The sequence below is a fragment of the Enterobacter cloacae complex sp. IR53030 genome, from assembly GCF_049238365.1.
GTDB classification, from domain to species: Bacteria; Pseudomonadota; Gammaproteobacteria; order Enterobacterales; family Enterobacteriaceae; genus Enterobacter; species Enterobacter kobei.
This window is the reverse complement of sequence record NZ_JBMKHA010000015.1, coordinates 1-54252: the sequence shown is the minus strand read 5'-3', so window position 1 is coordinate 54252 and position 54252 is coordinate 1. Positions and strand designations below refer to the sequence as shown.

The window sequence follows — 54252 nt, the reverse complement described above, 5'->3', positions numbered from 1 at the left end:
GCCGATGTTTTGCAAACCGCCCACCAGCGCGCCCGCCGTGCCCGCGAGGAACGGGAACGGCTCCATCGCGCCGCTGGTGGCGAGCGGGAACAGCATCCCCGCGCCGAAGAAGAACAGCGCCGCCGGGATCAGCAGCGTCCAGACGGTCATCAAGCCAAACAGCCCCGGGATCCACATCATCAGTCCCGCCAGCAGACAGCTAATCACTGCCTGCCACATCAGGGTGGAGAAACGCTTGTTCTGACGTCCGGCAAACCAGGCGCCGAAGAACGCCGCCGGGATAGGCAGAATAAACAGAATACTCACCACCATGCTGCTCAGGCCAAGCCCAGCGCCCAGCAGCACGCCGGAGCAGGCTTCGAACACCGCTATGCCTGCCAGGCCGCCGATCAGCATCAGCAGGTAACAGGTAAACGCACCGTTGCCGAACAGCGTTTTGTAGCTGGCGATAAGCTTCGTGCGCGGCGCGTCCTGCGGGCGCGTTTCCGGCATCCACCGTGCCATGCTGAAGGTCACTATCACGCAGAGCACCAGCAGGAAGGCGTAACAGGCGCGCCAGGACCACATTGTGTCTAGCAGGCCGCCAATCAGCGGTGCCAGCAGCGGGCTGACCAGAATCCCCATATTCAACAGGCTGTTGGCATGGCGGAGCTGGGTGCCCTGGTACATATCGCGCGGTAAGGTTCGCGCCATCACCCCGCCGACGCCGGTTCCGACGCCTTGCAGGGCGCTGGCGGCAATCAATACGGTCAGGCTATGGGTGGTGATGGCAATCACCGTCGCCACCATGAATATGCTCATGCCGACCAGGATCACCGGGCGACGCCCGACGCGGTCGGACAGCGGGCCATAGACGAGTTGTGAAACGCCGTAGGTTAGCAGGTAGGCGGCCATTACGCTTTGTACCGCGCCCTCGCGGACGTTTAATTCCTTTGCCATATCGGCGATCGCCGGAATGTAGATGGTTTGCGCCATCTGACCGACGGCCACCAGTAACACCAGCATCAACAATAAGTTAACGTTCCTTTGTTTTTTCATGTCGCTGAATACTTTTGCCAAAAGAGAAAAATTAAGAATAAGTAACTGCGCATTCCCATAAATGCGCGAGGAATCTACCACAGTGAGATGACAATTTAATCATTGTGATGGTGAATGGAAGAACGTCAAAAGGCAGGATTTGTAAACAAAAACGGCAACTAATGTTGCCAGTGATTTATGCGAGGCGCAGGAGAATAGCGCCGCCAGCAATACCCAGCGCCGCAGCGATGCGCAGGCCCGCAACCTTCTCTTTTAAAAGCACAAAGGCAATCAGCGCCCCGAAAAGAATCGAGGTTTCACGCAGCGCCGCGACTACGGCCAGCGGTGCCTGCGTCATCGCCCACAGTGCCAGGCCATACGAGCCCATGGTGCCGACGCCGCCGAGCAGCCCCTTTTTCCAGTGCAGACGCAGGTAGCCAAAGGCTTCACGCCGACGCGCCACCATCGCCCAGCTCAGCAGGCAAAAACCGTTCATAAAGAAGGTCCACAGCGTGTAGCCCAGCGCAGTGCCCGAGAGCCGCACCCCGGTGCCGTCCACCAGCGTATATCCGGCGATAAAACAGGCGTTCAGTAGCGCCAGCCAGATCCCTTTTCGGGACTGCATGCGTCCGTTCATCGCCATCGCCAGAATCGACAGGCAGATCACTCCGATGCCGGACCAGGCCAGCCAGGAGAGACGATCGCCAAGTGCCAGGACGCTGATCAGCGCCACCAGCAGTGGGGCGGTGCCGCGCATCAGCGGGTAGGTTTGACTCATATCGGAGACCTGATAGGTCTTCGCCACCAGCACGGTGTACACCACCTGTAAGGCGCAGGAGACGATTAAAAACGGCCAGCTTGCAGCAGAAGGCTGTGGAGAGAAGGGGAGCAACACCAGCGCAATCAGCGTAGCGGAGCCGCTGACGCTTATCGCAGAATAGAGCTTGTCCGTTCCGGCCTTAACGATAGCGTTCCAGCTGGCATGCAGCAGCGCGGCAAACAGCAAAATGCAGAATACGGTGATGGTCATGGCGTATCGGGTGGTGAATTGTCACTCAACTGTAACATTCACGTCCTGATGCTGCCAGTCGGTTACACCGCACAAAACAGGCGGTGCGTCACCCGCGGCTCATCCGAGACCAGCGTGAAACCCGCCCGGCGGTAGAACCCATACGCGGTATCCGGCGCGTGGGTATTCAGGAAATCAAACCAGATGCTGGCATCGGCCATCACTACGGTTAAAAGCTGTTTGCCGATGCCCAACCCGCGACACTTCTCGCTAACATAGAGATGGCGAATGCGCCCGGCGCGCGGTTGCTGGCTGAAGGGATCGCGGTTGAGACCGCATACGCCTACCAGCTTGCCGTTAAGAAACGCCCCCAGCAGCTTTTCGCCCGGCGCGTTAAAGCGGTTTTCGCCCCGCTGCCAGTTCTCTTCCAGCCTGCGTAGCATGTTGAAATTCAATGCGATACTTTCCGCCTTCAGGGCGATATAGCCCGGTTCATCAGGCGTAACAGGCTCAATTAACAGACGCGACATAGCATTCCCTCGTTATTAAAGAGGGGCGGTTGCCCGCCCCTCTCAGGTGCGACTTGAACCTGACTTACCGAACGTATTTCAGGACAGCATCAAGCAGTTGCAATACTGCAACAATGAGTTTGAGGATAAGTATCACCATATCCACGATGCCCATACGCGTCTCCTTTTGGTAAAAAGGAGCACGATGCTGGCGTACCTTTCCGCCGCCTGTTGCCAGCACCTGGATTGACGTAACACAGTGTGCTCACTTCAGGGGTTAAGGCACTGACGGCACCACCCGTTTCAGCCAGGACTTCATTGCGCCGGTAGAACTGCGGCCCCCTCGCTCACTGCGAACACCCTCAGTATAGATAAATACTGTATGCATGAACAGTATTTTTTGGACAAAAATCGAAAGGCGACCCATACTCAAAAACGTCAAAATCCGTGCCGGAATTGCGCGTTCGTCCTCGATCGCGTATACTTTTTGCGTTGACGTAACACAGTGTGTTCTGCGGCGACCAACCGCAAAACCCTGATAAAAACCTCGCTCCGGCGGGGTTTTTTGTTTTCTGGGTCCGTCCTAAGCAGGCCTTCCGTTGACTAATTGGCAATCCGTGATATTGTTGCCATAATGGCAACGGACGCGGCAGGTATGCAGTATGCATTTAATCTCAATGAAGGCAATTTTGGATGCGGTGATCCAGTTTCCGCAACACAGAGAGGAGCTTCTTTTTCTGGGGCGAACCATCGAAAAGAGCCATTGCACGACGCCTGTTGCGCTAAGAAAAATCTTTCCAACGCTAGATAATTTGAAGTATCTCGATAAGCATTATGTTATTGATATTGCTAACAACAACCTGAGAGTAGTGGCTCTCATATTCTTTGAAAGCCAAAAGTTTTATGTGCGCCATGTTTTTACTCATAAGGAATATGACCGTTTTACGGAGAAACATCGCACTAAGGGGAAGAAATGATGATCGTAGCTGATGCAATGAAAGCAACGCATGCCCTTGTCGCGGCGGTTCCTTTATTGGGTGAACATCCAAACGAGAAAGATTACCAGGACGCACTTGAGCTGGTTGAGTATTTACTGATGAACGAACCTGGCAGCCCTTTGCTGGATATCGTATGTGCAAGAATTCGTCGTTACGAAGCCAATCGGCCCGAAATTGTCGCCTTACGCCAGGAGATGGAATCTGTCCCAGTGGGCATTGCCGTTTTAAGAACCCTTATGGATCAATACAAACTGACTATTTCGGATTTTCAGGATGAAATTGGCAGTAAATCAATGGCTTCAAGGGTGTTGAACGGTCAACGTCAGCTGACGTTGAACCATATAAAAAAACTGGCTGCTCGCTTTGGGGTATCGCCTGCGCTGTTCATTGAATGAAATACTCACGTCCGACTACTGTTTTCATCACCCAACAAACGAAACGTGATCCCTGACGCATTTTTGTCCAGATGAAAATATTTCCATTGTCACGCCCGAAAACCTGTGTTTGTATAAATTCAATCAATGATTCCAAACACAGGTTCCTAATGACTCCATCTCTGTTCACCTCGACCCTACTAAAAACTGCGCAACCAGCCGCAGTGGTCGTCGTGCGTGTGGTGGTGGTCGTCGGCAATGCGCCGTAGGGACTGGATCAACACACGAATCCAAAACCCCGCCGGCGCAAACCGGGCGGGGTTTTTCGTTTAGGACCCTCCCCGGAAGGCTGGCTCAGAAGAAAAGGACTGGAGCATGGCAAGTTCGGGCACAACATCTACTAAGACGCGTTTTACGGGCGCGCAGCTGATCGTTCATTTGCTGGAACGACAGGGCATCACCACGGTTGCGGGCATCCCGGGCGGCACGGTACTGCCGCTGTACGATGCGTTAAGCCAAAGCACAAAAATCCGCCACGTGCTGGCTCGCCACGAGCAGGGCGCGGGCTTTATCGCGCAGGGCATGGCGCGTACCCAGGGGAAACCGGCGGTTTGTATGGCGTGTAGCGGGCCGGGGGCAACCAACCTGGTAACGGCCATCGCCGACGCGCGCCTCGACTCCATTCCGCTGATCTGCATTACCGGCCAGGTGCCGTCTTCGATGATCGGTACCGATGCGTTCCAGGAAGTGGATACCTACGGCATCTCTATCCCCATCACCAAACATAACTATTTAGTTCGCGATATCAGCGAGCTTCCTCAGGTTATCAGCGATGCGTTTCGCATTGCGCAGTCTGGCCGCCCGGGCCCGGTGTGGATAGACATTCCTAAGGATGTCCAGACCGCAGAGATCGAGATTGACGTGCTGCCAGAGCCGGGCGACCGTGCCCCCGCGCCGGAATTCAGTGCTGAGAGCGTGCGTGACGCCGCGGCGATGATTAATGCCGCCAAACGCCCGGTGCTCTATCTGGGCGGTGGGGCGATTAACGCCGCGAATGAAATCCGCCAGTTCGCTGAAAAAGCTAACCTGCCCACCACCATGACCCTGATGGCGCTCGGCATGCTGCCAAAAGCGCACCCGCTCTCGCTCGGCATGCTGGGCATGCACGGCGCGCGCAGCACCAACTACATCCTGCAAGAGGCGGATTTGCTGATTGTGATGGGGGCTCGTTTTGATGACCGGGCGATTGGCAAAACCGAGCAGTTCTGCCCGAACGCCAAAATCATCCATGTGGACATCGACCGCGCCGAGCTGGGTAAAATTAAGCAGCCGCACGTGGCCATTCAGGGCGACGTGGCTGAAGTGCTGGCGCAGCTGATCCCGCAGACGGACGCAGCCGACCGTGCCGACTGGCGTCAGTTGGTCGCCGATTTGCAAAAAGAGTTCCCGGGCGCCATCCCGACCGAGGGCGATCCGCTGAGCCACTATGGTCTTATCAACGCTGTGGCCGCCTGCGTGGACGACAGCGCGATTATTACCACCGACGTGGGCCAGCATCAGATGTGGACCGCCCAGGCCTACCCGCTGAACCGTCCGCGCCAGTGGCTGACCTCCGGAGGCCTCGGCACCATGGGCTTTGGCCTGCCTGCTGCCGTGGGCGCGGCGCTGGCGAATCCGGACCGCAAAGTCATCTGCTTCTCCGGTGACGGCAGCCTGATGATGAACATTCAGGAAATGGCGACCGCGGCCGAAAACCAGTTAGACGTCAAAATCATTCTGATGAACAACGAGGCGCTGGGGCTGGTACACCAGCAGCAGAGCCTGTTCTACAAGCAGGGCGTATTTGCCGCGACCTATCCGGGAATGATTAACTTTATGCAGATTGCTGCCGGTTTTGGCCTTCACACCTGCGATCTGAACGCCGAAGAGGATGCCCACGCGGCGCTGCAGGCGGCGATTTCGCGTCCCGGCCCGGCGCTGATCCACGTGCGTATCGACCCTGAACAAAAAGTGTATCCGATGGTGCCGCCGGGTGCGGCAAATACTGAGATGGTGGGGGAATAAACCATGCAGAAACAACATGATAACGTCATTCTGGAACTCACCGTCCGCAACCATCCTGGCGTCATGACCCACGTCTGCGGGCTGTTTGCCCGCCGGGCGTTTAACGTGGAAGGCATTCTCTGTCTGCCGATTCAGGGCAGCGAGCACAGCCGCATCTGGCTACTGGTCAACGATGACCAGCGTCTGGAGCAGATGATGGCGCAGATCGACAAGCTGGAAGATGTCACCAAAGTGGCGCGCAACCAGTCCGATCCCACCATGTTTAACAAAATTGCGGTGTTTTTCGAGTAGATCGCTTAAGGTAAGCGTCTTTCGCTCTTGTAGGCCGGATAAGCGCAGCGCCATCCGGCGTTTTCAGACCGCAGGATCAAACATGACCACCATCGCGCTTATCGACGACCACCTTATCGTCCGCTCCGGCTTTGCCCAGCTTCTCAACCTCGAACCCGATTTTCAGGTCGTGGCCGAGTTTGGCTCCGGTCGTGAGGCGCTGGCGGGCCTGCCGGGGCGCGGAGTGCAGGTCTGTATCTGCGATATCTCAATGCCGGATCTCTCCGGTCTGGAGCTGTTAAGCCAGCTGCCGAAAGGGATGGCGACGATCATGCTCTCGGTCCACGACAGCCCGGCGCTGGTCGAGCAGGCGCTCAACGCGGGCGCACGCGGGTTCCTCTCAAAACGCTGTAGCCCGGACGAGCTGATCGCCGCCGTGCGTACCGTCTCCACCGGCGGCTGCTATTTAACACCGGATATCGCCATTAAGCTGGCGGCCGGACGTCAGGATCCGCTCACTAAACGCGAACGTCAGGTTGCAGAGAAACTCGCACAGGGAATGTCGGTGAAAGAGATTGCGGCCGAGCTGGACCTGTCGCCAAAAACCGTCCACGTTCACCGCGCCAATCTGATGGAAAAACTCAACGTCAGCAACGATGTCGAGCTGGCGCGCCGCATGTTTGATAGCTGGCAATGAACCCGCTGTTTTCGCGGCTGATCGCCGTCGTCGCCAGCTTTTTTATCTTTTCTGCCGCATGGTTCTGCCTGTGGAGCATCAGCCTGCATCTGGTGGAGCGGCCCGAGCTGGCGGTATTGCTGTTCCCCTTCGGCCTGCGTCTGGGGTTGATGCTGCAATGTCCCCGCGGCTACTGGCCCGTTTTGCTGGGCGCAGAGTGGCTGATGCTGGTCTGGCTGGCGCAGGAAGTTGCGCTCACGCAGCTGCCATTATTGATGACCGGAAGCCTGCTCACGCTTATCCCGGTTGCGCTCATTTCCCGTTATCGTCACCAGCGTGACTGGCGCACGCTGCTGCGTCAGGGGGCGGCGCTGATTGCCGCCGCGCTGCTGCAATCGCTGCCGTGGGCTGGCGACAAGGAGATGCTCAACGCCCTGCTGCTGACCCTCACCGGCGGGCTGACCCTTGCGCCGACCTGTCTGGTTTTCTGGCACTACCTCACCAGCACCGTCTGGCAGCCGCTGGGGCCTGCGCTGGTATCCCAGCCCGTCAACTGGCGCGCCCGGCATCTCATCTGGTATCTGCTGCTGTTTGTGGTGAGCCTGTGGCTACAGCTCGGCCTGCCCGCAGAGCTTTCACGCTTCACACCGTTTTGTCTGGCGCTGCCGATCATCGCCCTCGCCTGGCACTACGGCTGGCAGGGCGCCTTAATTGCCACGCTGATGAACGCCATCGCGCTCATTGCCAGCCAGACCTGGCACGACCATCCGGTGGACCTGCTGCTTTCCCTGCTGGCTCAAAGCCTGACCGGGCTGCTGCTGGGGGCGGGGATCCAGCGTCTGCGCGAGCTGAACCAGTCTCTGCAAAACGAGCTGGCGCGTAATCGCCGTCTGGCGGAGCGTCTGCTGGAGACGGAAGAGAGCGTGCGGCAGGAGGTCGCCCGTGAGCTGCATGATGACATCGGCCAGACCATCACCGCCATCCGCACCCAGGCGGGTATTGTCCAGCGTCTGGCGGCGGAAAATGCCGGTGTGAAGCAGGGCGGGGCGCATATCGAACAGCTTTCGCTGGGGGTTTATGACGCCGTTCGCCGCTTGCTGGGACGGCTGCGTCCGCGCCAGCTTGACGACCTGTCACTTGAGCAGGCGATACGCTCCCTGATGCGCGAGATGGAGCTGGAAAGCCGCGGCATTGTCAGCCATCTCGACTGGCGAATTAATGAATCTGCGCTGAGTGAAGGCCAGCGCGTGACGCTGTTCCGCGTCTGTCAGGAAGGGCTGAATAATATCGTCAAACACGCCAATGCCAGCGCGGTCACCATTCAGGGCGGCCAGCATAACGATCGCCTGACGCTGGTGATTGAAGACGACGGCTGCGGCCTGCCGCCGGGCTCCGGCCAGCAGGGTTTTGGCCTGGCGGGCATGCGCGAGCGCGTGAAGGCGCTGGGTGGCACGCTGGCTATCTCCTGTACCCACGGGACGCGCGTTAGCGTCAGCCTGCCGCTAAGGAACCACCATGTTTAAAATGCCTGCCAACGCCTCACCGCTAGGCGACAAAGCGGAAATTGACGCGCGCTACCGCTACTGGCGTCGCCATATCCTGATGACCATCTGGCTTGGCTATGCGCTGTTTTACTTTACCCGCAAAAGCTTTAACGCCGCCGCGCCGGAAATCCTCGCCAGCGGCGTGATGACGCGTACCGATATCGGCCTGCTGGCGACGCTGTTTTACATCACCTACGGCCTGTCGAAGTTCTTCTCCGGCATCGTCAGCGACCGCTCCAACGCGCGCTACTTTATGGGCGTCGGGCTGATTGCCACCGGCGTGGTAAATATCCTGTTCGGCTTCTCCACCTCGCTGTGGGCCTTTGCCCTGCTGTGGGCGCTGAACGCTTTTTTCCAGGGCTGGGGAGCGCCGGTTTGTGCCCGCCTGCTCACCGCCTGGTACTCGCGCAACGAGCGCGGCGGCTGGTGGGCAATCTGGAACACCGCGCATAACGTCGGCGGGGCGCTGATCCCGATGGTGGTCGGTGCGGCGGCGCTGCACTACGGCTGGCGCGCAGGGATGATGATTGCCGGGGGGCTGGCGATTGTTGCCGGGCTGTTCCTCTGCTGGCGCCTGCGCGACAGGCCGCAAACCGTTGGACTGCCTGCGGTGGGCGACTGGCGGCACGACGAGATGGAGATTGCCCAACAGCAGGAAGGGGCGGGGCTGACCAGCAAAGAGATCCTGACCAAATACGTGCTGAAAAATCCCTACATCTGGCTACTCTCGCTCTGCTACGTGCTGGTCTACGTGGTCCGGGCGGCGATCAACGACTGGGGTAATCTGTACATGTCGGAGACGCTCGGGGTGGATCTGGTCACCGCCAACTCGGCGGTCACGATGTTCGAGCTGGGCGGATTTATCGGCGCGCTGGTGGCAGGCTGGGGCTCGGACAAGCTGTTTAACGGCAACCGAGGCCCGATGAACCTGATCTTCGCCGCCGGGATATTGCTCTCCGTCGGCTCGCTGTGGCTGATGCCGTTCGCCAGTTACGTGATGCAGGCGGCATGCTTCTTCACCATCGGCTTCTTCGTGTTTGGCCCGCAGATGCTGATCGGCATGGCCGCGGCGGAGTGCTCGCACAAAGAGGCGGCGGGTGCGGCGACGGGGTTTGTCGGGCTGTTTGCTTATCTTGGCGCATCGCTCTCTGGCTGGCCCCTGGCGCGGGTGATCGACACCTGGCACTGGAGCGGTTTCTTCGCGGTCATCGCCATCGCGGCGGGGATCTCTGCCCTGCTGCTGCTGCCCTTCCTGCACGCGCAGGCCCCGCGCGAAGCGTGACACACTTCACCTTTTACTGCCGAGTGGCGCAAAACTAAGAAATTTTCCCGGTTTTACCTGGACGCTATCTCAGGCATCTCTCCCGGCTGATTTTTACAATGCCTGCCATTCGCAGGTAAAAATCAGCTCAGGAGCAAACCATGCTGGCCTTCCTCAATCAGGTGCGCAAGCCGACCCTGGATCTGCCGCTCGACGTGCGGCGCAAAATGTGGTTCAAACCGTTCATGCAGTCGTATCTGGTGGTCTTCATCGGCTATCTGACCATGTACCTGATCCGCAAAAACTTTAACATCGCGCAGAACGACATGATCTCGACCTACGGGCTGAGCATGACGCAGCTGGGGATGATTGGCCTGGGATTCTCCATCACCTACGGGGTGGGGAAAACGGTGGTTTCCTACTATGCGGACGGTAAAAATACCAAGCAGTTCCTGCCGTTTATGCTGATTCTCTCCGCCATCTGTATGCTCGGCTTCAGCGCCAGCATGGGCGCAGGCTCCGTGAGCCTGTTCCTGATGATCGCTTTCTATGCCCTGAGTGGTTTCTTCCAGAGTACCGGCGGATCGTGCAGCTACTCCACCATCACCAAATGGACCCCGCGCCGCAAGCGTGGTTCGTACCTCGGCATGTGGAACATCTCGCATAACCTCGGCGGTGCGGGCGCGGCAGGCGTGGCGCTGTTCGGCGCGAACTATCTGTTCGATGGCCACGTGATCGGCATGTTTATCTTCCCGTCGATTATCGCCCTGATTGTCGGCTTTATCGGCCTGCGCTTCGGCAGCGATTCCCCGGAATCTTACGGCCTCGGCAAAGCCGAAGAGCTGTTCGGCGAGGAGATCAGCGAAGAGGACAAAGAGACCGAAGAAAACGAGATGACCAAATGGCAGATCTTTGTTGAGTATGTGCTGAAAAACAAAGTGATCTGGCTGCTGTGCTTCTCAAACATCTTCCTGTACGTGGTGCGTATCGGTATCGACCAGTGGTCGACGGTGTATGCCTTCCAGGAGCTGAAGCTTTCTAAAGAAGTCGCGATTCAGGGCTTCACCCTGTTTGAAGTGGGCGCGCTGGTCGGCACGCTGCTGTGGGGCTGGCTCTCGGATCTCGCCAATGGCCGCCGCGCGCTGGTGGCCTGCGTCGCGCTGGCGCTGATTATCGCCACGCTCGGCATCTACCAGCACGCCAGCAACCAGTATGTTTACCTGGCTTCCCTGTTTGCGCTCGGCTTCCTGGTATTTGGTCCACAGCTGCTGATTGGCGTGGCGGCGGTCGGGTTTGTACCGAAAAAAGCGATCGGCGCAGCCGATGGGATTAAAGGCACCTTCGCTTACCTGATCGGCGACAGCTTCGCCAAGCTGGGGCTGGGGATGATTGCCGACGGTACGCCAATTTTTGGCCTCACCGGCTGGGCAGGCACCTTTGCGGCGCTGGATGCGGCAGCCATTGGCTGTATCGTTCTGATGGCGATGGTTGCGGTGCTGGAAGAACGTAAAATTCGTCGCGAAAGGCGAGTGCAGAAATTGAAAACAGCCTGAGTGTGCAGGTGACTTCTTTGCCCGGCTGACCGCCGGGCTTTTTTCCCTTCCCGCTACTCCTCAGAAAAAGATTACGGCTCATTTTTTCACTCCACCAGCAGTCGGTCGCCAGAGGACCGGTTGTAATACGGTGTTTTCTGGAGCGTTCATAATCTAACTTCTTAATATGGTTAAAAAATGCCTGGTCAATATCTCAAAAAGAGATCGACCAGGCGTAAACATGACCTGGCTTGAACTTTTATAGCCGCACCGGGCATACGCTGGGGGGAGATAGGCGCACTAAAAAGAAGAACATGAATTAAGTTTTCAAGCCAACCGCTAGCCAGAACACAACCCGGTGTTTGACTATAACAACGTTCTCAAGGAAAAAATTAACATGGCTATACCAGCTTACTTATGGCTTAAGGATGACGGTGGAGCATTAATCAAAGGCGGAGTTGATGTTCAGCACAGAGAATGCAGCATTGAGGTAAAGGGGTTCCATCATAACCTCATGATCCCAACTGATAACGCCACCGGCAAAATAACCGGTATGCGCATACATTCACCTATGTTAATCATTAAAGAATTCGATTGCTCAAGCCCATATCTCTATAAAGCGGTAGCGACAGGGCAAAGCCTGGTCTCTGCTGAGATAAAATGGTACAGGATTAACTACTCCGGCCAGGAAGAAGAATACTTTACTATGCTGCTCGAAGGCGTCAGGGTCGTTTCTATCTCGCCCGCGATGGCACCAGGCGATAACCCTAACGAAAACCATATGGAAACGGTTGAACTACGTTACGAGAAAATTACCTGGAAGCATAACGACGGGAACATCATCTTTAGCGATGCCTGGAACGAGCGTCAGTCAGCGTAAAGAACGTAAGGGGCAAGCCGCCCCTTAATCATATAACCAGTGCCCGGATTTGGCAGACTCAATAATCATTTCGAGCGTTAGCGGCTTATACTGTCGATCCCGAAACTTCTTTCGAAGTCCAAACTGGAACCAAAACAGCTCCGGCTCAAAATAGTTGTCCAGAACAAAGTTGCTGTACTCAATCCCATAGCGATTGAAAAGGTCAAGCAGCATATCCTCAAGATCTTCAGGAACGAGGTTGAAATGCTCCTGGAAGGTCCATTCCTTCTGGGCGGGACGTTTCAGTTCACTGTAGTTTTCAGTGATGTAATCCAAAAATTCTTGATCATCAGGCAATAACATTAGAAGTATGTCCATTCGATCCGATCTTTCGGTCGGGCTATCAGGTTGTACTTGTTTCTGGTTTCTTTGGCCACAAGGGTAAATACAATGACTGCCTGGGCATAGCCGACGAACGGAACAACCCTTCCAACTACTGCCCCAACCTTATTTGTTTGTCTTGTTTTACCCATACCGATCATGGTCTCCACCCTCATACCTCCAGGAAAGCGGACTCCCTTCAATATGCGACGTGCTAGGGAGGGTGCGAATAAGTACCCTCCGCAACGAAAATGAAACTTTTAGTCAATTAAATTCAATCACTTACATAGGCGTTTTTTTGCGTTTGGTGACTTATTCGCACCTTCCCTAGTTTGGAGGCAACACTTGTACGCGAGCCTGACGCGCCCAACACCTTACGCTTGGGTATTAAAGGCTGACCTGCAAGGATTGTTGCAGCAGTCTCTATCGTTACGCCCAAATGGTTCGCCAGACCCTCAGCGAATATCAGCAAAAATAGCTCCTGTGGGGTTACATTCGAATTCCCGCGATAGAAATATGTCCCACCAGATTCCTCTATTGTATCCATAGCATCATCCTGAATTCAGTTTAAACAAGGTTATAGCCTTGCTTAACTTAAGGATAATGAGTGAGTAATAGTTTTATGAAATTAAGAAAAGCGCCCGCAAACAGGCTATTTGTCGATTATGAGGTCGTGATGTCGGCAAGCTGTAATGAGGCCGGCATCTTCTGAAATTGCATATAACATATGAGCTTGACTTAAGGATATTTTACATCCCACCTTTACTCCGCTTTACAGACCCGCTCCCCTGCATGCTCTACAGTTTATTTTTGCTGCCGCGCTGCGCGGCATTTGACCGTTTTGTTATGGAGAGCCCGCATGTTAACCCGACGATTATCCTGCCTTGCGCTGCTGATGGCGCTGGCGTCACCCGCAATGGCCGCGGATACCCCTTCCTACGGCGAAAAGCTGGAAGGTTTCGATTACGGCTGGCCGGTAAAACACTTTACCTTTACCTCACAAAACCAGTCTCTGGATATGGCTTATCTGGACGTTAAGCCGGAAAAACCCAACGGTCGCACCGTGGTATTGATGCACGGCAAAAACTTCTGCGCTGGAACTTGGGACGGCACGATCCGCGCGCTCTCGGCCAGGGGTTATCGCGTGGTGGCACCCGACCAGATCGGTTTCTGTAAATCCACCAAGCCGGAGCGGTATCAGTACACCTTCCAGCAGCTGGCGGACAATACCCATGCGCTGCTCGCATCCCTGGGTGTCGATCGCGTGACGGTTATCGGGCATTCGACCGGCGGCATGCTGGCGACGCGCTACGCGCTAATGTGGCCGCAGCAGGTGGAACAGTTGGTGATGATCAATCCGATTGGGCTGGAAGACTGGAAAGCGCGCGGTGTGCCGCATATTACCGTCGACCAGTGGTACCAGCGCGAACTGAAGGTCAGCGCCGACGGTATTCGTCAGTACGAGAAAAACACCTACTACGCTGGGGAGTGGAAGCCGGAATACGAGCGTTGGGTGACCATGCTCGCCGGGCTGAACAACGGGCCGGGTAAAGCGCGCGTGGCCTGGAACTCGGCGCTGCTCTACGACATGATTTACACCCAGCCGGTGATCTACGAATTTAGCGACCTGAAGATGCCGGTATTATTGATGATCGGCACGAAGGACAACACCGCCATCGGGAAAGATCTCGCCCCGCCGGAGATCCGCAAGACGCTCGGCAACTATGCGGTGCTGGGGAAAGAGACGGCAAAACGCATTCCGCACGCGACGCTGGTGGAATTTAACGATATGGGTCATGCGCCGCAGATGCAGGATCCTGCGCGCTTCCACGAGGCACTGCTGAAGGGGCTTCAGCGCGGCGATCCGCTTTTAGAATGATTTTCCACCTCTTTTCACTACACTAATAGCATTTTGCCCGCTGTCGAGGCCTTGCGTTTCCCGCTATGATAAGCGGCTAGTCTGAGGAGAACGCATGGTCTGGATAATGCTGGCAACGCTTGCCGTGGTGTTTGTGGTGGGATTTCGCGTCCTGACCTCAGATTCCCGCCGCGCCATCAAACGTTTAAGCGAACGGCTGGGGATTACCCCAATGCCGGTTGAGTCGATGATCGATCAGTTCGGTAAAACAGCCGGGAATGAGTTTATCCGTTATCTTGAACGCCCGGACGAGGCGCATCTGCAAAACGCGGCGCAGGTATTGCTGATCTGGCAGGTCTGCATTGTCGACGGCAGTGAAGAGAACCTGCATACGTGGCACCGTCTGCTGCGTAAAGCCCGCCTGGGGGCGCCGATCACCGATGCGCAAATTCGTCTGGCGCTCGGCTTTATGCGCGAGATGGAGCCCGACCCGCAGGAGCTTAATGCCTTTCAGCTACGCTATAACCAGCTTTTCCTGCCGGAAGAGGGCGTGTTTTACCTACATTAATTCCCTCTAAAAACCACAAAAGTTGTCTAAACGTTAAATCCGTCACACTTTTGATGATAAACTGCGCGACTTTTCCGCACGTTTTTATCTTCAGGTGACGCCATGACAGAACATATCCAGCCCTCGACCAGACCGCAGACCAAAGAGGTTTCACGCCCCAACTGGTCGGCGGTTTTCTCCGTGGCATTCTGCGTTGCCTGCCTGATCACCGTCGAGTTTCTGCCGGTCAGCCTGCTGACGCCGATGGCGCAGGATCTCGGCATTTCCGAAGGCGTGGCGGGGCAGTCTGTTACCGTGACCGCCTTTGTGGCGATGTTCGCCAGTCTGTTTATTACGCAGGTGATTGGCGCCATTGACCGCCGCAAAGTGGTTATTCTTTTCAGCGTGCTGCTGACGCTCTCCTGCCTGCTGGTCTCCTTCGCGGAAAACTTCACCCTGTTGCTGCTGGGGCGCGCCTGTCTGGGACTGGGTCTTGGCGGTTTCTGGGCGATGTCCGCCTCGCTCACCATGCGCCTGGTACCCGCGCGTACGGTGCCGAAAGCGCTGTCCGTCATCTTCGGTGCGGTCTCCATCGCGCTGGTGATTGCCGCGCCGCTGGGCAGCTTCCTCGGCGGGATCATCGGCTGGCGTAACGTCTTCAACGCGGCGGCGGTGATGGGCGTGCTCTGTATTATCTGGGTATGGAAGGCATTGCCGTCCCTGCCGGGCGAAGCGGCGCATCACAAACAGAATATGTTCAGCCTCCTCAAGCGCCCGGGTGTGCTGGCGGGGATGACCGCCATCTTTATGGCCTTTGCCGGGCAGTTTGCCTTCTTCACCTATATCCGTCCGGTGTATATGACCATGGCGGGCTTTGACGTGGATGGTCTGACCCTGGTGTTGCTGAGCTTTGGTATCGCCAGCTTTGTCGGTACGTCGCTGTCGTCCCAGTTCCTGAAACGTTCCCTGAAAGTGGCGCTGGCTGGCGCGCCGCTGGTACTGGCAGTGAGTGCCACGGTGCTGGTGCTGTGGGGTAGCGATAAGTGGGTCGCCTCGGCGATTGCGGTTATCTGGGGCTTTGCCTTTGCGCTGGTGCCGGTGGGCTGGTCGACGTGGATTACTCGCTCGTTGGCCGATCAGGCGGAGAAAGCCGGGTCGATTCAGGTGGCCGTGATCCAACTGGCAAACACTTGCGGCGCGGCGGTGGGCGGCGTTGCGCTCGACCATCTGGGACTGACGTCACCGCTGGTGATTTCCGGTACGCTGATGTTGCTGACAGCGCTGCTGGTGGCCGGGAAGGTTAAGGCGAAGTAAACCAACTGTCCCCTCTCCCCTATGGGGAGAGGGGACATCAGGCTACGCCGATGCCTTAACCCTTCTACGCGAATCCATCGAAATCAACACTACTGACGACACAATCAACAGCGTCCCCAGCCAGTCCGGCAGGGTGAACGCCACACCCAGTAAAACCACCGACAGTAATGCGCTGCTCAGCGGCTCGGCGCAGCTCAGAATGCTTGCCTTCGGCCCGCCAATCATCTGTGCGCCTTTCAGATACAGGCTAAATGTTAGCGCCGTACCGATTACCACCAGGTAGAAGAAGGCCAGCAGCAGGCCGCCGTCAATCACAAAGGTGGTCCCGCGTCCGGCGTAGAACGGCGTCAGCATGAGCCCGGCAATCAACATACTCCAACCGACAATCGGCAGCGTGCCGTAGCGGGCAATAAGTGTTGAGGGATACGTGGTGTAAAACGCGGCAGCAAAGGCCGAGGCGATACCGAAGAACAGCGCGGCAGGGGAGATGGAGAGCGAGGTCGGGTCGCCGTGAGTCACCAGCAGGAAAGTACCGATCAACGACGTAAAAATCGCTGACAGGACAAACACGCCGGGACGCTTTTTCCGCGCCAGCGCAAACCAGGCCACGATAATGGTCGGTGACAGAAACTGCAGCACGGTGGCGGTAGCCGCGTTGGATTTTTCAATCGTCAGCAGGAAGGTGAGCTGCACGGTGAGCGCGCCAACCAGAGAGAAGAACAGCAGGCTGAGGGCATCTTTGCGATGCTTGATGACCGAGAAAATCTTGTCGCCGTGAACGAAAGAAAGCGTCAGCAGGATCACGCCGGTAAACAGCAGGCGAACCATGGTCAGGTAAGGCGAAGAAATGTGGCTTTTCTCCATGATGTACTGCGCGCAAACCCCTGAACTTCCCCATAAAACGGCGGCGATCAGGACGTTTAACATCCCTTTGCGTGTGGAACCCATGTTCTCCCCTGCTATGTTGATTTTTTTGTAGCATAACATGGGATCTTGCCGGGTTGTGTGCGGCCTGATGCCCTCACCCCAGCCCTCTCCCACGGGGAGAGGGAGAAAACACTAAAAACGGCAACGTTGCGTTGCCGTTTTGCGTTTACCTTGCTAGAACCACGCCTCCCACATCGCGCCGACGTTGAAGTCGTCCAGCGTTTCGTCTTTGGTATTGTTCACGCGGGCGGTGCGTTCGTTATCTACTTTGCCGCCGGTCACGTAGAAGCGCAGCATTGGACGGAACTCCGGACCCATGGCGATAGACATGTTCTGCGACAGGGTCAGCTTCCAGCCCTTGTTATCGCCGCCGTTGTCATAATCAACGTGCTGCCAGCCCGCTTCGAGCCAGGTGGAGTGAACGTCGTTCCACCAGTGCATTGGGCGCACGATGGCGTTGTAGTTCTTACGGTTGTCGGTCTTATCACGACTGTTGTCGTAGTCGTGGAAGGCGAGGATGTACTCTACCTGCGTGGCCTGGGTGAATTTGTATAACCCTTCGAAGCTGGCGTAAACCGTGGTCAGATCCTCGGTTTTGTTGAACACGCTGTTGTCCGCATTATCGGAGTAACGCGCGATCACCTTGTTCACGCCGCTGTCGTTGGTGTGGCTCAGCACCACGCCGCCCTGCCAGGCGTTCAGGCGCTCGTCGCTTTCAACCGCTTTGGAGTCAAAGCCGTAGTTAGCGTACAGCTCCATGTCGATCGGGCCGAGCTTCATGCCGTGAATTTTTGACGTCGCGGCGTAGTTGCCTTTGTCGCCCGTGCCGGAACCGCCGGTACAGGTGATGCGCGACGGGTTGGCTTCATCCTCCATCACTTCCGGGCTACAGGATTCCACCGCCGCCACGGCGGCGACATCAAACTGCACGCCGCCGATGTCGAAGTTTTTCACCCCGGCACCCTGGCCGTCGTGGTTCATCCAGAAGTAATCGTTAATGCCCTGCTGTGGACGCTGATGGAAGTCACGACCCGCCCAGAAATAGGCGTTCGGGTTGGAGGCCATAATGTTGGTCACGCCCGCGTAGGCTTTTTTAAGGTTAACTTCGTCGCCCCAGTGGTCGATCATCACGTTGATGTCCCAAATGGCGCCGTTATCACCCTTGAAGGCTTTAGAGAGCTGGAATTCCCCACCGTTGCCCTCGTTACCCAGACGACCAATCGCGGAGGCGCCGTTGTAGGAACCGTCCACCGCCACGTATTTCTGATCGGCGGCCTGGAAGTGCGCGCCGTAGCGGGCGTAACCGGTAAATTTCACCCCGAACGGGATCGCCATATCCGGGGATTGCGCCGCGCTTTGCGGCTCAGTCACCACGTCTGCCTTTTTCGCGACCGCCGCATCCATTTTGGCCTGCCGCTCGGCCAGCGCTTTGTCCACCGCTTTAGCCACAATGGCGTCGATTTGCTCCTGCGTAAATTCTTGTGCGAGTACAGAAATTGGGCAAAGCGCGGCGATAACCGCCATGGTTAATGGAAGTTTTTTAATCGTATTCATGGTTATCTCAATATAGTTTAATTTTATTCAGACAATAACCATCCCGCTCCGATCTGACAGAGTATGTCGCTATCATCAGAACAAGTGGATCTCTATTTAGGGTACAGAGGTATTACATTAATTATTTCGCCATAGACTATCTCTGATATAAATGAATAATTTCTTCGGATAATTCACGCGCTAATAAGGAGTTCATTAAATGATCCTGGGCATGAACCATAATTAAGGTCATCGGCTGGCGGCCTTCGCCAGCATCCTGCTCAATCAGTTTGGTTTGCATCTTGTGCGCCTGGCGCGCGTAGCCATCGGCTTCGCGCAGCAGACTTTTGGCCTCGTCAATGTTGCCCTGACGTGCAGCGTGCAGGGCTTCAAAGCACAGGCTGCGGGACTGTCCGGCATTGACGATAATTTCCATTACGGCTTCTTCTAGTGCGATCATCATCATTACTCTTGTTCAAAACTATTATTTAAGGCGGTGGCGGCAAACCACTCTCCGCTTTTCTTAATGGTGCGCTGCTGCGTCTCTACATCGAGCTGAATAAACCCGTAGCGATTTTTATACGCATTACACCATGACCAGTTATCAATAAACGTCCACATATGGTAGCCAAGACAATTGCAGCCCTCGCTAATCCCTTTATGCAGCCACGTTAAATGCTCAGAAATAAACTCGATACGGTATTTATCGTTAATCTGGCCATTTTCAATAAAGCGCTGTTCATTTTCGACACCCATGCCGTTTTCCGAAATAAAGCAGCGCGGGTTGCCGTAATTATCACGCAGGTTAACCAGAATATCGTAAATACCCGGCGCGTAGATTTCCCAGCCGCGGTACGGGTTCATCTTGCGGCCCGGCATTTCGTAGTTATCAAAGAACCACTCCGGCATAAACGGCGCCTGCGGGTTCACCGCGCTGTCACGACACTTAACGCGGCGCGGCTGATAGTAGTTCACGCCGAGCAGGTCGATTTTCCCTTCCGCGATCAGGACGCTATCTTCCGGCTTACAGGCAGGCAGCTGATCGTATGCCTTCAGCAGCGCAACCAGGTCCGCCGGGTATTCGCCGCGCAGGACCGGGTCGAGGAAGCTGCGGTTAAACATCAGATCCGCAATGTGTGCCGCCTTCACGTCCGCCGGGTTTTGCGAGCGCGGATAGGACGGCGTCAGGTTTAATACGATGCCGATTTCCCCCGCGTAGTGACCGGCGCGGTAGGCCTGAACCGCCTTTGCGTGGGCCAGCACGGTGTGATACGCCACGGTGGCTGCCCGACGAAAATCCACCACGTTCGGGTAGTGGAAGTCGTACAGATAGCCGCCTTCCACCGGCACAATCGGCTCGTTGAAGGTAAACCAGTGCAGCACGCGATCGCCAAACAGCTCGAAGCAAATCTGCGCATAGCGGGCGTAAGCGTCCACGACTTCTCGGTTTTCCCAGCCACCGATCGCCTGCATCGCCATCGGCATGTCGAAATGGAACAGGGTAATAAACGGCGTGATGCCCTGTTCATTCAGCTCTTCAATGACCTGATGATAAAAATCGACCGCTTCCGGGTTCACTTCACCGATACCGTCAGGGATCAGGCGCGCCCAGCTAATCGAGGTACGAAAGCTGTTGTGGTTCAGCTGCTTTAACAGCTGAATGTCCGTTTTCCAGTGCTGATAAAACGTGGAGGCCTGCTGCGGCCCCACGCCGTTGTGAAAACGGTTTGGCTCGCGGGCAAACCAGTAATCCCACGTGGTTTCGCCCTCTCTTGCCCCTTCCGTCTGGAGAGCGGAGCTTGCGCTGCCCCACCAGAAGTTATCGGGAAATGCGTATTTCATGACCTTTCCTCTTTGACTTAATTGCTTGCGGTTTCGGCAGCACCGACGGTCGCCTGCGCTTTCTGCTCTTCGTTTTTCATCAGCGTACGCTCATAGGCACGCAGGAAAGGCAGATACATCAGCGCGGACATCACCATACACACAAGGCACATCACCACCGGGCTCAGCGCCCAGTTCGCCGCCCACGAGGCGCCAATCGGTGCCGGGGTGGTCCACGGGGTTAACGAGACGACCTGCGCCAGCCAGCCGAGTTTGGTTGCCGCATACGCCAGACAGGCGTTGATCAGCGGAACGCACACGAACGGAATGAACAGCATCGGGTTCATGATGATCGGCGCGCCAAACAGAATCGGTTCGTTGATGTTAAAGAAGCTGGGCACCACGCCCATTTTGCCGATGGTACGCAGATGGGTAACGCGGCTGCGCAGCAGCAGGAACGCCAGGGGTAACGTGGAGCCTACGCCGCCAATCAGCAGGTAGTGATCCCAGAAGCCCTGCAGGTATACGTGCGGCAGCGCCGCGCCGGCCGCCAGTGCCGCCTGGTTTGCCGAGAGGTTCGCCATCCAGAACGGGTTCATGATGCCGGTGACAATCAGCGAGCCGTGGATACCGGCGAACCAGAAGATCTGGCACAGCAGCACGGAGAGCAGAATAGCGGGCAGGGAGTCGGAGGCAGAGACCAGCGGCTCCAGCAGGTGCATGATCGCCTGCGGGATAATCATGCCGGTTTGCGCTTCGATGAACAGGTTCAACGGGTGCAGGGTACCGATCACCACCATCACCGGGATCAGGATCTCAAACGAACGCGCCACGCCGGTCGGTACTTCTTTCGGCAGGCGGATGGTGACGTTGTTCTGCTTCAGCCACGCATAAACGCGGGTGGCGTAGATGGCGGTGATCAGCGCGGTAAAAATGCCCTGGCCGGAGAGATACTGGGTCGAGATTTTACCGTCGGCATACGGCGCGGCGACCAGCAGGAAGGCCATAAATGCCAGCAGGCCGGACATCACCGGGTCGAGGTTAAACTGGCGCCCCAGGCTCGCCCCAATCCCCACCGAGATGAAGAAGGTCATCACGCCCATGCTGAGGTTAAACGGCAGCATCAGCTGTTCGCGGTAAGTCTGGGAGAAATCCAGCCAGCCGCGCGCAAAGCTATTGGTAGTATCCGCCGAAAACGGCGGGAAGATGAACACCAGCATAAACGAGCCGATGATCATGAACGGCAGCGCGGCGGTAAAGCCGTCGCGGATAGCAATCACATACTTTTGCTGACCAAGTTTGGCGGCCAGCGGGGTAATTGACTGCTCAATCACCGCGACCATGGATTGATATAACGAACTCATGTGAACACCTTTTAGTGTGCCGCTTCGATGAGCGACAGAGCATAGTCCAGTACTTTATCGCCACGCTGCATGCCGTAGTCCATCATGTCGATGGGCTGGACCGGAATGCCTTTCGTAGCCGCCTTGTCTGAGAGTGTCTGTAACATGTATTTCACTTGTGGTCCGAGAAGCACCACCTGGTATTGCGGAAACTGCGTATCAAATTCGGAAACACCGTACGCATCTATTTTCACCGGCAAACCACGTTCTTTCGCGACATCGACCATTTTGCTGACCAACAGGCTGGTGGACATCCCGGCAGAGCAGCACAGCATAATCTTGAACATCGACAACCATCCTCTAAATGTAAAAAGTTATTGCGGGAATGATTGGACATTATACGGAAACCGGTTTCCATTCATAAAAGACAGAAGTGTGACAACCATCAAGATCCCTTACTTATGAGGCTAATTAACCGGATGTATGTCACATAATTTGGCTGTTTTGACATCATTTTGAGTGGAAACGGAAAATCGGTTTCCATGGAAAACGGAAACGGATATACTCCGTTCTGGCTATAATATGAGCCGAAGCGGTCATGGAATTTGCAGGCGCGAGGTAAGCCTGTCAGGGGAAAGAGATGTCGACAATCAATGATGTATCACGTCTTGCCGGGGTATCTAAAGCCACGGTATCGCGAGTGTTGAGTGGGTCGCGTGGCGTAAAGGAAGCCAGCCGTCAGGCCGTTCTGAAGGCAGTGGATGAGCTTAACTACCGGCCTAATGTGATTGCCCAGTCGCTGCTGAGCCAGTCGACGGGATGTATCGGCGTCATTTGCGCACAGGAAAATATTAACCAGACCACCGGTTATTTGTACGCGCTGGAAAAACATCTCAGCCAGCATCAAAAACACCTGCTGCTGCGCTTCGCGCATAGCAAAGCCGAAGTAATGAATGCGCTCGAAGAGCTCTCCTGCGGTTTGTGTGATGACATCCTCGTCATCGGCGCGCGTTTCCCGCTGGACGTGGATATGGACAACGTCATCCTCGTGGACTGTATGGAGTCCGATAATTCCAACAGCATCCAGTTCGATCACGCCTTTGCCGCTGAAACCGCCTGTAACTACCTGACCAGCCAGGGTCGTCGCCAGATTGCCCTGATCCACCCGCACGGCAGCGGTTTTGCCGATCAGGTGCTGCTCGGCTACAAACATGCGCTGGAGAAAAATTTCCTGCCCTTTAATCGCAACCTCGTCTTTATGGACGCGACCTCCTCGTCCGTTGCGCTACAGGAGCTGCTTAACAACGCCAGCACGCTGAATTTCAACGCATTACTGGTGGCGGACGAGCAAGAAGCCCAGCGAGTGATCCCACAGCTGCAGGCGTTTAATAAATCCGTGCCGGAAGACATTATGGTCTTCAGCCTTGCTGGATCCCTGCACCTGCCGGGTATTCCGGTGATCCCGGCCATTGAATATTCCATGGATGCCATGGCGGCGCGTATCGTGAGCTGGCTGACGGAGAAAACGCAGATGCTGGGGTCCTACGTTCTGCGTGGGGATTTAATTATTCCGGATGTGCGTAAGCGTTAAAAATGTTGTGTAGGCCGGGTAAGGCGCAGCCGCCACCCGGCGAGAAGCACGTTTCCAGCCCTCAATAATCTTCCATACAATCCACCTGACCAATCGCCGCCCAGTAGGCGTCCAGGTTGTCGCGCTTCACGGCGGTAACGGCATTTTTGATCAGCAACTGATTGGCCTCGGACGACAAAATCATCTCCTGCCAGGCTTTATCGCTCTGCTTTCTCTGTGGCGTACAGGTTTTCTTAATATCTTTAAGGACCTGCTGCTTTATTTGCGCCTCTTTCGCGGGGTCATCCTTTTCCTGAGCATGGACAAACGCGGCGAAGAGCAGACAAACCAGCAGGCAGACCAGGTGCGCAGCTTTCATCAAAACCCCCTTTAGAAGTCACATGCTTCCCATGAAATATATCGTTACATTCAGTGTAGCGACGCCAGTCGAAAGTATGAATTTTCTCCACGCCACCGGTGTGCGATAGTGAGACGGCACAGAAAACAAGGAGAGAAAATATGCACTTGAGCATTACTGACGCCGTCACGCCGCAGGAAAAAGAAGAGCTACTTGTGGGTCTGAGAGCCTATAACGGACGGTTCCTCGATTTGACGAACTTTAGCGGTGACATAGGCGTTTACGTTCGAGACGAAAAGGGCGTCATGCTGGGCGGCTTAATTGGCGTACGTAAAGGCGACTGGCTGAATATCGACTATCTCTGGGTGAGCGATACCGTACGGGGCAGCGGTGTGGGCAGCCAGCTTATCAACACGGCGGAAAATGAAGCCAGGCGTAAAGGCTGCAAGCACGCGCTGGTGGATACCGTTAGCTTCCAGGCGCGCCCGTTCTATGAAAAACAGGGCTACCAGCTGCAGATGTCTTTGCAGGATTACCCATACCCGGGTATGCAGCGTCATTACCTGACGAAAGCGCTTTAAATTCTGATTCTGCGGGCCGGGGAACCGCAGAGCCATCCGGCGATACCCGCATATAACTTATCCTTCTTATTGATTCTTTTTCGTTTTTTATTTCCCCGCCTCGTTGTCGATATAGTCATTGAAACATTCAGCAAAAGGAACTGTCTCGTGAAACGTCGATTGGGTGCGCTGGTCCTCGCTGGCCTGCTGCTGGCAGGGTGCGATCAAAATGGCAGCGATGCCAGACACATTAAAGTAGGCGTCATCAACGGCGCCGAGCAGGACGTAGCGGAAGTCGCCAAAAAGGTGGCGAAAGAGAAATATGGCCTGGACGTGGAGCTGGTCGGTTTCAGCGGCTCGCTATTGCCTAACGATGCTACCAACCAGGGGGAGCTGGATGCCAATGTCTTTCAGCACCGTCCGTTCCTTGCAGAAGATAACAAGGCGCATGGCTACAAGCTGGTTGCCGTGGCGAATACCTTCGTGTTCCCGATGGCCGGTTATTCACGCAAAATCAAATCCGTTTCGGACCTGAAGAACGGTGCGACCATTGCCATTCCAAACGACCCAACCAACCTTGGCCGTGCGCTGTTGCTGCTGCAAAAAGAGAAGCTCATTACCCTGAAGCCAGACACCGGCCTGCTGCCGACGGCGCTGGATATTACCGCTAACCCTAAACATCTGAACATCATGGAGCTGGAAGGGGCGCAACTGCCGCGCGTGCTGGACGATCCCAAAGTGGATGTCGCCATCATCAGCACCACCTATCTTCAGCAAACCGGGCTGTCGCCGGTGCATGACAGCGTCTTTATTGAAGATAAAAATTCGCCGTACGTGAACATCGTGGTGGCGCGCGAAGACAACAAAGACGCGGAGAACGTGAAGGAATTTATCCAGTCGTATCAGTCACCGGAAGTGGCGAAAGCGGCTGAGACGATCTTTAACGGCGGAGCGGTACCGGGCTGGTAAATTCTGCCTGAAAACGCGGAGTTTAAATTGGCCCGATTCCATCGGTAATCGCCCTTTAACCCACAGCGTGGCCTGCGACGTCGGGCTATCCTCCTTATCACACCAACCGGAGGATAGCCCATGAACATTACCCAAATTCGCAACGCCACCCTGCTGATTACCTACGCCGGGAAACGTCTTTTAATCGACCCGATGCTGGCCCCGAAAGATGCTTATCCGGGCTTTCCCGGCACGGCGCATGCCGAACGCCGTAACCCGACGGTCGAACTCCCTGTTGACGTCAACACGCTGCTGAACGCCGACGCGGTGATCGTCACCCATACCCATGACGATCACTGGGATCGCACCGCGGCGGAGCTGATCGCCAAAGACAAACCGATCTACGTGCAAAACGACCGTGACGCCGCGCTGCTGCGCAGCCAGGGGTTTAGCAACCTGACGGTCATGACCGACGCGACCTTCTTCGGCGATATTCAGATTGCTAAAACCCACGGCGGCCAACACGGTACCGACCGGGCTTACGCCGTGCCGGAGCTGGCGGAGCGTCTGGGCGAGGCCTGTGGCGTGGTGCTGCGTCATCCTGATGAGAAGACGCTTTATCTTGCCGGGGATACCGTCTGGCGTGACGCGGTGGCGGCCGATCTGCAAAAGCACCAGCCGGACGTGGTGGTACTTAATGCCGGATATGCCCACGTGCTTGGTTTTGGGCCCATCATTATGGGCCAGGAAGATGTGCTCAACGTTCATTTCCTGCTCCCACAGGCCAAAATAGTGGCGAGCCATATGGAGGCGATTAACCACTGCCTGTTGACCCGCAGCGCGCTGCGTGAGTACGTTGAAGCCAATCAGGTGGGTGACGCAGTGACCATTCCCCAGGATGGCGAAACCGTTATATTCTGAGTGCGTTAAAGGGAAAGGAGAGACAGATGTCGCTAATCAACGTCGCGATTGTCGCGGTAGACGGGTTCAGCCCGTTCCACTACTCCGTTCCCTGCATTCTGTTTGGCGATTCCGTCTCCGGCGAAAAGCGCTTTAACGTGACGATCTGCGCCGAAACGCCGGGGTTCCTCACCTCAAAAGACGGGTTCGCCCTCAACGCCACGCAGGACTACACCGCCATTGGTCGGGCCGATATAGTCGTTGTTCCCTACTGGCAGCACGTCCTCGAACGCCCGCCTCAGACGCTGCTCGACAGCCTGGTGCAGGCGAGAGACAACGGCGCGGAAATCGTCGGGCTGTGTCTGGGGTCGTTTGTGCTGGGCTATGCGGGCATTCTCGACGGCAAGCGCGCTGCCACCCACTGGGAGTTCGAAAATCAGTTCCAGTCGCTCTTTCCGCACGTCCAGCTGGATATCAATGCCCTCTATGTGGATGACGGCAATATCATCACCTCTGCCGGTACCGCCGCCGCGCTGGACTGTTGCCTGTATATCATTCGTCAGCGCTTTGGCAGCGTGGTCGCCAACCAGATTGCCCGGCGGATGATTGTGCCGCCGCACCGCGAGGGCGGTCAGGCGCAGTTTATTGCTCAGCCTGTTCCGAATGACACCCGCGATGCACGTATCAATTGCCTGATCGACTATCTACAGCAGCACATCACCGAACCGCATAGCCTGGACTCGCTGGCGGAGGTGGTTTCGATGAGCCGCCGCACGCTGACCCGTCACTTTATTAAAGCCACAGGAATGAGCGTCGCCGACTGGCTTACCGCCGAACGCCTGCGGCGTAGCCAGATCCTGCTTGAAGCCGGAAATATGCCGATTGAACGCGTGGCCGAGCTGGTGGGATTTAATTCTGCCGTCACCTGGCGACAGCAGTTTAAGGCGCGTTTTGGGGTAAGTCCTGCGGAGTGGCGAAAGACGTTTCGTCTGCATAGCTAGCGTGGAAGTTCCACCCCGGTAAGTTGGGTATGAAGAGATTGAGCTACCCCAGCCTCTCCACCTTCGTCTCCCCCTCCGCCATCGACAGCTGGTACAGCGAAAACGATCTCTGTTTCTCAATCAACTTCGCCAGCTCCGGCGAGTGGCTGGTGAGCCAAATCTGCGAGTAGCGGCTGGCCTCGGCGATTAAGCTCGCCAGCGCGGGGAGCATCTGCGGATGCAGGCTGTTTTCCGGTTCGTTCAACGCGATAAACGCCGGTGGGCGCGGGCTTAACAGCGCCACCGCCAGGCACAGAAAGCGCAGGGTGCCGTCGGAGAACTCCGCCGGTTCCAGCGGCCTGCTCAGCCCCTCGCGCTGCATCATCATGCGAAAACGTCCGCCGGTGTTGTCGCTGTAAAACACGCAGCCGGGGAAGGCCTGGTCGAGGATGCGCATCAGGAGCAGTTCGTCGCCAATCTCCACGATGGTCTGAAACGCCGCTGCCAGGTTGGCACCGTCGCTGGCCAGCACCGGGGAACGGAACCCGACCTGCGGGGCACGCATCGCCGAGCCGGATGAGACGGAAAACTCATGATAAAAGCGCCAGTTACGCAGGGACTCGCGCATCTGCGACACTTCCGGGTAAAGATGCGGTTCGCCGAGCTGCCCGAACACCGATTCGTTCTCGTACAGCGTGCCGCTGTGGGTCACTTTCTCGTGATGCACGTTATTCAGAAACACCGCCTGATTCTTACGCTTCATCAGCTGTGACGACGGGCGTCGATGCTGGCCGCTCAGCCAGATGGACTCCTCTTTGATCACCGGGTCGAGCTGAAACTGCGAGGGATAGGGCAGCCTCTCCACAAACCCAACCTGCAGCTCGTATTCGTAGGTCTCGGTTTCCACCGCCAGGTTCATCCGCCGCAGCTGGTCGCTGCGGGTTTTGCCTGCCCAGAACACCTTCAGAATGCCGCCCTCGTTCGCCAGCGCCTGGGAGAACTGCCCCTGGGCGGCGCTGTGCATCAGGTGTATCGCCTTGTAAATATTGGATTTCCCGGTGCCGTTCGGGCCGAAGACGATGTTTAGCTGTTCCAGCTCAAGCGACATCTCGCGTATGGAGCGGTAGTTTTGAATGTGCAGGGTGTTGATCACGGGCAGGCCCCTTTTTGCAGAATAAGCCTGTATATAATCACAGTCTTTGAGGTTAAATGCAAAAAAGAGACGACAGTGAGGATGTCGTCTAAACGGGGTACTGCTTTGGGCCTCTACGGGTCAATGGGGCCTTCGCATTTTTGTGATCACTTGACTGCCAGACGCAGACCCAAATCATCAGGATAGGGATCAAAGTAGTTTTGCGTCATCAGATACCGGTCAGGATATTCGGCCAGGTAGTGCTTCAGCAGCGTGATCGGGGCGAGAATAGGTAACTGCCCGTTGCGATAGTGCAGGATCACGTCGCGCAACTCACCGCGCTGGCGGGTGTTTAGCTGGTTGCGGAAATACCCCTGAATATGCATCAGCACGTTGGTGTGGTTCTTACGCGAAGCCGGTTTTTTCAGGATCGTCATCAGCTTTTCCCGGTACGCCACGAAGAAGGCGTCCAGGTCTTCCCACTCGTGCAGCGAGGCAACGAACGGGCCGATTTCACGGTAGCCCGCCTGATGGTGCGCCAGCAGCTGCAATTTATAGCGGCTGTGGAAATCCAGCAGCCCACGTCGCGTCAGACCTTTAGCGCGCAGCGTGTTTAGCTCGTGCAGGGCAAATACCCGCTCAATAAAGTTTTCCCGCAGCACAGGGTCGTGCAGCCGACCATCTTCCTCGACGGGCAGCCATGGGTAGGTTTCAAGAAGGGCGGCGGTGAACAGCCCGACGCCCTCCTTGCGGCCCCGGTTGCCGTTTTCATCGTACAGCCGCACGCGTTCCAGGCCACAGCTTGGGGATTTTGCACAGACGATAAATCCCGAAAGATCGCCGATTTTTGGCAGATATTCCGCCGTAAAGTCGGCCATTTTCTGCGTGAGGTCATCATGAGGCGGCTTGCTGAAACGGAGCTGCGTCTCGCCGCTGTCCGTCAGCGTCAGGCGTATGGCCGGGCGAGGCGTCGGCAGGCCGATCGCCATTTCCGGGCAGACGGGGCGGAAATTCACCCACTGGGCCAGCTCATCCATAACGAAGCCCATACGCTTGTGTCCGCCGTCAAAACGTACGGCGGAGCCGGTCAAACATCCGCTAATACCGAGCACAGGTTTCGTTGTCATGGTGTGGTCCTCCCGTTCATATAATTAAAACTTACACAACATGACTAATTTGTCCAAGTATTCGCGGAACTATTTTTTTTATTCCTTTAGAATCAATGCGTCTTAACTGCCCTTGTAGGTTGAGTAACCGTACTGACTCAGCAGAAGCGGGATGTGCAGCTTTTCGTTGGTGCGGGTCACGGTAAACAGCACCGGGATCTCCGGGAAGAAGGTGTCCAGCTTTTTGCCGTGGAAGTACTCTGCGGTTTTAAAGGTCACTTTATACACGCCAGGCTGCATGTCCTGGTCCTGCGGATAGAGCGATTTGATACGTCCGTCGTGGTCGGTTTTGCCGCTGGCAACCGGGGTCCATTTGTCCTGCTGCTGCTTCTCCAGCGTAACGGTCACGTCTGATGGCGGCATCCCGGTTTGCTGGTCGAGAATGTGGACGCTCAGCGTGCCGGCAGGGGCGCTAAAGGCGGCAGGGGCAAAGGCCATGGCGGCCAGGAACAGCAGAGGGGTTGTTTTTTTCATGGTGTTTTCCTGTGGAGTTATTCGTCACAGGAAAACGTTAGCATCTGCGGCGCGGGAAAATATTCAACTTTTCGTGAAGATTCCCACAGCAGAAAATGATCAGAGGATAATCACTTCAAGCGATACCTGCTGCTGCCACTGCTCCAGCTGCTTTTTCCGTCCGGCGGTGAGTTTGCCGCTGGTGACCAGAAGCCATTTCCGCTCCGGGAAAATCTCCGGAGCCAGCGTGGCAGGGGGAACCGGCAGGATATCGATCCGGTGACCCTGACCGGTGCGCGTTAAGGCCTCAAGCCAGATCTCGCACGGGTCGTTGAGATGCCAGCCGCTGAGCAGAATATTGTCGCCCGGCGCTTTCTTATCACCTTCGAGACAAAACGAGGTGTAGGCGATGATGATGCCGTCGAGGATCGCGCGCAGGGTCATGGCGGCGGCAACGTTAGCCGAGACCTGGCTGCGCAGCGGACGCAGCACGTTCGCGACCAGCTCTGGTCTTGGGTACTCGCGTCCGGCGTCGTAAATCATCTGGCGCAGGGATTCGACTTTGCCGTCCTGCAGGCGCTGCAGCATGTTCTGCTGCAGGGTTTGCCAGTTGTTGGTCCGCCCCAGCGTCGGGCGCTCCAGCAGCGGTTTGACCTGGCCGATTGGGACGCCTTTTTTGACCCAGTCGAGGATTTTCAGCGCCTGCTGGACGTCCTCATCGCTGTACTGGCGGTGACCGCCTTCCGTGCGCTGTGGCTTGAGTAAACCGTAGCGACGCTGCCACGCCCGGAGGGTGGTGGCGGTAATGCCGCTGAGTCTGGCGAATTCGCCGATGGAGTAAGCCATGTCCGTGTCCAGAGTGGAGGAATACTCTCAATATACTACGAATTTTCCCGAACGGGATGAAGCGCCGAAACGGTGCACTACACTTAACATCCAACCGTGCAAATGAAAGGAATTCTCATGAAGCTATGGCCTGTTGTGACCGGTGTTGCCATTGCGCTGACCCTGGTTGCCTGTAAATCCCCTACGCCGCCGAAAGGCGTGCAGCCTATTACTCATTTTGAAGCCAGCCGCTATCTCGGCAAATGGTACGAAGTCGCGCGCCTTGAAAACCGCTTTGAACGCGGTCTGGAGCAGGTGACCGCCACCTACGGCAAGCGTAGCGACGGCGGTATCAGCGTGCTGAACCGGGGTTACGATCCGGTGAAAAACAAGTGGAATGAAAGTGAGGGGAAAGCGTACTTCACCGGCGAGCCGACCACCGCCGCGCTGAAGGTGTCGTTCTTCGGTCCGTTCTACGGCGGGTATAACGTAATCAAACTGGACGACAAGTACCAGTACGCGCTGGTCAGCGGCCCGAACCGCGATTATCTGTGGATTTTGTCACGCACGCCGACCATCCCGGATGCGGTGAAGCAGGATTACCTGAACACCGCGCGCAGTCTGGGCTTCCGGGTTGACCAACTGGTGTGGTTGAAGCAGTAAAGATCGTGCTTTCTTCGTAGGGTATTACGGACTCGCCTGGATAGACTTCCGTTAAAAGCCCAACGGAGGGAAGACGTTATGATCTGGCAGCCTTTTCGTGGTGACGCACCGAAAAACATGACGATTTTCAGTGCGTCCTTTCCCGACGTCAGCGACCAGTGGCCGATGAAAGACGATGCTGCCCGTGAAATCGCTGCGCTCGATCGGGCGCTGAAAGCCGAGCCAGCGCTTCGCCCTCCGCAGGTCGAATATCAGGAAGGGGGGCAGGCTGTGCTCGTCCCGCAGAACCGCTATTCCGAACAGGCCTTTCGCAACCGTCCGGCGCTTACCGCATGGCGCACCCGGCTGGTGCCCTCCGCGCTGGCGCTGTTTGTGGTGCAAAACCCGCTTGAGGATCGCCTGCCGGACGGCACAAAGATGGACAGCGACAGTCGCCAGTGGTTTATCCACGCGAACGATGCCATCGGCGTGCGCGCCCGCGCCCGGGTGCTTGCCGCGCTGGTGGAGAAGTACATTCACAATGAGAGTGAGAACAACTGGGTCAGCCTGGCAAGCGGCGCCGCCATTCCGGTGCTGGAGGCGCTGCGCGAAGCAAAGCTCGATGGCCAGCAGGTCTATCTCACGCTGGTGGATAAAGACCCCGTGGCGCTTAGCTGGGCCGAAACCATGGCGGCGCAGGAAGGCATTGTGGTGGGCGAACAGCTGACCCTGCTCAGGCGCAACCTGGTGCACACGCTGGTGCGTAACGAGGACCTGCTGCTGGAGCTGGGCGAGCATCAGGCCGAACTGGTCGACGCGCTGGGGATTTTCGAATACTTCAACGACGCCGACGCGGTGATTTTTCTCCAGCGCGCGCTGCGGCTGGTCAAGCCCGGCGGGGCGGTGATTGTCTCAAACATGCTGACCAGCAGCCCGCAGATTGACTTTGTGCTGCGGGGTATCGGCTGGGAGGATATCCACCCGAGGACGCTACAGCAGCTGCAGGATATTCACCTGGCGGCGGGCGTACCGGTGGAAAACGTCACCGTGGTCGTGCCGAAGGATGGGGTGTATGCGGTGATGGAAGTGAGGGTGTAGCACTGTTTATTCCCTCTCCCTGAGGGAGAGGGCTAGGGTGAGGGGGGAACAAGGCGCACAGAGTGACTTGAAAGAATTAGGTTTTCCAGACATGATCCCCCCATGAAAATCGAAACCGCACACTCATCACACTTCGATCGCCTGGTCGCGATCTGGGAATCCTCCGTCCGCGCCACCCATCACTTTTTACAGGAAAGCGATATTGCGGCGCTGCGTCCGCTATTGCTCAACGCGTATCTCCCCAATCTCAAGGCCGTGATAGCCCGCGATGACGCAGGCGTTATTCACGGCTTTTTAGGCGTGGATGAAAACCGCATTGAAATGTTGTTTGTGGATGATGCGAGTCGCGGGAAGGGTGTCGGGAAACTGCTGCTTAAACACGCCATCGCAGAGTTCGGCGCGAACGAAGTGGACGTGAATGAGCAGAATCCGCAGGGAGTCGCGTTTTATCGGCATATGGGATTTGAGCAGGTTGGGCGCTCGGAACTTGACGGGCAGGGGAATGCGTTTCCGTTGCTGCATATGCGGTTGGCTAAGTAAATATTTACTTAACGCAGGAATCACACTTGTTAGATATGAAACGCAACGCGTTTTCCTGTTGGAAGTTCAACGTCAATACAAAGTTTCCCACCCATTGCCTCAATGTAGCGCTTAAGCGTGGCAATTTTTAGTTCATTTCCACGTTGCTCTATTTGTGTTACTGCGGGCTGGCTCACCCCCATTAGCTCGGCAACATTTTTTTGCGAAAGTCTGAGCTCTTCACGTAAAAGTTGCAGACCCGTTTCAAGGATCATTTCCTCTGCCATTTCTTTAATTCGTTGTTGGCTTTCCGGTGAGCGTGATGCAATTAATTCATTTAGGGTTTTCACTTGGCTGTCTCCAGGCTTGTCAGATGCCGGGTAAATTCATCATCTGCAATGCGAATGAGTTTTTCATAAAATGCCTTGTCGTTACTCTTGTTGCCTGCGCAAAGCACAATCGCCTGACGTTCGGGGTCAAATGCGAATAAAGCACGAATCGGACGGCCAGCATATTGAATACGTAACTCTTTCATATTGTTATATTGCGAGCCTTTTACAGTATCGGCATAGGGACGAGGAAGACGAGGTCCAAAGTTTTGTAGATTTAGCATGTCTGCCAGCACCTTTTCCTGTAACCCTTCTTCCTGTTCAAGCAACCATAGCTCAAACACCTTTCCGAACAGTACCGTCCACATGCTCTCTTCCATGATAAGCTGTAGCTTATATACAGGATATAAGCTGTAGTTAATAAATGCAATGGCTGTCATTGGCAACCAGGTAGCGAGTGGCAGAAGTATGACAAATACGGTGCATCTAAATGATTGTATTTGTGAGAAATTGCGAGGCGTCTTCCAGTGTTTTTTCGAGTCATGCTGGCAAGGAAGGTAGGGGGACAGTATGACTATGGCTACTCTTTAAATTCTTTTTCCATTTACCAGCCACTTTCTTGCTGAACTTATAAGTAAGCCTTACATGTTGTTTTTATTCAGGCTTACCTTCTTCGTAAACGGCTTTAATATGCTCAGTAATGGCTTGAGGAGAGACTTGCTAGAGAGCCACAATGGCTGCTTGCGACAGCCAGAGCGTTGCATGTTCAAAGCGACATGGGATGCGAACCTTACCGTCCTCACTGACAACATAACAAATTCATCAGCCGGAAATTAGATTACGTTTTTATCAACCATGTCGGCTCCGTCTTTTTAACGATTAACGCCAGAAACCGACGCTAAGCCAGGTGGTTTGTATTTGATTTTGCGAGGTACTTTCCAGGATGCTGAATTTGAATCGCGGCAAGGGCTTTCTCTATCTCACTGAGCTTCGCCTTCGTCCGCTTATAATCTTCCTGCAACCGCTGCTCCTGCTCGCTATACGCCACCAGAACGATGCACCCTTTCATCACCTTGACGGTGACCTGCTGCCCGGTATCAAAGCCTGCGGCTCGAAGCCATTTGCCGGACAGAATGATATTGGGCGTGGATTTGTCGAAAACATTCGGGCGGTATCCCACAATTAACGAACGCTCGGTTCCGGATTGGTCAGTGTCTGGGGTAGAATGCGAATCAGCCATAATCAACTCCTTGATAGTTGGTGAGGTTAGACGCCCTTTAGTGCTCCAACACTGCTGGGCGTTGTCAAAATTCCAAATCCATGTGGTAGGTACCACATGAAGATAAATTAACCGAAGTGGTACCTACCATGCAAGAGAAAAAGAAGCCAAATTTTGACCGCACCAGAAGCACGATGAAGAACATCCGCTTTGAGGATGAGCTTTTGGAGCAGATTGAGAAGGCTGCAGGGAAAGGGAATTTTAGTAAGTGGGTTAAAGAGGCATGTAGAATGCGACTTAGTTCGCAATAGTTGCATTTTTTCAGTTTAATCTCATATCAAAGTTGTTTTTAACTGATTCTTGATGCATTCTTTCTCCAGCGCCTAATAGGTGTAGTGGTCTTGCCTTCTGCCTCGAAAGAGGTCTCCGATCCATTTTATGGGTCGATGGGGGAGTGGGGTCGAACCTTTTCCAACCAAGTGATAACTTACTTTTACTTGGGCTTGCACCGCGGAACAACCCGAGCCATGTCTCGGGTTTTTTTATGGAGGATAAAATGAATCTTGAAGAATCTTTAAGTGAAATTATTAAAGAAGAAGCCAAAAAACTTATTAAACGCTACCACGCGTATCATAATAGATTGCATCTTGAGCATGTCAGGAACATTAAACGTTTCGGTCATTCATATACTAAGGCTAAGGAAATCCATACTCCTGATTATTGGGAGAAAGATAAAAGATTTAATCCATTCCACGTATTACGAAAACACAAATCAATCGCGCATTCTATAGCTAGGAAAATTGAAAATAGAACATATAGACCAAGTGAGGTTCATTTAAAACAGATTCCAAAAAAAGGTGGTGGTGAAAGAACTGTATCAATATATCAAATACCTGATGCTGCGGTTTCAAAGTTTTTCTTTAATCGCCTTTTAGAAAAAAATAAGCATCGATTTAGCTCCTTTTCTTATGCATACAGAAACGACAGAAATGTTCATTTTGCAATACAGGATATATTCGTAGACCTATCACTTAGTGAAAGGATGTTTATTGCAGAATTCGATTTTTCAGATTTTTTCGGGACTATTGAACATAGGTTCCTTTTTGAACAGTTTAATCTCAATGGTTTTTATATTAGTCAAGAAGAGAAATATATAATTAAGGCGTTTCTTGCTGAGCGAAGTGTAGGCATCCCTCAAGGTACATCAATTAGCCTATTTTTAGCTAATTTGTGCTGCTGGAATTTTGATCAAGCACTTGAAAGAGAAGGTGTAAAGTTCTCTCGATATGCGGATGATACAATTGTTTGGACCAGAGAGTATTCAAAAATCTGTAATGCCTTTAATTTGATTACGGAATTTTCAAAGAATGCTGGTGTAAAAATTAACGTAAAGAAATCAGACGGAATATCTTTATTAACAAAGGATGGATTAAAATCTGAGATAGTATCAAAGAAAAGTCTCGATTTTTTAGGTTACTCTTTAGCTGTAGATAAGGTATCTATTAAACACTCATCAGTTCTTAAAATAAAAAAACAAATATCTTATCTTTTATACAGAAACCTTATTCAGCCGTTAAAAAAGGGGAATCTTGCTGGTCAGTCAATTCCTGCCAATGATAAAGATGTAAATTTTTTAAGAGCAATGGTTCAGATTAGAAGGTATATGTACGGTGGTCTTCAGGATACTACCATTAAAAACTTTCTTTCTGGAAGGTCAAAAAGAATTTTCTTTAAAGGTGTCATGAGCTTCTACCCACTCGTCACGAATGAGGGTCAGTTAAGAGAACTGGATGGATGGTTAGTTTCTACTATTTATAGAGCTTTATTGTTAAGATCAAAACTTCTTGCTCAGCATGGATATAACAGAAACCATAGTTTCCCATTCAATCAGTCTAAAGGTAACTTACTTACTAATTGTTCAAAAGTTAAAATTAATGGGAAAAAATTATTGGAAATTCCTAGTTTCCTTTTAATCAGCAAAGCATTAAGAAAAGGATTAATAGAAAATGGCATTGAAAGAGTAATGAATCCCAATTCCCAAAATTACAACTACCGGTGGTAGGGGACTGGCGGAGATCACAGGAGTCGCATTTGGTGGTTAATCATGTTGAATTTATTGATTATTTTCCTATGCGCTTTACTGATGTGCCCCCGATTATGCCCCCACATGTTTTCCTTAAGGATCAGTTGGCTGATTTATGGGCGTTTCAAGCCAAGGTTGGACTGTGCCCGATGAACATCCAAAGATGTTATCCAAGGTTCTTGATCCTGCCAGGAGAAACTCTTCTGGTCAATGCGCACAAGCTCGAATCGTTCCACAAGGAAATTAACAGCATCAGTAAGATTCACTCCCGCCTCTATATGTTCCTGAATCGTCGTATCGTTACTGAACGGTGTGTCGTTGATCGTGAGGCCGTAATGATGCTCTAAAATATACGTTAATAGTTTTTGCCAAACTTGGACAGGAGACAGGCGTGACGAAACCGTCACTGTTTTCGGTACAGTCGAAATATGCATGAGTTGATTCCCTGATAAAAGTAGAGGAAGGTGTTAACTGGTTATAGCTGATGGGGATAAATGGCGATATAAACGTAGCCATAAGAGCCGAGAGTGTCAGCTTCACAAGTAAGTCCATTGTGATGCAGTGTGACGCAGTGCTGGTTGTGAGGATCAAGCTCGCCAGTTGTCAGCATCCGCTCAAGCTGTTTCACCATTAGTGGAAACGCTTGGTCCAGACTCAATGCTTCTGCGTCACTGAATGAGCCATTAAATCCTGCCCGGTCAGCCAAAAAGTATAGGCGCTTGCCTTCCTGTACCAGACGAGCGCCGAAGCACGGCGTGATATTACGTTTTAATCCCCACTGAAGGCAGGATGTGTTCTTCGCCGATGTGCCGGATATGGTGGTCGACTGCATTAATATACTCCTCAATGATTGAGTGGGATGATTAGTTCACCGTCACGCAGCGAAGAATAGCGTACGGACCTGCCCGGTCCTGACGACGTTCAACAAAAACAGCGAGTACGCCGCTGATATGCTGAACTTCATATCCATAGTAATGGCATACACTGCCATGCCACTGGTAGTGACCTGTACAGAAGGCAGATAGCCTGGATTCGGGATGCTGACGATAAATATGCATCGCCTGGCGCTTACTGATGATTTTCATTCTGCACCTCATAACAAGCCACATTCAGCAAAAGACACCACTTCGTTCCCGACCACAAGATGATCCAGCACACGCACTTCCACCAGAGCCAAGGCTTTAGCAATTCGCTGAGTGACATGTTTATCCTGCTGGCTGATTTCTGTCGTGCCGGACGGGTGGTTATGCGCCAAAATGACCGCAGCAGCGTTATGTTTCAGGGCTGATTTAACCACTTCGCGGGGATGCACTTCGGTATGGCTGAGCGTGCCGGTAAACAGTGTTTCCCGCTCTAGCAGGCAATGCTGATTGTCGAGATACATTACAATGAAGACTTCCCGCTCCAGGTGAGCCATCTGCAGTTGCAGCCAGGTTTTTGTAAGGCTGGCAGAGGTAAATGACTCACTCGGTTGACGCTGGTATTTCTCCAGCAGACGTAATGCTCGCTGGATGACTCGCTGCTCGTTTGCAGGAAATACCGGGGATAAATTGATCGTAGACATGGTTGCTCCTTAGAAAGAAAAGCCCTTCCGAATCTTCGGAAAGGCGTTAAGGGAAAATAGTGGAAGAGATCATGAAGCAAGCTGCAGCATATTCTCAGCCATCACCCAGAGGGCCCGGTTGAGCTTCACATCACCGTCAATACCTTTCACTGCTCGGGTATGGGCGCGCTTTCCTTTGGTTGTTCTCCCCGATAGCCCGCCTTTAATCAGGTTTTCCTGAATGCGCTGATAAGTGGTCCACAGGTCGTTACTCTCATCCTGCCAGCGGCGTGGGGAAAGTATCTGCGTCTCTGTCACCGGTTGGTGCTCCTCACCGAAGCGATATGTCAGCGCCGCTTTCGCCATAGCCTGCTGAGCGGGCGGCGGCAACAAAAGCGACTGCATGGAATCGCGTTTCTCTTCTACGCGGTCAAATATTCCCAGTACTTCGTAGGCCCCTTCGATGACTTTCTCTACTACGTTGCCTTTATGCGGCACGCGTACTTCGCCAAAACTCTCACCGCAAATCAGCCCATTTTGGCAAACTGCTCTGAATAACCCCGGTAGCATCTGATATGAGCTGGAGCCGTCGTGGCTGTTCAGCAGAATAATTTCGGGAACCTGTTTGCCAGTAATCTGGCCTTCACGACGCAGGCGCAGCATGTGCTTCGTATGCTCTCGTTTGCTCTGGTCGCGGACCCTGGTTTGACACGCGAAGAATGGCTGGAAGCCTTCGCGTTGCAAGTTATCGAGAAGGGTAATTGTCGGGATGTAGGTATAGCGATCACTACGGGATTCATGCTTTTCTTCGCTGAAGACACTGGGCACATAATGGGCCAGTTCGTCGCGAGTTAACGGGCGGTCACGACGAACAAGGTTGACTGCACCAAAGCGGCTGGCTAAACGGGTCATAGTTGATTCCTTTTAAAACGGGCATAAAAGCCACTCCAGTAGAGTGGCATTGGATGGAAGATGAAATGTTCAGGGAGAGGCTGGTGGCTGGCTCTGCTGTGGCGAGAGTTCTCTGTCAGGTAATGCCGGTGGTATTAGCTTTTCGGCCTGGTGATGTTGTAATCGCTGCAGAATAAAGGGTTTACTGTACTGGAAGTATCGAAGACACCACTCGTATTTAACGACTCGCCTTATGTTCAGAGGTAAGCGTTCATACGCTTTGCTGCACACCGATAAAACAAAGGCATCATCATTGATTCTGTCCTCTGCTATTGCAGCCAGCCCTTTGATAAAGGAACGATTCAGCTTTTGTCGAGAGTTAGCTTCCAGGCGAGCTTCGGAAGGTGATAGTACGTCTGGTACAGGTGTTAGAACACAAACCGTGTTGCCTGATTGGGACTTTTCAGGTAAGCGTGGCGAGTTTTTTTATGAGTCTTATCAGGCTGTAGGTCATCAGGCTGGCTCCCATTGTCTGGCATACGACCGACTTACTTCTCAGCAGAGTGAGGCCTGCGACGCTGAAAACAACGGGCCAGGTCAACCCAAATGATTCTGCATCTGGCGTTGTATCGTCCGGGGATTTTTTAGTTTTCATAGGTTGATCCAAAAGGCGTCCGGTATCGCAGGAAGCTTATACCGGACTAGAAGAGTAATTAGGGGAGATCGACTGAGGCTATTTCCTCAGAAGCGTTTGTGGGGCCGCTGTAAACGCCGACGTATTCATTTTGAGGGAAGATAATTACTGCATTTTTCTTCGGGTCAAAAGAGCAACCATTTAATCCTGCAATTTCGGCGGTTTTCCCGGAGCTTGTGTTTTTAACAACCAGTTTGTTGTCAGCACAACTGCTACCTTTTACATAATTCACCACATAACCGTCCTGCTCTGCGACCATTTCTCCAGCTGCTGGTTTTGGCTCAGAGTTACTTTCTTTATTCCTACTTACGCGTTTGCTGTTGTAAGGAATATATTGCGCAGCATCATTCCGCATGGTCGGTGGATCATTGTTCAGACCAAGATATACAGGACAACTGGGGACACCCACCTCGCAACTCTTTTCGACGATAGCACGTGACGGCCAGCCTTTTGTGCCGATGTAAGCAGCACCGGTTTCATCAAGGCAGTAGGTTTCCTCCCATGTGTAATTTTTATTCTGACCCGGCATAGTGCGGGTCGTTACGAGACAAGTCAGAGCCTTAACCGGTTTACTGTCGTAGCGGATAAAGTTCTGTTCAAGGGGTGATGCTGCGTACAGCAAAGGAGATATGTTCGCAGCAGCAGCCTTGCTCTGTGCCTCAGCGCTAAAACCAACTTTGTTGTTGAGTTTTACGCTGACTGCCGCATCGTTCATTTCGCGAAGCATTTCACCGCCTCTATCTGTTAGAAAGAACGTGTATCGCTCTGGGTGAATATTACCGGGAATGGTGATGGCAAAACTTAGGGCCGGAAATGAAAGCACTGAGATAACAAATAAGCGTGAAATAAACTCTGTCATGATGACACCCTGAGGACGTTTGTCGTTGGCTCTGCTGGACGTATCTGAACTCCAGCAACGAGTGGTTAAAACAGCAAACTGTGCTGTTTTGAGAAATAGGCGAAGAAGGTGCTTAACGGCTGATGCAGTCCTGCCAGGTTACCTCTTTCAGCGCTTCCTGAAGACCTACAGTTTTGAACGGTTTGGACAATGGTTTTTTGGCTTCAGTGACTTCCAGCACTCCTTCATCACTGGTGTTTTTGAGCGCCATAAATGCAGCTTCGCCTAATTGATAGTGGGTTGAGTTGATGATCAACCCTGGCTTTTTCAGACCTGCCCCAGAAGAAATTGAATAGTTCTTTGCTGGGACGCTGTAGGTGATGCCCAAGTGGCCTCCGATGCAAGTGAAGGTAATGTGCTCACCAACATCATTGTCGGCATTAATACCAAATTCCATTCCGCTGGTATTACCAAACCAGTTACCCCACTGCTGTTCCTGAATGGTCGCGTGCGCAGCGGTGGTGAACAAAGTTGCACTGAGAAAGAGTGCAGAAGTGACCTTGAACATAGAGATTCCTTACTGTTGTTTTACAAACGAAAAATGGCCCTTTGCTGTACAAAAGGCCACCTGATCCTATGCATTTGAGAGAGAATGGGATAATCGTTACTACAGATCAGTTTCCAGGAATCGATCGTTATATTCTATTGATAAAACGATCGATTTCTCGCTATTAATAGTCAGCAACTATCACTGCTTGAGTATCGATCGGTGCAATAGATCAATGTGAAGAAGCCGCGCCAGTAATACATACTGGCACGGCTTCATGTGGGTAATATAGATGTGAAATGATCTGGAATACTTTCAAGGCACTTTTATGGGGTAATTTATACTAAGTTATAAGCTCACCAGTTGCCCACAGACTAATTCAGCTCCTGTAATTTATTTCTGATTATTTTTATTTTTTTTCTTTTACGGGTAAGGTATGTATCCCTGGCACGCTTAAACTGGTTATAAAGTTCTGGTTCCAAGAAGGTTCCTCCAACATAGAAAATCCAGACTGCATGGATAGCTAAATATGTTTCTCTTGGTGTCGATGGCTGAATGATCTCAAATGCATCATGCCAGCCAATTCTATTAATACTGGATAGAGAACTGCCATTTTCCGGAAAAAGGTCTATGGTTTTATAACTCACCTTTTTTATGCCACTTTCATGCTTTGAACTCTTGTCATTATCGGCGTCATTGTTAGGTGATTTATTGTAATCCTCCTGTGCCGTACTTTCTGACATATTCTTATTGCAGATGCCATATTTGTCGTCAGCAGAACATATTGAGAGTGAATAATCTTCAACAGATAATTTAATTCCCCCCTCTGGCGCTTCTGTGCCTTGACTGTAAACGCGCTTCCTCATGGATGGTTTATTTTTCATATAGTCCCAGGCCCACTGGCATAGACCTGTATTTTCCACGGGGATATTTAACTTACGTTTTGCTTTAAACTTAACATCCCATTGAGACCTTATGTTTTTTATAAATGATAATTTATCAATGAAGTATGATGGAACTAGATCCATGAAATACAGGATAGAGTTATAACGTTCTTTGTGGGATGCGGGATGTACATGCAGCGAGTTTATTTCTGAAAGAAAAGGTTCCGATGCAATTGCATGCTGATTCTTTTGGCTAAAATTATCAAGACCTGATAGGTCAACCAGAGAATGCACATTGCTAAATTTTTGTGGTGCAACCTCCTGTTGAATATTGAGCATTTCAGAAGATAGCTGAGGATAGTATTTTTTAATACTTAACCAAACAAAATAACAAGCATGCTCATTTTTCCTGAACCATTCAAACTCTGATTCTGGAAGAAGTGAGTCAAGAAAAATTTCTATTTTTCTTTCATAATGAAGTATAGCATCAAGGACACCTGAATAATAGTCACTGATAATTTCAGATAATAGTAAAGAGGCATCCCGTATATTCATTCGGTAAATTGAATTTATTCTTTTCATGTTTTTTAGAGGTGAGGAACGGTAGCGATCGACCATAGGTTTATTTTCCATTACAAACCAATAAAAAACGGATAGTTCTCTTTTTGTTTTTATTTTTAGCCTGTAATTCTCATTCTTTCCTTTGCTTAAAGTCATCTTTTACCTCTTTGAATGCCGGACTCAATTTACAGCATATCCATTATTTTTATACTGATAATAATTGTAGTGTATTGCATAGTCAATAAGTAGATTTTTCGTAGTTTTTTTGTAGTGTTTTTTTTGATGAAACGTCCAGCACTAGTGACAAATTACATAGAAAGTAGCTTTTTTTAGACAGGGATGTAAGGAGAGTTTCCTTATCGCCATAGTGAAAGGCCATAACCTGTCCCTGTATGCTTTCAGTAATGACTCTTCAACCACTATGGAGACTCTCCATAGAAATGTAAAACCATACATACCTGACCTATCCATTTGAAAGGATGCCGCCCGGCGTCCTCATGTTAAATTCTTTTGGAGAAGTCATGAAAGAGATTGATATTTATAAAGACCGGTTCGTTGATATGGTTTTCATTACCGAGCTGACCAGTCTGTCTGATAAGTGGTTTTATAAAATGGCACAGCAAGGGAAATTTCCAAAACCTATAAAGTTTGGCCGCAGTTCCCGCTGGATTGAACGTGAAGTAAAAGAATGGTTAGAAGCCCGCATTAATGACTCGAGAGCATAAAGACAATTAAAGATAGTGATAAAAAGGTCACTAACTTTACACCATGCTTTTATACTTGCGTGCCTTGTTGCTCATGGGTTTTATGTGATTTATAAAGACGGTTTATTTATTATTGTATTTAATGCATTATCAATCGGTCATTAATGCACTCAATCATCAAACAATATCACCCCATATAAGCACTTTATACCCATCTCATTGAGGTGTTATACACTTCTACTTTGTTATCACACAGACACTACCTCTGATATAACTATTCATACTGAATATTAGACAAAGACACTCATCCAATAACCACACTAATACATTGCCGGTCAGCAATGGCTGACCGGTCTCAGAGAAATACATTATGGCCTTACCAGAATCATTCCTGTTATCTCATGCTGAATATCACATTGAGAATAATACTCCCTATGTCACCATATCCGATGACAATGAATTCAGACTCAGATTAGAACAACTGGATAGTTGTCTTAAAACTATCAGCAGAGGACGTAAGTTACCTTTCGCTATTCTGTATAACCGTTCAGGATACAAAGAGAGCGCTGAGTCAGTCACCATTCTTGATGCCATCCGTTATCTTAATATGTTGCCACAAGATGCAATGAAATTACGAATAGCTAATCCACGTATAGCTACCTTCCAGCGTCTATTTACTGGCGCCAATTTATATTCGCGTGTCCATAACGGGAAAATAGCAGGGGCAGACACTGTTACCACAGCAGAAATGCTGAATAAGCTGATACAGGATTACCGGTTTACTGTGAGCCAGGCAGGATTTAAAAAAGCATGCAGAAAGTACCAGAGGGCTTCGGTTAAAAATCTTAAGGGAGTGATGAATTACATCAGACATCTGCAGGAGCGTCATTCCCGGCTGCTGGTCTTGCGGGTTGATTTATCATGGGCAAATGAACACAAAGCTGATATCACTGCTGATGATGCCCGTAAGCACCGTCAGCAGCTGTTTCGCAATATGCAAAAGAATCCAATGTTTCGCCATGTCCTCGGGACGGTATGGAAACTGGAATATGGCCCACAACGTAAATTTCATTACCACATGCTATTTATCTTAAATGGTAATAAGGCACAACAGGATGGCGTGATTGCTCATGCTTTCGGGAGATACTGGAATGAAACTATTACTAAAGGTAAAGGCATGTTCTACAACTGCAACGCTTACAAAGAGCGTTATGAGGACTGCTGCCTCGGCAAACTGAAACGCGGTGACAGTAGTAAGGACAAGGGGTTACTTAAGGCGCTAAGTTACATCACCAAAATCGATGCCTGTGCACGTCTGGTTCTTCCGGGTAATGCCAGAACCTTTGGTCGCGGAGAAGTACGTTCATTGAAAAAAAGGAAGAGAGCATAAATATGCCGGTAAACCTAACCTGTTGTAACAGTCGGTAATGCTTCCTTCCCCCCTTCTATCTACAAAGCCAGCTAACCATGCTGGCTTTTTTCATTTGTTACGGAGTTCATGATGAATTACTTCGTCTTAGCCACTCACGCCGTCACCGTAGATGGTGAATGGGTTACACCAGAATCTGTTCAACAGGTTGATTTTGATTCATTGCTTTGTATTTACTGCAAACTGCAGATCGGTGTTCAGTTTAATCCTCTGACATCTACAAAAACGTTTGTGCACATACCGAGGCATATCAACAATGTTGCTCGGCTTAAAACATGTCGATTTAACAAGCTCCAAACAGTACCAGAACAAACCTCGCCAAAAACTATCCCGCCTTCAGAAATGCGCCTTCGACCTACTAACACGACGATACGGCAATAGCGATGCTGCTGGTGCGATACTCACTGGCATGGGGACAAGGTTTGTCCGAAATGTCGCGACTTGATTTATGTGTTAGAAGTTTAAGAGACAGTTTCGGTCGTTAGAGTTCGTAGGTTAAATCTGAGCGTGCCGACATCTACCATTGCCTCTCTTTTACCAGGAAAGGAAATTAGGTATATTTCTACAATTCCGGAAATATAGAAATGAGATGCAAATGGAGCTTTCAAAAGCAGCAGACACTCTGAAAGAGCTGGGACATCCTACGCGACTGAGCGTGTACAGAGAGCTGGTTAAAGCCGGACATGAAGGTTTACCGGTTGGCGAACTGCAGAAGCGGCTCGACATACCTGCCTCTACGCTGAGCCATCATCTCTCATCGCTGATATCAGTTTCTCTGGTACGCCAGGAACGTCAGGGCAGAACGCTCTTTTGCCATGCTCGATATGAAAATCTTGAGGCTCTGATTGCCTTCCTGACAGAAGAATGCTGCTCAGGAGCTGACGACTGCCTCACCATGCCCCAGAAGACGGAGAAGTAAAATGACAGGTGATCTTAAGAATGTTGATTCGGGTTTGTTCGACACCTCAATCACAGAGGCAAGATTCGGCGTTCCTGCCGTGCCCCATCCTCCACGTATCCTCATGTTGTACGGCTCTGTACGCGAACGTTCCTACAGCCGACTGGCAACTGAGGAAGCTGCAAGGCTGCTGACTGCCATGGGCGCAGAGGTGCGGATCTTCAATCCTTCTGGCTTGCCTCTTCCTGATGATGCGCCTGATTCGCATCCTAAAGTCATGGAGCTGCGTGAGCTGGTTCGTTGGTCCGAAGGCATGGTGTGGTGCTCACCTGAACGCCATGGTGCGATGACCGGCATCATGAAGGCCCAGATTGACTGGATACCACTTTCGGAAGGCGCTGTTCGCCCTTCTCAGGGTAAGACGCTGGCCGTTATGCAGGTCTGCGGTGGCTCCCAGTCTTTCAATGCCGTAAATCAGATGCGCATTCTTGGCCGCTGGATGCGGATGATCACCATCCCGAATCAGTCCTCCGTGGCAAAAGCCTGGCAGGAGTTTGATGAAGATGGACGAATGAAACCATCGTCTTATTACGACCGCATCGTGGATGTGATGGAAGAACTGGTGAAATTTACTCTGCTGACAAGAGGTAGCTCAGCTTATCTCGTCGATCGCTACAGCGAACGTAAAGAGTCTGCAGAAGAACTTTCCCGGCGGGTTAATCAGAGCAAAATCTGAGGGCTAGGATGAGTGATGTAACGGCATTCAACAACTGCATGAGCGCGTTATGGCGGCAACATGAAGCCGAACTCTCTCGCTTCCTGACATCGAAGACAGGTGATAGCGAAAAAGCAGCAGACCTTCTGCAAGAGCTATTCCTGCGTGCCCGCGCTCATTCAGACAGTTTCTGCGAGATGGAGAATCCGCGAGCCTGGCTATATCGGGCGGCGAGGAATCTGCTGATTGATGAGTACCGCACCACCAGGGAGTTTGTTGAGCTGGAAGAAGATGCCCCATTAACAGACGCATCCCCTGATGCAATCTCAACGCTGGATATTTGCCTGCCTGAAACATTACAGGCTTTACCCGAAGATGAGCGATGGTTGATTGAAGAGTCCGACCTTAACCGGCGTCCCCAGCAGTCTCTGGCCGATGAACTGGGAATCACGCTTACGGCGTTTAAATCCCGTTTGCTTCGGGCCAGAAAGCACCTGAAAGAAACGATGACAGAACTTTGTCAGATTGAGGCGGATGACACGTCTCCCGTCTGCTGCCACAAAAAAATGAATTAATCGCGCATCTTTTTCCCGTCACCTTCGTTTACCTCAGTGTAAAGCCAAATGACTAAACACTGAGGTAAACAGTCCATGTCAAAAATTGAGATCTTTGAAGCAGCAGGCTGCTGCGCAACCAGCAGCGTTGTGGTCAGCGACAATGCCGTCAAATGGAACGCCAACGCCGAATGGGCGAAAAAGAATGGCGTTGATATTCAGCGCTACAGCCTTGCGAAGAACCCACAGCAGTTCCTGAATACCCCCGTCATCAAAGAGTTCCTGAACACATCAGGAATGGAGTCCCTCCCCGTCACCTTGCTCGATGGGAAGCTCGTGATGGCAGGCAAACTCCCGACGCGTGAAGATATCGCCCGTTGGTCAGGTATTCCGCTTACTCAGGACTGGAGTGAAGACAACACGCAACCACGCTGCTGCAGCATTCCACGTATGCCTTAATTCCAGAGGAGCTATTACTGATGAATATTCCATTTTTAAAAGACATTCCCCCGTTCATCTTCTTCACTGGCAAAGGTGGCGTGGGTAAAACATCTCTGGCCTGTGCTACTGCGGTATGGCTGGCCGATCAGGGTAAGAGAACGCTTCTGGTGAGTACCGATCCGGCTTCCAATGTCGGCCAGGTCTTTAGCCAGACTATCGGCCACCGAATCACAGATATCAGCACCGTAGAAAATCTTGCCGCGATGGAAGTTGATCCGATGGCTGCAGCACAGGCTTATCGTGACCGCGTACTCGACCCGGTTCGCGGGCTGATGCCAGCCGATGTGGTCAGCAGTATTGAAGAACAGCTCTCTGGCTCATGCACCACGGAAATCGCTGCGTTTGATGAGTTTACCGGTCTACTGACCAATCATGAGCTGCGGGAAAAATATGACCATATCGTATTTGATACCGCGCCAACCGGTCACACCATCCGCATGCTTGAGCTGCCGGGAGCCTGGAGCGGTTATCTGGAAGCGAACCCCGATGCCGCCGCTAACCTCGGGCCGCTGGTGGGGCTGGAGAAACAACAGCACCAGTACTCAGATGCGGTTAAGGCGCTCTCTGATGCTGCACTCACGCGTCTGGTTCTGGTTGCCCGCGCCCAGACTTCGACACTGAAAGAGGTTTCCCATACTCATGATGAGCTGTCTGCTATCGGTTTGCGGCATCAACACCTTGCCATTAATGGTGTGTTGCCGCCATTTGTGGGTGAAAATGATCCGCTGGCGCAAAGTATTTTAGCTCGGGAGGAAAAAGCGCTACTTGCTATGCCAGAGAATCTGGCGAACCTTCCCCGCTCGCAGCTGTATCTGAAGCCATTTAATCTGGTCGGTCTCGAAGCCCTGCGTGGGTTATTTACAGAGAGCGAAGCCTCGATGTCTCTCCCAACTACCACGCTGAACACTCTGGATTTACCGAAACTTGCCTCGCTGGTGGATGAACTCAGCCTGACAGGTAAAGGTCTGGTAATGACGATGGGTAAAGGCGGGGTCGGCAAAACGGCTGTTGCAGCATCGGTGGCGGTATCTCTGGCAAAACGCGGCCATAAAGTCCATCTGACGACGTCAGATCCGGCAGCACATCTGTCTTATACGCTGGATGGCTCGATACCAAACCTTCAGGTCAGCCGTATTGACCCGAAAGTAGAGACTGAACGCTATCGTCGCTTTGTTCTGGAAAATCAGGGGAAAGGGTTAGATGCAGAAGGGCTGGCGGTGCTGGAGGAAGATCTCCGCTCACCATGTACTGAAGAGATCGCCGTCTTCCAGGCATTCTCGCGGATCATCAAAGAGGCAGACGATCATTTTGTCATTATGGACACCGCGCCAACGGGTCATACGCTTCTGCTACTGGATGCAACAGGGGCCTATCACCGGGAAATGGTGCGCCAGATGGGGCAAACACATGACCATGTGATGACACCAATGATGCAATTGCAGGACCCGGAGAAGACGAAGGTGATTATCGTGACGCTTGCCGAAACGACACCTGTACTGGAAGCAGCAAACCTGCAGCAGGATTTGCGTCGGGCTGAAATTGAACCATGGGCATGGGTAATCAATAGCAGTCTGGCTGCTGCGAAACCGTCCTCACCGTTCCTGGTAACCCGAGCCAGTCGCGAACTGCCGCTGATAAATGACGTTACAGAGCAGTTTGCAAAGCGTATTGCATTAACACCACTGCAGAACGAAGAACCAGTGGGTGCGGCTCTGCTGGCAAAAATGGCAGGCTAATAGATGGGGCTGCGGCCCCATCTTCTGTAGCCAAACTTTTGCTTATACAGATTATAAGTTTAAGTGCTTAACCTGCTGTCGCGAATTCCGGTAGTTTGTAAAACACCACTACTGGAGCAATTCGATGCACATTATCAAAGCTGAAGAACAGCACATTACCGCGATACGCACTATCTATGCTCACCATGTTCTGCATGGTACAGGTAGCTTCGAAACCGAACCTCCGGATATGCAGGAAATGCTTAACCGACTGAGGAGCATTCAGTCTCGGGGATTCCCATGGTATGTCGCCCTGCAGGGCGATACGATCATTGGCTACTGTTATATTTCCCGTTACCGCGAACGCCATGCTTATCGGTTCACGGTTGAAAATTCGATATATATTGATCCGGCTTATCAGCGCCAGGGCGTCGGAAAAGCACTGCTCGATCATGCATTAAAATGGGCCGAATCTCAGGGATATCGTCAGATGATTGCTGTTGTGGGTGACAGCGCTAACGTTGCTTCTGTTGCGCTGCATATCCGCGCAGGATTTACTGAAATAGGCACATTAAAGGACATTGGTTTCAAACATGGCCGCTGGCTTGACACGGTTTTGCTGCAAATGAAACTTGGTGAAGGGAATAGTACTCTGCCAGAAGGTTCAGATCTTATGCCTTGAGGCAGGAATAAGGGGGCGTCTGCCCCCTTTATGTTTATTTCAATCGCTTACCTGTTTCATCAACAACTTTCTCGCCGTCTTCCTTAGCAAATGCACCTTTTTGCGCATCCGGAAGAATATCCAGTACCACTTCGGAAGGGCGGCAAAGGCGCGTTCCCAACGGTGTCACCACAATCGGGCGGTTAATCAGGATCGGATGCTGAAGCATAAAATCGATTAACTGATCGTCAGTAAACTTATCTTCGGCAAGCCCCAGTTCTTCATAAGGCTCGACATTTTTACGCAGCAGCGCCCGTACTGTAATCCCCATATCTGCGATAAGTTTGACCAGTTCATCGCGTGACGGTGGATTTTCAAGGTAATGAATAACGGTCGGTTCATTACCGCTGTTGCGGATCATCTCCAGCGTATTACGCGACGTGCCGCAGGCCGGGTTGTGATAAATGGTGATGTTGCTCATATCAGTATCTCATTACAAAGTGAAAGAGAGACGTAGCGCCAGCGCGGCCAGCGTTACAAACAGCACAGGCAGAGTCATGACGATCCCGGTGCGGAAATAGTATCCCCAGGTGATGGTCATATTCTTCTGTGAAAGGACATGCAGCCAGAGCAGCGTTGCCAGGCTACCAATAGGTGTAATTTTCGGGCCCAGATCGCAGCCAATCACGTTGGCGTAGATCATCGCCTCTTTAATAACGCCAGTTGCAGTGCTTCCATCGATAGAAAGAGCGCCAACCAGCACAGTAGGCATGTTGTTCATGATGGAAGACAGGAAAGCCGTCAGGAAGCCAGTACCCAGCGTCGCAGCCCAGAGTCCTTTATCCGCCAGTACGTTCAGCACACCTGAAAGGTATTCGGTTAGCCCGGCGTTGCGCAGACCGTAGACCACCAGGTACATCCCCAATGAGAAGATGACGATCTGCCATGGCGCACCGCGCAGCACTTTGCCAGTGTTAATAGCATGGCCTCGTTTAGCTACTGCAAACAGGATCACAGCTCCAACAGCCGCAATCGCGCTAACGGGAATACCGAGCGGCTCAAGGACAAAGAACCCAACCAGCAGAAGAATTAAGACTATCCAGCCGGTTCTGAAGGTTGCCAGATCTTTTATCGCTTTCGCCGGTTCTTTCAGCAGAGCCAGGTCATACGTTGGCGGAATGTCTTTGCGAAAGAACAGATGCAGCATCACCAGCGTGGCGATAATAGCGGCAATATCCACCGGCACCATTACCGACGCATACTCAGTGAAGCCCAGTCCAAAGAAGTCCGCCGAGACGATATTCACCAGGTTCGACACGATAAGCGGCAGGCTGGCCGTATCGGCAATAAAACCCGCAGCCATGACGAATGCCAGCGTGGTGCCTTTGCTGAACCCTAGTGCCAGCAGCATGGCGATGACTATCGGCGTTAGAATAAGTGCCGCACCATCGTTGGCGAACAGTGCCGCCACCGCCGCACCGAGCAGAACAATATACGTAAAGAGCAAACGTCCACGACCGTTACCCCAGCGGGAAACGTGCAGCGCTGCCCATTCGAAAAAACCGGACTCATCAAGCAGCAGGCTGATAATAATTACGGCAATAAAGGTCGCCGTCGCGTTCCAGACGATATTCCACACCACTGGAATATCTCCCACATTCACAACGCCAGATATCAGAGCCAGTCCCGCGCCCAGCATTGCACTCCAGCCGATCCCTAATCCCTTCGGTTGCCAGATAACCAAAACAATGGTCAGGACAAAAATAGCGCCTGCCAGTAACATAAAACCTCCTGACAGGGCGACTTTGTCGCCCTGTATATGCCAAAAATTAACTCATCAACTCTCTGAGCTTTTCAATACCGGCGGGCTCTGACGCCAGCACCGGAACAAGCGCTATACGGTCAGCGTGCTGATTCTTAACAGCCTCAATCTGAGGCCGTTCCTGATGAGCACGCTGGCAAAGCAACGGAGAACGCGTATCCGCAATGGAAAGGCTGTTATTGATAATCCAGCCCCACGGATGAATCCCCGCTCTCTCGAGGTCAGCCTGCAGGTTTGCCGCTTCCAGCACCGGTGTGGTTTCAGGAAGCGTAACCAGCAGAACTTTGGTGCGTTCCGGGTCCTGAAGCTGCATCATTGGGGTAGTAAAATGACCTTTACTCCCCATTTTTTTGGCAATCTCTCGGTGGTAAGCCCCGGTCGCATCCAGCAGTAAAAGCGTGTGCCCCGTAGGGGCAGTATCCATGACAACAAACCGTTTACCCGCTTCACGAATCACCCTGGAAAAGGCCTGAAACACGGCAATTTCTTCAGTACAGGGAGAGCGTAAATCCTCTTCCAGTAGCCGTTTCCCTGCTTCGTCCAGATCTCTTCCCTTCGTCTCAAGGACATGCTGACGATAGCGTTCGGTTTCATCGTGAGGGTTGATGCGGCTGACCTGCAGGTTTTTGAGGCTGCCGTTCAGCGTTGTACTCAGATGCGCAGCAGGATCAGAGGTCGTGAGATGCACGTCAAATCCCATGTCTGCCAGCCTGACGGCTATAGCCGCAGCCATCGTGGTTTTCCCTACGCCACCTTTGCCCATCAGCATAATCAGGCCGTGTTCACTGCGAGCGATATCCTCGACCAGGCCAGAGAGCGATAAGTTTTCAGGCATGTACAGAACGTTCGTTGCCGGGAGCGGTAACGCCTCAGAATGGATATCCAGCAGTCCCTTCAATGCGGACACACCAACCATATTGACTGGCTGTAGTAATAGGGTATCTGTCGGTAGCTCAGATAAACCGGCAGGAAGATTTGCCAGTGCCTCCTGCTCACGTTGCCATATCGCAGCGGCCAGGGCGTCATGTTCAGCTTCGGCTTTAGGCAGCACACCATTAATCACCAGGTATTGGTTTTTCAGGCCAATTGCAGCCAGTTCTTCATGGGTGCGGGCGACTTCCTGCAGCGTCGATTTTTGCAGTCGTGCAACCAGAACCATGCGGGTACGTTCAGGATCGGATAACGCCTCTACTGCATGAGCATACTGCTCACGCTGCTTTTCCAGCCCGGCCATTGGGCCAAGACAGGAAGCACCATCTGGATTACTTTCAATGAAGCTACTCCAGGCACCGGGAAGCTGGAGAAGGCGAATCGTGTGGCCCGTCGGCGCTGTATCAAAAATGATGTGATCGAAGCGGGTCAGCAGGGTAGCGTCTGTCAATAAGCCGGTGAACTCGTCAAACGCCGCAATCTCAGTGGTACAGGCTCCTGAAAGCTGCTCGCTGATACTGTTAACAACGTCATCTGGCAGAAGACCTTTGATAGGATCAACAATTCTGGCGCGGTATTGCTGGGCGGCTTCCTGCGGGTCAATCTCCAGAGCAGAAAGCCCAGGAACTGCTGTCACAGGGCGAATGTTGTTACCGATAGCTTGGTCGAATACCTGGCCGACATTCGAGGCAGGATCGGTACTGACCAGCAAAACCTGCTTACCCTGTTCGGCAAGGCGGATAGCCGTCGCGCAGGAAATAGAAGTTTTTCCTACGCCTCCCTTGCCAGTAAAAAACAGGTAAGGCGGGATATTCTGTAAGAATTTCATATGTCCTCCTGACATATTCAGCAACAGGAAGTATTACCACCACAGCAGCTGGTGGGAGCTAACCCTACCTTCTCCAGCGGAATACCGAACCAGCGAGCCAGCTCAGCACGTTTTGGGTATCGCCCTGCCATCACAGTTTCACCGTCCAACAGCAGTAGCGGAAGCCCTTCTGCTCCAGATGCTTCGAGAAATGCTTTCGCTTTCTCATTCTGAACAAAGCTCATGGGCTGCTGCGCTAGGTTGTAACGTTCAACCTGTACGCCACGTCCTTTCAGCCACTGCACATCAGCAGAAAAATCAACCAGAATCTGATCGACATCTGAGCCACATACGCCGGTACTGCAGCACATTGCCGGGTCAAACACCGTTAACGTCTTCATTCTAAATACCTCACATTCGTAAAAGCATATATGTCCAGGCAAATTTTTTAGATGCAAACAGCCTTACCGCTACCAGAGCAGTTTGCCGATGCCAGCTTACGGGCGATGGCCTGTACGTCGTCCTGTTGGCTTAACCAGGCCTGCTCAATCACCTGAGCGGCCCAGGAAGGAATATGCGGGGATAAGCGGTAGTGAACCCACTTACCCTGTTTACGGTCCAGCAATAGACCACTTTCCCGGAGCATTGCAAGATGACGGGAGATCTTGGGCTGCGACTGCTCCAACGCCGTGCAAAGATCGCACACGCACAGCTCTCCCATCTCCCTGAGCAGCAGCACGATGCCCAGGCGGGTTTCATCGGAGAGATTTTTGAACAGTTGTAATGCTATGATTTTCATTAAATTTAACGAGGCCTTGAAATTGTGTTGCTTAAAGAACAGAATCAATGCATATGGTAAAGCATATATTTATAATCATAGTAGACCCTTCGTTTCACCAAATCAACTAAGGAAGGTGCGAACAAGTTCCTGATATGAG

Annotated in this window: 63 protein-coding genes and 2 pseudogenes (1 of these 65 only partly in view); 31 read left to right on the top strand and 34 right to left on the bottom strand. The window is 52.6% G+C overall.

Features of this window, described 5'->3' with window-relative positions:
• The 4 genes from emrD to tisB form a co-directional block, all read right to left on the bottom strand.
• Positions 1 to 1038, bottom strand: the 5' portion of a protein-coding gene (emrD, locus tag ACOTXR_RS15865; RefSeq protein ID WP_222834732.1) for a multidrug efflux MFS transporter EmrD. Its footprint begins 147 nt before the window's first position; only the first 1038 of its 1185 coding nucleotides appear in the window; it begins with the start codon at positions 1036 to 1038; its stop codon lies beyond the left edge, outside the window.
• A 175-nt stretch (positions 1039 to 1213) separates the two neighbouring features.
• Positions 1214 to 2047, bottom strand: coding sequence for an EamA family transporter (locus tag ACOTXR_RS15860; RefSeq protein ID WP_045134488.1), 834 nt, complete (start codon positions 2045 to 2047; stop codon positions 1214 to 1216).
• Positions 2048 to 2109: 62 nt separating this feature from the next.
• Positions 2110 to 2556, bottom strand: coding sequence for a GNAT family N-acetyltransferase (locus tag ACOTXR_RS15855; RefSeq protein WP_014881927.1), 447 nt, complete (start codon positions 2554 to 2556; stop codon positions 2110 to 2112).
• A 64-nt stretch (positions 2557 to 2620) separates the two neighbouring features.
• Entirely contained in the window at positions 2621 to 2710 is a 90-nt protein-coding gene (gene tisB, locus ACOTXR_RS15850) for a type I toxin-antitoxin system toxin TisB (protein WP_023331685.1), read from the bottom strand.
• 487 nt (positions 2711 to 3197) lie between these two features.
• Here tisB and ACOTXR_RS15845 point away from each other — a divergent pair, with 487 nt between their 5' ends.
• The 10 genes from ACOTXR_RS15845 (at position 3198) to ACOTXR_RS15800 (ending at position 12134) form a co-directional block, all read left to right on the top strand.
• Positions 3198 to 3512 (top strand): type II toxin-antitoxin system HigB family toxin, encoded by a 315-nt coding sequence (locus ACOTXR_RS15845; RefSeq protein WP_023331686.1) that lies wholly within the window; start codon positions 3198 to 3200, stop codon positions 3510 to 3512.
• Positions 3509 to 3928 (top strand): helix-turn-helix domain-containing protein, encoded by a 420-nt coding sequence (locus tag ACOTXR_RS15840; RefSeq protein WP_127341140.1) that lies wholly within the window; start codon positions 3509 to 3511, stop codon positions 3926 to 3928. The genes ACOTXR_RS15845 and ACOTXR_RS15840 overlap by 4 nt, the downstream gene beginning before the upstream one ends.
• Positions 3929 to 4077: 149 nt before the next feature.
• Entirely contained in the window at positions 4078 to 4176 is a 99-nt protein-coding gene (ivbL, locus tag ACOTXR_RS15835; protein WP_023331688.1) for an ilvB operon leader peptide IvbL, read from the top strand.
• A 106-nt stretch (positions 4177 to 4282) separates the two neighbouring features.
• Positions 4283 to 5971: an acetolactate synthase large subunit gene (gene ilvB, locus ACOTXR_RS15830; protein ID WP_047028139.1), complete on the top strand. Its 1689-nt coding sequence runs from the start codon at positions 4283 to 4285 to the stop codon at positions 5969 to 5971.
• A 3-nt stretch (positions 5972 to 5974) separates the two neighbouring features.
• Positions 5975 to 6262: an acetolactate synthase small subunit gene (gene ilvN / locus ACOTXR_RS15825; RefSeq protein WP_010426528.1), complete on the top strand. Its 288-nt coding sequence runs from the start codon at positions 5975 to 5977 to the stop codon at positions 6260 to 6262.
• Between the two features lie 82 nt (positions 6263 to 6344).
• A complete protein-coding gene (gene uhpA / locus ACOTXR_RS15820) occupies positions 6345 to 6938 on the top strand; it encodes a transcriptional regulator UhpA (RefSeq protein WP_014881931.1) in 594 nt (197 codons plus the stop codon).
• Positions 6935 to 8440 (top strand): signal transduction histidine-protein kinase/phosphatase UhpB, encoded by a 1506-nt coding sequence (gene uhpB, locus ACOTXR_RS15815; protein ID WP_014881932.1) that lies wholly within the window; start codon positions 6935 to 6937, stop codon positions 8438 to 8440. The genes uhpA and uhpB overlap by 4 nt, the downstream gene beginning before the upstream one ends.
• Positions 8433 to 9743, top strand: a complete 1311-nt coding sequence (locus ACOTXR_RS15810) for an MFS transporter (RefSeq protein WP_058690216.1) — start codon at positions 8433 to 8435, stop codon at positions 9741 to 9743. Before uhpB ends, ACOTXR_RS15810 begins: the two co-directional genes overlap by 8 nt.
• Positions 9744 to 9883: 140 nt before the next feature.
• Positions 9884 to 11275, top strand: coding sequence for a hexose-6-phosphate:phosphate antiporter (gene uhpT / locus ACOTXR_RS15805; protein ID WP_047343390.1), 1392 nt, complete (start codon positions 9884 to 9886; stop codon positions 11273 to 11275).
• Positions 11276 to 11651: 376 nt separating this feature from the next.
• Entirely contained in the window at positions 11652 to 12134 is a 483-nt protein-coding gene (locus ACOTXR_RS15800; protein ID WP_421767054.1) for an Hcp family type VI secretion system effector, read from the top strand.
• 24 nt (positions 12135 to 12158) lie between these two features.
• Here ACOTXR_RS15800 and ACOTXR_RS15795 read toward each other — a convergent pair whose 3' ends face one another.
• Together ACOTXR_RS15795 and ACOTXR_RS15790 are read right to left on the bottom strand one after the other, a co-directional pair.
• On the bottom strand, positions 12159 to 12491 hold the full coding sequence (locus ACOTXR_RS15795; protein ID WP_032645117.1) for a DUF1493 family protein: 333 nt from the start codon (positions 12489 to 12491) through the stop codon (positions 12159 to 12161).
• Positions 12476 to 13041, bottom strand: a pseudogene (locus ACOTXR_RS15790) (STM2901 family protein). Before ACOTXR_RS15790 ends, ACOTXR_RS15795 begins: the two are co-directional and overlap by 16 nt.
• Positions 13042 to 13353: 312 nt before the next feature.
• Between ACOTXR_RS15790 and ACOTXR_RS15785 the strand changes: the two are divergent.
• The 3 genes from ACOTXR_RS15785 (at position 13354) to nepI (ending at position 16213) form a co-directional block, all read left to right on the top strand.
• Positions 13354 to 14373 carry an alpha/beta fold hydrolase gene (locus tag ACOTXR_RS15785; RefSeq protein WP_058690218.1) on the top strand — a complete coding sequence of 340 codons (1020 nt, stop codon included), beginning with the start codon at positions 13354 to 13356 and terminating at the stop codon, positions 14371 to 14373.
• Between the two features lie 94 nt (positions 14374 to 14467).
• Positions 14468 to 14920, top strand: a complete 453-nt coding sequence (locus ACOTXR_RS15780) for a DUF1198 domain-containing protein (protein ID WP_014881939.1) — start codon at positions 14468 to 14470, stop codon at positions 14918 to 14920.
• Positions 14921 to 15022: 102 nt separating this feature from the next.
• Positions 15023 to 16213, top strand: a complete 1191-nt coding sequence (nepI, locus tag ACOTXR_RS15775) for a purine ribonucleoside efflux pump NepI (RefSeq protein WP_032635267.1) — start codon at positions 15023 to 15025, stop codon at positions 16211 to 16213.
• 42 nt (positions 16214 to 16255) lie between these two features.
• Here the strand turns inward: nepI and ACOTXR_RS15770 are convergent, their stop codons facing one another.
• The 6 genes from ACOTXR_RS15770 to ACOTXR_RS15745 form a co-directional block, all read right to left on the bottom strand.
• The gene (locus tag ACOTXR_RS15770; RefSeq protein WP_014881941.1) at positions 16256 to 17161 is read right to left on the bottom strand and encodes an EamA family transporter; all 906 of its coding nucleotides are present in this window, start codon (positions 17159 to 17161) and stop codon (positions 16256 to 16258) included.
• A gap of 153 nt (positions 17162 to 17314) precedes the next feature.
• Positions 17315 to 18694: a carbohydrate porin gene (locus tag ACOTXR_RS15765; RefSeq protein WP_014881942.1), complete on the bottom strand. Its 1380-nt coding sequence runs from the start codon at positions 18692 to 18694 to the stop codon at positions 17315 to 17317.
• Positions 18695 to 18830: 136 nt separating this feature from the next.
• Positions 18831 to 19133, bottom strand: a complete 303-nt coding sequence (locus ACOTXR_RS15760; RefSeq protein ID WP_029741865.1) for a PTS lactose/cellobiose transporter subunit IIA — start codon at positions 19131 to 19133, stop codon at positions 18831 to 18833.
• A gap of 5 nt (positions 19134 to 19138) precedes the next feature.
• Positions 19139 to 20515 carry a glycoside hydrolase family 1 protein gene (locus tag ACOTXR_RS15755; RefSeq protein WP_421767053.1) on the bottom strand — a complete coding sequence of 459 codons (1377 nt, stop codon included), beginning with the start codon at positions 20513 to 20515 and terminating at the stop codon, positions 19139 to 19141.
• A gap of 17 nt (positions 20516 to 20532) precedes the next feature.
• A complete protein-coding gene (locus ACOTXR_RS15750; RefSeq protein WP_023331699.1) occupies positions 20533 to 21858 on the bottom strand; it encodes a PTS sugar transporter subunit IIC in 1326 nt (441 codons plus the stop codon).
• An 11-nt stretch (positions 21859 to 21869) separates the two neighbouring features.
• Positions 21870 to 22184 carry a PTS sugar transporter subunit IIB gene (locus tag ACOTXR_RS15745; protein ID WP_014830072.1) on the bottom strand — a complete coding sequence of 105 codons (315 nt, stop codon included), beginning with the start codon at positions 22182 to 22184 and terminating at the stop codon, positions 21870 to 21872.
• Positions 22185 to 22477: 293 nt separating this feature from the next.
• Between ACOTXR_RS15745 and ACOTXR_RS15740 the strand changes: the two genes are divergently transcribed.
• The gene (locus ACOTXR_RS15740) at positions 22478 to 23428 is read left to right on the top strand and encodes a LacI family DNA-binding transcriptional regulator (protein ID WP_014881946.1); all 951 of its coding nucleotides are present in this window, start codon (positions 22478 to 22480) and stop codon (positions 23426 to 23428) included.
• 61 nt (positions 23429 to 23489) lie between these two features.
• Here ACOTXR_RS15740 and ACOTXR_RS15735 read toward each other — a convergent pair whose 3' ends face one another.
• Positions 23490 to 23786 carry a YicS family protein gene (locus ACOTXR_RS15735; RefSeq protein ID WP_014881947.1) on the bottom strand — a complete coding sequence of 99 codons (297 nt, stop codon included), beginning with the start codon at positions 23784 to 23786 and terminating at the stop codon, positions 23490 to 23492.
• A gap of 140 nt (positions 23787 to 23926) precedes the next feature.
• Between ACOTXR_RS15735 and ACOTXR_RS15730 the strand changes: the two genes are divergently transcribed.
• The 4 genes from ACOTXR_RS15730 (at position 23927) to ACOTXR_RS15715 (ending at position 27174) form a co-directional block, all read left to right on the top strand.
• Positions 23927 to 24346 (top strand): GNAT family N-acetyltransferase, encoded by a 420-nt coding sequence (locus tag ACOTXR_RS15730; protein WP_014881948.1) that lies wholly within the window; start codon positions 23927 to 23929, stop codon positions 24344 to 24346.
• A gap of 147 nt (positions 24347 to 24493) precedes the next feature.
• Positions 24494 to 25294 (top strand): lipoprotein NlpA, encoded by an 801-nt coding sequence (gene nlpA, locus ACOTXR_RS15725; RefSeq protein WP_014881949.1) that lies wholly within the window; start codon positions 24494 to 24496, stop codon positions 25292 to 25294.
• A 120-nt stretch (positions 25295 to 25414) separates the two neighbouring features.
• Positions 25415 to 26194, top strand: coding sequence for an MBL fold metallo-hydrolase (locus ACOTXR_RS15720; RefSeq protein ID WP_047361323.1), 780 nt, complete (start codon positions 25415 to 25417; stop codon positions 26192 to 26194).
• Positions 26195 to 26220: 26 nt separating this feature from the next.
• Complete coding sequence (locus tag ACOTXR_RS15715) at positions 26221 to 27174, top strand: GlxA family transcriptional regulator (RefSeq protein ID WP_014881951.1); 954 nt, start codon at positions 26221 to 26223, stop codon at positions 27172 to 27174.
• A 43-nt stretch (positions 27175 to 27217) separates the two neighbouring features.
• On the opposite strand, the gene ACOTXR_RS15710 is transcribed toward ACOTXR_RS15715, so the two are convergent.
• The 4 genes from ACOTXR_RS15710 to ACOTXR_RS15695 form a co-directional block, all read right to left on the bottom strand.
• Complete coding sequence (locus tag ACOTXR_RS15710; RefSeq protein WP_014881952.1) at positions 27218 to 28306, bottom strand: AAA family ATPase; 1089 nt, start codon at positions 28304 to 28306, stop codon at positions 27218 to 27220.
• A 146-nt stretch (positions 28307 to 28452) separates the two neighbouring features.
• Entirely contained in the window at positions 28453 to 29412 is a 960-nt protein-coding gene (locus ACOTXR_RS15705; RefSeq protein ID WP_023336511.1) for a YbgA family protein, read from the bottom strand.
• A 102-nt stretch (positions 29413 to 29514) separates the two neighbouring features.
• Positions 29515 to 29925 carry a hydroxyisourate hydrolase gene (gene uraH / locus ACOTXR_RS15700; RefSeq protein ID WP_014881954.1) on the bottom strand — a complete coding sequence of 137 codons (411 nt, stop codon included), beginning with the start codon at positions 29923 to 29925 and terminating at the stop codon, positions 29515 to 29517.
• A 99-nt stretch (positions 29926 to 30024) separates the two neighbouring features.
• On the bottom strand, positions 30025 to 30750 hold the full coding sequence (locus ACOTXR_RS15695) for a MerR family transcriptional regulator (protein WP_014881955.1): 726 nt from the start codon (positions 30748 to 30750) through the stop codon (positions 30025 to 30027).
• Positions 30751 to 30867: 117 nt separating this feature from the next.
• Between ACOTXR_RS15695 and ACOTXR_RS15690 the strand changes: the two genes are divergently transcribed.
• The 3 genes from ACOTXR_RS15690 to ACOTXR_RS15680 all read left to right on the top strand — a co-directional run bounded on the left by ACOTXR_RS15690 (position 30868) and on the right by ACOTXR_RS15680 (position 33009).
• On the top strand, positions 30868 to 31392 hold the full coding sequence (locus ACOTXR_RS15690; protein WP_421767052.1) for a lipocalin family protein: 525 nt from the start codon (positions 30868 to 30870) through the stop codon (positions 31390 to 31392).
• Between the two features lie 78 nt (positions 31393 to 31470).
• Positions 31471 to 32469, top strand: coding sequence for a class I SAM-dependent methyltransferase (locus tag ACOTXR_RS15685; protein WP_058690220.1), 999 nt, complete (start codon positions 31471 to 31473; stop codon positions 32467 to 32469).
• A gap of 102 nt (positions 32470 to 32571) precedes the next feature.
• Positions 32572 to 33009, top strand: a complete 438-nt coding sequence (locus ACOTXR_RS15680) for an acetyltransferase (protein ID WP_058690221.1) — start codon at positions 32572 to 32574, stop codon at positions 33007 to 33009.
• A 29-nt stretch (positions 33010 to 33038) separates the two neighbouring features.
• On the opposite strand, the gene ACOTXR_RS15675 is transcribed toward ACOTXR_RS15680, so the two are convergent.
• The 4 genes and pseudogenes from ACOTXR_RS15675 to ACOTXR_RS15660 form a co-directional block, all read right to left on the bottom strand.
• Positions 33039 to 33338, bottom strand: coding sequence for a helix-turn-helix domain-containing protein (locus tag ACOTXR_RS15675; RefSeq protein ID WP_032635284.1), 300 nt, complete (start codon positions 33336 to 33338; stop codon positions 33039 to 33041).
• On the bottom strand, positions 33335 to 33685 hold the full coding sequence (locus tag ACOTXR_RS15670) for a type II toxin-antitoxin system RelE/ParE family toxin (RefSeq protein WP_058690226.1): 351 nt from the start codon (positions 33683 to 33685) through the stop codon (positions 33335 to 33337). The genes ACOTXR_RS15675 and ACOTXR_RS15670 overlap by 4 nt, the downstream gene beginning before the upstream one ends.
• Positions 33686 to 33948: 263 nt before the next feature.
• Positions 33949 to 34129 (bottom strand): annotated as a pseudogene (locus ACOTXR_RS15665) (hydroxyacid dehydrogenase); the annotation flags it as partial.
• Positions 34130 to 34215: 86 nt separating this feature from the next.
• A complete protein-coding gene (locus ACOTXR_RS15660) occupies positions 34216 to 34557 on the bottom strand; it encodes a SymE family type I addiction module toxin (RefSeq protein ID WP_058690222.1) in 342 nt (113 codons plus the stop codon).
• 128 nt (positions 34558 to 34685) lie between these two features.
• On the opposite strand from ACOTXR_RS15660, the gene ACOTXR_RS15655 reads away from it, so the two are divergent.
• Entirely contained in the window at positions 34686 to 34847 is a 162-nt protein-coding gene (locus ACOTXR_RS15655; protein WP_072205328.1) for a YlcI/YnfO family protein, read from the top strand.
• Between the two features lie 245 nt (positions 34848 to 35092).
• Entirely contained in the window at positions 35093 to 36598 is a 1506-nt protein-coding gene (locus tag ACOTXR_RS15650; protein WP_058690223.1) for a reverse transcriptase domain-containing protein, read from the top strand.
• Positions 36599 to 36732: 134 nt separating this feature from the next.
• On the opposite strand, the gene ACOTXR_RS15645 is transcribed toward ACOTXR_RS15650, so the two are convergent.
• From ACOTXR_RS15645 to ACOTXR_RS15610, 8 genes are all read right to left on the bottom strand, one after another.
• Entirely contained in the window at positions 36733 to 37053 is a 321-nt protein-coding gene (locus ACOTXR_RS15645) for a TA system toxin CbtA family protein (RefSeq protein WP_071605960.1), read from the bottom strand.
• Between the two features lie 41 nt (positions 37054 to 37094).
• A complete protein-coding gene (locus ACOTXR_RS15640; protein WP_057696016.1) occupies positions 37095 to 37451 on the bottom strand; it encodes a type IV toxin-antitoxin system YeeU family antitoxin in 357 nt (118 codons plus the stop codon).
• A 31-nt stretch (positions 37452 to 37482) separates the two neighbouring features.
• Complete coding sequence (locus ACOTXR_RS15635) at positions 37483 to 37704, bottom strand: DUF987 family protein (RefSeq protein ID WP_057696015.1); 222 nt, start codon at positions 37702 to 37704, stop codon at positions 37483 to 37485.
• A gap of 8 nt (positions 37705 to 37712) precedes the next feature.
• The gene (gene radC / locus ACOTXR_RS15630) at positions 37713 to 38183 is read right to left on the bottom strand and encodes a RadC family protein (protein WP_023305179.1); all 471 of its coding nucleotides are present in this window, start codon (positions 38181 to 38183) and stop codon (positions 37713 to 37715) included.
• A gap of 69 nt (positions 38184 to 38252) precedes the next feature.
• Positions 38253 to 39074, bottom strand: a complete 822-nt coding sequence (locus ACOTXR_RS15625) for a DUF932 domain-containing protein (protein ID WP_044599778.1) — start codon at positions 39072 to 39074, stop codon at positions 38253 to 38255.
• Positions 39075 to 39766: 692 nt separating this feature from the next.
• Entirely contained in the window at positions 39767 to 40606 is an 840-nt protein-coding gene (locus ACOTXR_RS15620) for a hypothetical protein (RefSeq protein WP_063448361.1), read from the bottom strand.
• Positions 40607 to 40718: 112 nt separating this feature from the next.
• Entirely contained in the window at positions 40719 to 41153 is a 435-nt protein-coding gene (locus ACOTXR_RS15615) for a hypothetical protein (protein ID WP_063448362.1), read from the bottom strand.
• A gap of 353 nt (positions 41154 to 41506) precedes the next feature.
• Positions 41507 to 42733, bottom strand: coding sequence for a hypothetical protein (locus ACOTXR_RS15610; RefSeq protein ID WP_063448363.1), 1227 nt, complete (start codon positions 42731 to 42733; stop codon positions 41507 to 41509).
• A gap of 365 nt (positions 42734 to 43098) precedes the next feature.
• Here ACOTXR_RS15610 and ACOTXR_RS15605 point away from each other — a divergent pair, with 365 nt between their 5' ends.
• The 8 genes from ACOTXR_RS15605 to ACOTXR_RS15570 all read left to right on the top strand — a co-directional run bounded on the left by ACOTXR_RS15605 (position 43099) and on the right by ACOTXR_RS15570 (position 49775).
• On the top strand, positions 43099 to 43302 hold the full coding sequence (locus ACOTXR_RS15605; RefSeq protein WP_063448364.1) for a helix-turn-helix transcriptional regulator: 204 nt from the start codon (positions 43099 to 43101) through the stop codon (positions 43300 to 43302).
• Between the two features lie 349 nt (positions 43303 to 43651).
• On the top strand, positions 43652 to 44671 hold the full coding sequence (locus ACOTXR_RS15600) for a YagK/YfjJ domain-containing protein (RefSeq protein WP_063448277.1): 1020 nt from the start codon (positions 43652 to 43654) through the stop codon (positions 44669 to 44671).
• 634 nt (positions 44672 to 45305) lie between these two features.
• A complete protein-coding gene (locus tag ACOTXR_RS15595) occupies positions 45306 to 45629 on the top strand; it encodes an ArsR/SmtB family transcription factor (protein WP_044599782.1) in 324 nt (107 codons plus the stop codon).
• A 1-nt stretch (position 45630) separates the two neighbouring features.
• A complete protein-coding gene (gene arsH / locus ACOTXR_RS15590) occupies positions 45631 to 46344 on the top strand; it encodes an arsenical resistance protein ArsH (protein ID WP_023305188.1) in 714 nt (237 codons plus the stop codon).
• Between the two features lie 8 nt (positions 46345 to 46352).
• Entirely contained in the window at positions 46353 to 46898 is a 546-nt protein-coding gene (locus ACOTXR_RS15585; RefSeq protein ID WP_054627861.1) for a sigma-70 family RNA polymerase sigma factor, read from the top strand.
• A gap of 75 nt (positions 46899 to 46973) precedes the next feature.
• Positions 46974 to 47336 carry an arsenic metallochaperone ArsD family protein gene (locus ACOTXR_RS15580; protein WP_063448276.1) on the top strand — a complete coding sequence of 121 codons (363 nt, stop codon included), beginning with the start codon at positions 46974 to 46976 and terminating at the stop codon, positions 47334 to 47336.
• A gap of 20 nt (positions 47337 to 47356) precedes the next feature.
• The gene (gene arsA / locus ACOTXR_RS15575) at positions 47357 to 49114 is read left to right on the top strand and encodes an arsenical pump-driving ATPase (protein WP_063448275.1); all 1758 of its coding nucleotides are present in this window, start codon (positions 47357 to 47359) and stop codon (positions 49112 to 49114) included.
• Positions 49115 to 49238: 124 nt separating this feature from the next.
• The gene (locus ACOTXR_RS15570; RefSeq protein ID WP_063448274.1) at positions 49239 to 49775 is read left to right on the top strand and encodes a GNAT family N-acetyltransferase; all 537 of its coding nucleotides are present in this window, start codon (positions 49239 to 49241) and stop codon (positions 49773 to 49775) included.
• A gap of 34 nt (positions 49776 to 49809) precedes the next feature.
• On the opposite strand, the gene arsC is transcribed toward ACOTXR_RS15570, so the two are convergent.
• The 5 genes from arsC to arsR are packed head-to-tail and all read right to left on the bottom strand — an operon-like array spanning position 49810 to position 54113.
• On the bottom strand, positions 49810 to 50235 hold the full coding sequence (gene arsC / locus ACOTXR_RS15565; RefSeq protein ID WP_017880248.1) for a glutaredoxin-dependent arsenate reductase: 426 nt from the start codon (positions 50233 to 50235) through the stop codon (positions 49810 to 49812).
• Between the two features lie 12 nt (positions 50236 to 50247).
• Positions 50248 to 51537, bottom strand: coding sequence for an arsenite efflux transporter membrane subunit ArsB (gene arsB / locus ACOTXR_RS15560; protein ID WP_063448273.1), 1290 nt, complete (start codon positions 51535 to 51537; stop codon positions 50248 to 50250).
• 46 nt (positions 51538 to 51583) lie between these two features.
• Positions 51584 to 53335, bottom strand: coding sequence for an arsenite efflux transporter ATPase subunit ArsA (gene arsA / locus ACOTXR_RS15555; RefSeq protein ID WP_057696014.1), 1752 nt, complete (start codon positions 53333 to 53335; stop codon positions 51584 to 51586).
• Between the two features lie 17 nt (positions 53336 to 53352).
• Positions 53353 to 53715, bottom strand: coding sequence for an arsenite efflux transporter metallochaperone ArsD (gene arsD, locus ACOTXR_RS15550; RefSeq protein ID WP_057696013.1), 363 nt, complete (start codon positions 53713 to 53715; stop codon positions 53353 to 53355).
• 47 nt (positions 53716 to 53762) lie between these two features.
• Positions 53763 to 54113 (bottom strand): As(III)-sensing metalloregulatory transcriptional repressor ArsR, encoded by a 351-nt coding sequence (gene arsR / locus ACOTXR_RS15545; protein WP_039272869.1) that lies wholly within the window; start codon positions 54111 to 54113, stop codon positions 53763 to 53765.
• Positions 54114 to 54252: the final 139 nt, after the last annotated feature.

Bases quoted from the DNA above. Each gene is read 5' to 3' on its own strand.
- ACOTXR_RS15765 (WP_014881942.1), bottom strand. From the start codon at position 18,694: ATGAATACGATTAAAAAACTTCCATTAACCATGGCGGTTATCGCCGCG.
- ACOTXR_RS15650 (WP_058690223.1), top strand. From the start codon at position 35,093: ATGAATCTTGAAGAATCTTTAAGTGAAATTATTAAAGAAGAAGCCAAA.
- ACOTXR_RS15720 (WP_047361323.1), top strand. From the start codon at position 25,415: ATGAACATTACCCAAATTCGCAACGCCACCCTGCTGATTACCTACGCC.
- ACOTXR_RS15755 (WP_421767053.1), bottom strand. From the start codon at position 20,515: ATGAAATACGCATTTCCCGATAACTTCTGGTGGGGCAGCGCAAGCTCC.
- ilvN (WP_010426528.1), top strand. From the start codon at position 5,975: ATGCAGAAACAACATGATAACGTCATTCTGGAACTCACCGTCCGCAAC.
- ACOTXR_RS15580 (WP_063448276.1), top strand. From the start codon at position 46,974: ATGTCAAAAATTGAGATCTTTGAAGCAGCAGGCTGCTGCGCAACCAGC.
- ACOTXR_RS15840 (WP_127341140.1), top strand. From the start codon at position 3,509: ATGATGATCGTAGCTGATGCAATGAAAGCAACGCATGCCCTTGTCGCG.
- ACOTXR_RS15845 (WP_023331686.1), top strand. From the start codon at position 3,198: ATGCATTTAATCTCAATGAAGGCAATTTTGGATGCGGTGATCCAGTTT.
- uhpA (WP_014881931.1), top strand. From the start codon at position 6,345: ATGACCACCATCGCGCTTATCGACGACCACCTTATCGTCCGCTCCGGC.
- ACOTXR_RS15785 (WP_058690218.1), top strand. From the start codon at position 13,354: ATGTTAACCCGACGATTATCCTGCCTTGCGCTGCTGATGGCGCTGGCG.
- ACOTXR_RS15730 (WP_014881948.1), top strand. From the start codon at position 23,927: ATGCACTTGAGCATTACTGACGCCGTCACGCCGCAGGAAAAAGAAGAG.
- ACOTXR_RS15680 (WP_058690221.1), top strand. From the start codon at position 32,572: ATGAAAATCGAAACCGCACACTCATCACACTTCGATCGCCTGGTCGCG.
- ACOTXR_RS15800 (WP_421767054.1), top strand. From the start codon at position 11,652: ATGGCTATACCAGCTTACTTATGGCTTAAGGATGACGGTGGAGCATTA.
- ACOTXR_RS15715 (WP_014881951.1), top strand. From the start codon at position 26,221: ATGTCGCTAATCAACGTCGCGATTGTCGCGGTAGACGGGTTCAGCCCG.
- arsD (WP_057696013.1), bottom strand. From the start codon at position 53,715: ATGAAGACGTTAACGGTGTTTGACCCGGCAATGTGCTGCAGTACCGGC.
- ACOTXR_RS15635 (WP_057696015.1), bottom strand. From the start codon at position 37,704: ATGAAAATCATCAGTAAGCGCCAGGCGATGCATATTTATCGTCAGCAT.
- radC (WP_023305179.1), bottom strand. From the start codon at position 38,183: ATGTCTACGATCAATTTATCCCCGGTATTTCCTGCAAACGAGCAGCGA.
- ACOTXR_RS15625 (WP_044599778.1), bottom strand. From the start codon at position 39,074: ATGACCCGTTTAGCCAGCCGCTTTGGTGCAGTCAACCTTGTTCGTCGT.
- arsC (WP_017880248.1), bottom strand. From the start codon at position 50,235: ATGAGCAACATCACCATTTATCACAACCCGGCCTGCGGCACGTCGCGT.
- ACOTXR_RS15750 (WP_023331699.1), bottom strand. From the start codon at position 21,858: ATGAGTTCGTTATATCAATCCATGGTCGCGGTGATTGAGCAGTCAATT.
- nepI (WP_032635267.1), top strand. From the start codon at position 15,023: ATGACAGAACATATCCAGCCCTCGACCAGACCGCAGACCAAAGAGGTT.
- ACOTXR_RS15640 (WP_057696016.1), bottom strand. From the start codon at position 37,451: ATGCAGTCGACCACCATATCCGGCACATCGGCGAAGAACACATCCTGC.
- uraH (WP_014881954.1), bottom strand. From the start codon at position 29,925: ATGAAAAAAACAACCCCTCTGCTGTTCCTGGCCGCCATGGCCTTTGCC.
- ACOTXR_RS15705 (WP_023336511.1), bottom strand. From the start codon at position 29,412: ATGACAACGAAACCTGTGCTCGGTATTAGCGGATGTTTGACCGGCTCC.
- ACOTXR_RS15855 (WP_014881927.1), bottom strand. From the start codon at position 2,556: ATGTCGCGTCTGTTAATTGAGCCTGTTACGCCTGATGAACCGGGCTAT.
- arsB (WP_063448273.1), bottom strand. From the start codon at position 51,537: ATGTTACTGGCAGGCGCTATTTTTGTCCTGACCATTGTTTTGGTTATC.
- ACOTXR_RS15740 (WP_014881946.1), top strand. From the start codon at position 22,478: ATGTCGACAATCAATGATGTATCACGTCTTGCCGGGGTATCTAAAGCC.
- ACOTXR_RS15690 (WP_421767052.1), top strand. From the start codon at position 30,868: ATGAAGCTATGGCCTGTTGTGACCGGTGTTGCCATTGCGCTGACCCTG.
- ACOTXR_RS15600 (WP_063448277.1), top strand. From the start codon at position 43,652: ATGGCCTTACCAGAATCATTCCTGTTATCTCATGCTGAATATCACATT.
- tisB (WP_023331685.1), bottom strand. From the start codon at position 2,710: ATGGGCATCGTGGATATGGTGATACTTATCCTCAAACTCATTGTTGCA.
- ACOTXR_RS15795 (WP_032645117.1), bottom strand. From the start codon at position 12,491: ATGGACATACTTCTAATGTTATTGCCTGATGATCAAGAATTTTTGGAT.
- ACOTXR_RS15605 (WP_063448364.1), top strand. From the start codon at position 43,099: ATGAAAGAGATTGATATTTATAAAGACCGGTTCGTTGATATGGTTTTC.
- arsH (WP_023305188.1), top strand. From the start codon at position 45,631: ATGACAGGTGATCTTAAGAATGTTGATTCGGGTTTGTTCGACACCTCA.
- ACOTXR_RS15810 (WP_058690216.1), top strand. From the start codon at position 8,433: ATGTTTAAAATGCCTGCCAACGCCTCACCGCTAGGCGACAAAGCGGAA.
- arsA (WP_063448275.1), top strand. From the start codon at position 47,357: ATGAATATTCCATTTTTAAAAGACATTCCCCCGTTCATCTTCTTCACT.
- ACOTXR_RS15645 (WP_071605960.1), bottom strand. From the start codon at position 37,053: ATGCATATTTCGACTGTACCGAAAACAGTGACGGTTTCGTCACGCCTG.
- ACOTXR_RS15570 (WP_063448274.1), top strand. From the start codon at position 49,239: ATGCACATTATCAAAGCTGAAGAACAGCACATTACCGCGATACGCACT.
- ACOTXR_RS15780 (WP_014881939.1), top strand. From the start codon at position 14,468: ATGGTCTGGATAATGCTGGCAACGCTTGCCGTGGTGTTTGTGGTGGGA.
- ivbL (WP_023331688.1), top strand. From the start codon at position 4,078: ATGACTCCATCTCTGTTCACCTCGACCCTACTAAAAACTGCGCAACCA.
- ACOTXR_RS15670 (WP_058690226.1), bottom strand. From the start codon at position 33,685: ATGTGGACGGTACTGTTCGGAAAGGTGTTTGAGCTATGGTTGCTTGAA.
- uhpB (WP_014881932.1), top strand. From the start codon at position 6,935: ATGAACCCGCTGTTTTCGCGGCTGATCGCCGTCGTCGCCAGCTTTTTT.
- ACOTXR_RS15610 (WP_063448363.1), bottom strand. From the start codon at position 42,733: ATGACTTTAAGCAAAGGAAAGAATGAGAATTACAGGCTAAAAATAAAA.
- ACOTXR_RS15685 (WP_058690220.1), top strand. From the start codon at position 31,471: ATGATCTGGCAGCCTTTTCGTGGTGACGCACCGAAAAACATGACGATT.
- ACOTXR_RS15655 (WP_072205328.1), top strand. From the start codon at position 34,686: ATGCAAGAGAAAAAGAAGCCAAATTTTGACCGCACCAGAAGCACGATG.
- ACOTXR_RS15695 (WP_014881955.1), bottom strand. From the start codon at position 30,750: ATGGCTTACTCCATCGGCGAATTCGCCAGACTCAGCGGCATTACCGCC.
- ACOTXR_RS15760 (WP_029741865.1), bottom strand. From the start codon at position 19,133: ATGATCGCACTAGAAGAAGCCGTAATGGAAATTATCGTCAATGCCGGA.
- ilvB (WP_047028139.1), top strand. From the start codon at position 4,283: ATGGCAAGTTCGGGCACAACATCTACTAAGACGCGTTTTACGGGCGCG.
- ACOTXR_RS15585 (WP_054627861.1), top strand. From the start codon at position 46,353: ATGAGTGATGTAACGGCATTCAACAACTGCATGAGCGCGTTATGGCGG.
- ACOTXR_RS15860 (WP_045134488.1), bottom strand. From the start codon at position 2,047: ATGACCATCACCGTATTCTGCATTTTGCTGTTTGCCGCGCTGCTGCAT.
- ACOTXR_RS15615 (WP_063448362.1), bottom strand. From the start codon at position 41,153: ATGTTCAAGGTCACTTCTGCACTCTTTCTCAGTGCAACTTTGTTCACC.
- ACOTXR_RS15745 (WP_014830072.1), bottom strand. From the start codon at position 22,184: ATGTTCAAGATTATGCTGTGCTGCTCTGCCGGGATGTCCACCAGCCTG.
- uhpT (WP_047343390.1), top strand. From the start codon at position 9,884: ATGCTGGCCTTCCTCAATCAGGTGCGCAAGCCGACCCTGGATCTGCCG.
- arsR (WP_039272869.1), bottom strand. From the start codon at position 54,113: ATGAAAATCATAGCATTACAACTGTTCAAAAATCTCTCCGATGAAACC.
- ACOTXR_RS15595 (WP_044599782.1), top strand. From the start codon at position 45,306: ATGGAGCTTTCAAAAGCAGCAGACACTCTGAAAGAGCTGGGACATCCT.
- ACOTXR_RS15770 (WP_014881941.1), bottom strand. From the start codon at position 17,161: ATGGGTTCCACACGCAAAGGGATGTTAAACGTCCTGATCGCCGCCGTT.
- ACOTXR_RS15620 (WP_063448361.1), bottom strand. From the start codon at position 40,606: ATGACAGAGTTTATTTCACGCTTATTTGTTATCTCAGTGCTTTCATTT.
- arsA (WP_057696014.1), bottom strand. From the start codon at position 53,335: ATGAAATTCTTACAGAATATCCCGCCTTACCTGTTTTTTACTGGCAAG.
- ACOTXR_RS15660 (WP_058690222.1), bottom strand. From the start codon at position 34,557: ATGGCTGATTCGCATTCTACCCCAGACACTGACCAATCCGGAACCGAG.
- ACOTXR_RS15735 (WP_014881947.1), bottom strand. From the start codon at position 23,786: ATGAAAGCTGCGCACCTGGTCTGCCTGCTGGTTTGTCTGCTCTTCGCC.